Origin of the sequence: Vibrio sp. Vb2960 (assembly GCF_033337665.1) — a bacterium.
GTDB lineage: Bacteria > Pseudomonadota > Gammaproteobacteria > Enterobacterales > Vibrionaceae > Vibrio > Vibrio alginolyticus.
Genome location: NZ_JAWORD010000014.1, coordinates 1 through 57,671, shown reverse-complemented (window position 1 = coordinate 57,671; position 57,671 = coordinate 1). Strand labels below are relative to the sequence as shown.

Here is a 57,671-nt window from a genome sequence, read left to right as displayed (position 1 = left end):
TCCAATAATGCAATGTAACGCTCACATAGATTGACGTGCTTAGAAAGCAAAGCAGAGAACCGTTCCACCGAACAGTCCTCAACCCGTACTTTACTTTGCAAAATCAATTGCTGATCATCATTGGTTGTCAGTACGCCGCCATCCGCACGAATGGTTTTTAATGAGAGCTGCATGCAACGTTGTAACGCTTGTTCTTGTTGATAATCTAGATGCTCTTTAAATTGGAAGGGTAACGTCGCTTCCCATAAAATCCATGACGCACGTTGCTTGATGGTCAGTGATAACTGGTCAACCTCGATGTTGTAAGAACCATTTTCTGAGGCAATAAAATCCCCTACCTTTAGCGCTTCCGCTAAAGATTTCATCATCTTATCTAACATTTAACGCCCTATTTAGATCTGGCTGAGGTGATTGCAAGCCTGGCCGCACTGACCACTTTGAGTATCAAAATAGTAGTGATCGATATCACCAACAGTTTGCATGTTCTTGAACCATTGCCATACTTTCGCAACCGCATTTTGGTCGTTGTAAACCACATCGCATGCATCCCAAACTTCGTTCAGCTCAGGGGCTTCAAGTCGTACTTCCGAACACCAATTTTTCCACTCAGAAATAAATTGTTCGGTTGTCGAGGTGTACTCCGCGAACCCTTTCAGCTCGTCTAAAGACGGTTGCCACTTCTCAATTAACAAACGATGACATTCAATCACTTGCAACTGTTGTTCGCTTAACGTCCCAAGTTGCTTTTTAAGTTGATGCTGCTGGCTCTTAATAAGATCGAGTTGCTGTTGAACAAAGACGGCACTGGTGTCTTCCCCTGATAGCTTCGACCAATATTCCTTCTGAATATCGAGTTGATTGATAAGTTGTTCAACTTTAATCGAAGCATGAAGAGCACTTTGATCGACTTGTCGGTTAATCCACTCGTTGAGTGATAAATGGAAACAAAGCATCAACGTTTTTGGGACAGCCAAATTAAAGCGAAAGCCCAGACGAGAGTTGATGTAGTCCAGCCTTTGTTCGAACGTTGTGATTGTGCTGCTATCACTGATCTGCGATCCAATTTCCAAAAATAAACGCATAGCAAACCGGTCTATCGAAGCACCAAGTTTTTGATACGTTTTTACTAACTGGCTAGCGCACAGGCTATCGACGACATTTCTATCCAACAAGCGTTGAAGTAAAGATAACTGCTCATAATTTATGACGCCTTCACTCAACAATTGTCGGTGATTGACGTGCACAACATTGAGATCCTGCGTAGGTTTCGAGGCGTTTTCATAACGAGCTCCTCTTTGTAAAACAGTCACTTTCCGCTGTGTCACTATGCTGTCTGGAAAAAGCGAACGGCGTCGCCAATGCTGCTTTTTCATTTATGTTCGTCTCCGCACCCCTTTCGAACAATCCAGAAAGAAAGAGATGTAATAATTTTTAATCGTTCGTTGTTACACGATACATAATAGAATTTACACTGGTGAGTGACTTTCAAAATTAGTCAGAAAATTTTAGTCTCAAGTCATTTCATTTCGCGATAGCCACTTGATCGTCTCCCGAACGTACGCGGCTTGGGGTCGTTCCAAAACGACGACGGTAACTCTGCGTAAAGTAAGACTGGCTGGAAAACCCTGCCTCCATCGCCACATCTACGATGCTCATCTTGCTCGTCAACAGCAGTTTATGAGCATGCAGTAGTCGACGCTCACTGATCCAAGCTCTTGGAGAAATGCCATAGTGCTCATTAAAAAGCTCTTTAAAAGTGGTTAAGCTGGCACCAAACTCCTGCGCGTAGTCTGTCAACTTCCATTCTTTTAAGTAATGCTGTTCCATAAATCGACGTAACCGTTCCGACGTACGGTTTGTTTGTTGTGACAGCAACGCATACAGTGATTCTCCTCCTTTGCTGTGTAGCAAGAGAATGAGTAGTTCTTCGTATTTTAGGCACATAATGGCATCAGGGTACGCTTGTTGCTCAAGCGTCTGCATGCTAGAAAGCACTTGTTCAACGAGTATGTTCAAACCAAAAGTAAACAAACCAGAACAAACTTTGTCTACCTTAGGCAGCATCATCAAGAGATCACTGTGTTTTTGCAGCAACTGACTAACGAGTTCATTGTCGTAAGCAATAATCGACGCTTTGTATGCCCCATCTAGCGGAGAGTACTCTAACAAGTAATCCCCTTGGGATAGAAATACCCCATTTTCTGCAGCAACATCGATTGTGCAATCACCTGTTTGAACTCGAAGCTGACCATTGTGAACGACAACAATGTGAGACTGGTCTGAGTGAAATACTTCGTCAGATTTTTCATAGCAGGAAAAACTACGAATTTTTCGTGAACTCGAGTCGACCCTTTCTGAGTTTAGTTGGCCTGACACATCCATTTTCTACCCTTCATTATTTTGAGTTTCTCAGTGCAAATGTTGAGAAACTTTCAAAGCACTACTTTGATTGTTGTTATTTCTAAGTACTGCTGTATGAATTAAAGAAGCAAAGAAAAGAGCATAGAAGTTCTATCACTTACCATACCCCCCGAATAATTAGCGAATAACCCAAGCATTACCTTTACCTAAAGGTAAAAGTTTGACTTAGTAAATTTCTGCTGTCCGTCTTTATTATTTTTATCAGATAGCGTTTATCATTAGCCAAAACTTAAATATGATTTCGTTATTTAAGTTTGGTTGTTTTGTTATACATTAGAATACAATTAAATAGACTTCGGCATCGTTTCGAGAACAAAATTAAATTTCCAAAATCATAAAAATGTATGTTTTATAGCCTAAAACGCCAAGCCAACGTGTTCAAGGAGCGAGATATAATCATAAAAAATACTGTTTTTGCAACAAGTATGAGTCTAAAAAACAACTGACCCGATGACTTCAAAGTCATGTAATTAATGTTTATAAAAGACAACAAATCTTTCACAAAAGGAAAGATATAGTCTTTATTTTTATAAATTAGAAAATTCTAATAAAAATGTAGTACTTAAAATTTTATCTGTTTATTTTTGGAACAAGAATCAAGTTTTCTTGTTTATTTCCCTCTAAAAATAAATAGTTCTTTTCTTTTTCCGCAACGAGCTCACCGTTTGAATAAAGCTTTCCAATAATCTTCATTTTTCCTTCACCAGCTTGAATTGGTGCAATTAAAAACGAATACTGCACAGGCAACTGAACGCCTTGGTAGCTCTGAGATGCCGATTTAAAACATTGATTATCAATAATTTTACATATTTCCACTTCAAGAGAAGTAATCGAAGGTGGAAAGTAGCCGTCGACAGAAACCCAACCATAGACTGATGCCTGACTCTGTGTATCAAAGCCATCCCCCCCATTAACGGACACAGTCTGACTGCACCCACTCAGTATGAATAACCCAATAAAACCAGCCCATATAGAATTGTTCATTATGACCCCATAAACTTATTTTATATAATCTAGCTCATTTGAAATTCACACAATTCTTTATGTAAAAATATAAAAGATCAACTTATATTTATACTACAAGCGGACAATAAATCGCATTTTTTAACAACACGTAGTTAACATGGACTGTAATTTCAAAAGCAGTTTCTGCTCACTTTCATTCCTTCCTTAATTGAAGTTTATTAGAGAAAAATGATATTCATATATCTCATTGCCATTGAGATATGCATCTGAACACATTTACTTTTGCCTTTCTATTTCTCTCAACACATTTAAAAGCCAAAATATAATAACAACCGACTAATATTGATAAACATGAAGAGATACATCTAATATTTTCCTTGATAAAATTTCAAAAGGGACTATTCCTATGTCAGCACGCCAAACTATCGATGAGATTTTGCTAAAGTTTGCTCATCAAATAGGCTTGCCTGCACTGCATCTAACGGAAAATGAAGTAAGCTTAGCCTTTGATGATAATCTAAGGGTGCATATCATCTTTCATCCTGAATCGACAACTCTGCAGCTCGAAGCTGAGATTGTTGGCCTTCAAATTGTAAATTCCGATCTTTATCGTTCTTTTTTGGCCTTTAATTATCACTGGCCTGAGCACCAGTTATTTTTTAGTTTAGATAACCACCGACACGTCCTATGTTTAAACCGACTCATTAACATTAGGCGACTGGATTACGAATATTTTGAAACAGCTTTAGCAGAATTGCTGACGCACAGCGAGTCCTGGGAAGCGTTATTGTCTTCTCATGTAACTATTGATGAGGCACCACCGATGCCACAAACTTTAGACTTGAGAGTTTAGGTGTCTTTATGTCCAATGACATCCAATCCACATACACCAATTCATCGGTTCATGACGTTCAACAAGCGCAGCAAAGTGATGCAGTGCCGCAAGGAACGTTTCATGGCCGTAAAGTCACCCTACTCTCCTCATCAGAAAGCAGTCTGATGCGAACAAGCTCTAAAAGAGAGCTTGGTGAATGTTTAAATCAATTTGCCAGTCTCGAATCTTGCAATCGCGTTTTGGACTTTGATCCGCAACTCAACATTGACAAGCAAAACGCCGCCGTAGAAAAGCTTATGGAACGAAAAGTGGCGATAATTCAACGTTCCTGATATCACAATATAAGCAGGTTAAACATCTAAGTTAACCTTCAGCCGACAAGCTCACGCTAATAAAAAACCCCGAAGATTCGGGGTTTTGATTCATACTGCTTTTTCTTTATTAATTACTTAGTTTCACTAGAAGAAGCCTAACGGGTCGATGCTGTAGCTAATCAGCAAGTTCTTCGTGTTCTGGTAGTGATCCAGCATCATCTTGTGCGTTTCGCGCCCGATACCCGATTTTTTGTAACCACCGAACGCTGCGTGTGCAGGGTAAGCGTGGTAACAGTTAATCCAGATCCGGCCAGCTTCAATATTACGGCCCATACGATATGCAACGTTCGCATCACGTGTCCAAACACCTGCGCCTAAGCCATATTCAGTGTCGTTTGCGATTTCCAACGCTTCAGCCTCATCTTTGAATTTGGTGATAGCGATCACTGGGCCAAAGATTTCTTCTTGGAAGATTCGCATCTTGTTGTGGCCTTCCAACATGGTTGGCTGAATGTAGTACCCCTGGTTGATAGACTCTGGCTGTTCTGACACTCCCCCACCAAAGACCACTTTTGCGCCTTCTTCACGGCCGATTTCCAGGTAACTTAAAATCTTATCAAACTGTTCTTGAGAAGCCTGAGCACCAACTTGAGTATCGGTATCGAGCGGATTACCTTGTTTAATCAGCTGTGCACGTTTCGTCAGTTTCTCTACAAACTTGTCATAAATCGCTTCATGAACCAGTACGCGAGATGGACAAGTACAAACTTCACCTTGGTTGAAGAAACCAAGTAACGTACCTTCGATACACTTATCAAGATACTCATCTTCGTAATCGAAGATATCTGAGAAGTAGATGTTTGGAGATTTACCACCTAACTCAACTGTCGATGGGATCAAGTTGTCTGCTGCACATTTCAGAATGTGGTTGCCAACTTGCGTAGACCCGGTAAAAGCGAGTTTCGCAATGCGGTTGCTGGTTGCTAATGCTTGACCCGCTTCAGAACCATATCCGTTTACAACGTTGATGACACCAGGAGGAAGAAGGTCACCGATTTTTTCCATCAGAACCAGAATGGATGTTGGGGTTTGCTCTGCTGGCTTCAATACCACACAGCAGCCCGCCGCTAGTGCCGGTGCTAGTTTCCAAGCCGCCATCAACATTGGGAAGTTCCACGGAATAATTTGACCAACCACACCAATCGGTTCTGGGAAGTGGTAGCTTGCGGTGTGCTCATCCAGTTCTGCCGCACTGCCTTCTTGTGCGCGAATACAGCCAGCGAAGTAACGGAAGTGATCCACTACTAAAGGTAAATCTGCCGCCAAGGTTTCGCGAACTGGTTTGCCGTTTTCCCAAGTTTCTGCAACAGCAAGCTCTTCTAGATGCTGCTCAATACGGTCAGCAATTTTCAGCAAGATGTTCGAACGTTCTGTCACGCTGGTTTTGGCCCATTTTGCTCTGATGTTGTGCGCGGCATCCAGTGCTAAATTAATATCTTCCTCGCCAGAGCGAGCAACTTTACAATACGCTTGTCCGTTGATTGGTGAGATATTGTCAAAGTACTCACCACCCGTTGGTTTTACCCATTCCCCACCGATAAAGTTATCGTAATGCGATTTAAAGTTAACAATGGCATTTTCACTACCTGGCTGTGCATAGATCATAACTCTTCCTTTTGTTTCTCGTTCAATGTGTTATTGCAGTGTCGTATCGCACTGTTCACAAAGAGCATTACGCAAGTCACACGCCAACTACGCCACGCTTGTTGTTAATTAAATGTAAAACTATGATTACCAAGCGATAACAAACCAAGTGAGCGATGTTTGAGCGGATGTATGGTGTGAACACCAATGTTCAAGTGTTCCAAAATGGCACACCCTCACTGTGACAAAATGGTACAGTCATGGAACTTCAACATATTAGCGATAACAATTGGCTTTCAACTTCATGGGTCAGAAGTGAACAAGCGGGTTTAAAACAGCGTCGACGCCCTGAAGATATTCGAGTAACGCCAGCGACGCTCCAAGATAGGCGTCACCAACTCAATTTTTTGCTAGAGGCAGTCACTCAATTTGCGCTCCCTTTGTTTAATCAGCTATTTGCTCATAGCGACAGTCGCTTAATTTTGACGGATTCAGATGGTGTCATCATCGGCAGTTGGGGACAGCCTAGATTTCGTGAAAAGTTAACGGAAATCTCGCTAAGCTCTGGAGCATGCTGGCAAGAAAAGGTCAAAGGCACCAACGCGATTGGTACAGCTTTGGTTGAAGCAAAGCCCGTTTCTGTTATTGGTGATCAGCACTTTATCCAACACCATCGTTTTATTAGCTGTTCGGCTAATCCTATTTTCGATCATCTTGGTAACCTCATTGGCGTATTAGATATTACAAGCGAGCAAAAGAGACATGACTTCTCAACGCAAGTACTAGTACAAAACATGGTCCAGCAAGTGGAGAATCAACTACTTAACTTGATTCCACAAGGGCATATTCGTGTGGATTTAGCGTGCGAAAAAGGTTTACTGAATAGTGGTTGGCAAGGAATTATCATTGCAAATGAAGACGGACAAGTTTTGGCTCACAATCAAGTAGCCTCTCAACTTTTTGCGCAAAAAAGTATCATTGGGCAATCCTTAGACGACATTCTATCCACTCGGGGAAATGAGCACCCTTTCGTTTTCAAAACAAAACCGCTTACCGATAAAGATAGCAAGGTCAAGTCTCGTGCTGTAGCGGCGTCCAATGATCTTCATTATGGCGACTCCGCAGTTGAGCACTGTTGGCAGCAAGCCAATCGCGTCATCGATAAAGACATCAGTTTGTTGATTCTCGGAGAGACTGGTGTTGGCAAAAACGAGTTTGTGAAAGCGCTTCATAAAAACAGCCAGAGAAAAACGGGACCGTTGGTTTCCGTTAACTGCGGAGCGCTACCAAAAGATCTGGTTGAATCTGAATTATTTGGCTACGTAGCCGGTGCCTTTACTGGCGCAAACAGCAAAGGCTATCAGGGGAAAATTCGCCAAGCACACAAAGGGATTTTGTTTCTGGATGAAATCGCAGATTTACCCTTGGAAGCTCAAAGCCGCTTGCTCCATGTATTGCAAGATAAAACCGTGCTTCCCGTGGGTTCAAACCAAAGTATTCAAGTCGATACGCAAATCATTGCAGCCACGCATAAAGATCTGGAACATTTGGTCAGTGAAGGATTGTTCCGCCAAGATTTGTATTATCGCCTTAATGGCTTGATCATTGAGCTACCTCGCTTTGAGGAACGTGATGACAAACGACAACTGATTGAGAACATTCATCGGCGTCACGCCGAGTCTGAACAACAGCTTTGCCCTCACCTACTTTCTCTGATGCTGTCTTACTCATGGCCAGGAAATTTGCGTGAACTCGATAGTTTAATCAAAGTATCCGCCTTAATGGCGCAAGGTGAAGAAATATTGGAACTCACACACGTCCCAGCCCACCTAAGTAAGAAACTCAGCCAAGCTCAAGAAGGAGCAGCATCCGCTGAACCAACTTCAGAACTGCGTGCAACCGTCGAAGATAAGTTGCTCAAAACATATCAAGCCAACCAGGGGAACATTAGCAAAACGTCTCGTATGCTTGGTGTGAGCCGAAATACCATTTACAGAAAGTTGAAAAGCCTTGGCATATTAAGTTAATTCTACGACCTCAGATACAAAAAGAGCACCGTTGCGGTGCTCTTTCTCTTTGAAACCTAGCTTACAGGCCGCCTTGTTGTTGTGCCTGTTTTACTAATGCCTGACGTTGAGTTTCCTTCTCAGAGATCACTTGATTGTCCTTGTGCATTTCCTGTTCCAATTCTGCTGGAATGAAAACAAAGTACTTGTTAAGAGTCATCTTAGAACCTCAATTTGCTGTGTTAATTACCTTCTTGGTCGACGTAAACAAAACCAGAAAAACATGTTTTACTGGATCCTTGTTGCTAGTTTCAAAAAATAAAGGATGTTCATATAATAAACATCCTCCATGTGGGCGCTAATTATAGGCGTAGTTTAGAGGCTTACCTAGCACTCTTTTTCACCTTTTGTGCAATCTGAGTTTCGATCGAAAAACAGATTTAATTGCCCGTAGTTACTAAGGTATTGTTAAACAGAGAAAAAAGCTTTTACTGTAACTGACGACAGGGATGAGCTTACGAGTGTAGGTTCACTTGCAATTGTGTATCGTAGAGTTCGAATACGATAATAATAGCGCTACATGCCCTTAATCTGCGTAGTTAAAAACTTTGAAGTGATAGACAACCGAAGTCATATCTGTGCAACTCAGTTTAACGATTTGTCTACCAGTTCAATATTTCACCTTTTTTGAGAAATCTTTAGCCACTTTTTTGTGTGAAACGTCCCAAAAGAGCAGACAATTAAAAGTGTGGCATATGACCACAATTGTCTATCCCCACTTAGCTTCGGGAGGCGTTTATGAAAAGTAACAAACTTGGCCATGTGATGTCTTTCAGCAGAATGTTTTCCTTCATTGCATTCTTGACGGCCACATTCGCATGGATTCTCAGCATGTACGCCCTATTCACTGTTTCTTTAGTGGCTCTTGTGGTCAGTGCAATTCTATACCTAAAAGACAGGTTTTATCAAAACAAGAAAACGACCACTGAAAAGAGCGCCTAGGCGCTCTTTTCTATTGGATGTCATTTCCGTGTGACTTGATATAGTTATCAATCCGTTCGAGTTCGTGAAAATAACCATACATACCAATACGATTAATTTCTGGTTCTATACAGTATTTTTCTTCTTTTACCATAGCTTCTACAAACATTCCGCTTGATGCAATTGTGAAAGGTGGACACGCTGAGTAACCATTATTTTCTGCAATATATTTCAATCGCCCAAATTCAAAAATTTGACCTGGAATAGCAACGATAAGGGACAAGACAACTGTTATAGTTATCACTTTAATCGGCACTTTGACTAACTGAGTCATTCGATCAAATAAAATATAGACCAATAATGTAGGGCACAAGAGTAAGCTTGCGATACTTAAAACATATGACGCATCAATGTAGACCACTTGAAAACCACTACTGAGCTGAAGCGGTAGAGATTCGAAAACGAAATGATGATAAAGGCGATAGATGGAGTAAGTAATCAGTAATATGAACATAAGCAACACGAAAGCTGTGTGAAATGGATGCTTCTGTTGTGTCATTTCTATTACCTTATAGTTGAGGAGACGGCAGAGAGCGGCTTAGCTTCACTCTTCGAAGAGAAATATTAAACTGCTAGCAAATGCATGCTCTCCCATTTCTGAGAAGTGCGTGACGAATCAACGTTTAATGTAACTTTTAAATCTACCAATATCTTACAGACACAAAAAAGGATGCCACTTGGGCACCCTTTTGCTTTGATCAGCTTACTGACCGCGGATTAAACGTCGTAAGTTGTAGACGCTGTGTCGCCGCCTGTACCAGTCCAGTTAGTGTGGAAGAATTCACCACGTGGACGGTCAATACGCTCATAAGTGTGAGCACCGAAGTAGTCACGTTGAGCTTGAAGCAGGTTCGCTGGTAGACGAGCTGTTGTGTAACCGTCTAGGAAAGATAGCGCAGAAATCGTACATGGCATTGGGATACCAGATTCTAGAGATTTCGCTGCTACTTTACGCCATGCTGCTAGGCTGCCTTGTAGGATGTTTTTGAAGTACTCATCAGAACCTAGGAATGCGATGTCTGGGTTCGCTTCGTACGCATCACGGATGTTGCCTAGGAACGCAGAACGGATGATACAACCGCCACGCCACATTAGAGCTACGTTACCGTAGTTTAAGTCCCAACCGTTCTCGTTAGACGCTTCGCGCATTAGCATGAAGCCTTGAGCGTAAGAGATGATCTTAGAAGCTAGTAGCGCTTGACGTAGTGCATCAACCCACTCTTGCTTGTCGCCTTCAACTGGAGTGATTGTCTTACCGAATAGAGATTCAGCTTCAACACGTTGGTCTTTCAGTGCAGATAGACAACGAGAGAATACAGACTCAGAGATAAGTGTTAGTGGAATACCTAGGTCTAGTGCGTTGATACCAGTCCATTTACCAGTACCTTTTTGGCCTGCTGTGTCTAGGATCTTTTCAACGAGAGGCTCACCGTCTTCATCTTTGTAGCCAAGAATGTCAGCCGTGATTTCAACAAGGTAGCTGTCTAGCTCAGTCTTGTTCCAATCAGCGAATACTGCTTGCATCTCGTCTGCAGACATACCAAGACCGTCTTTCATGAACTGGTAAGCTTCTGTGATAAGCTGCATGTCACCGTATTCGATACCGTTGTGTACCATCTTAACGAAGTGACCAGCACCGTCGTTACCAACCCAGTCACAACATGGCTCACCAGCGTCAGTTTTCGCAGCGATACCTTGGAAGATAGGCTTAACCGCTTCCCATGCTTCAGCAGCACCGCCAGGCATGATAGATGGACCGAAGCGCGCACCTTCTTCACCACCAGATACACCAGTACCGATGAAGTGGATACCTTTTTCACGTAGTGCAGCAACACGACGGTTTGTATCTGGGTAGTTAGTGTTACCACCGTCAATAATGATGTCGCCTTTGTCTAGCAGAGGTACTAGCGCTTCGATGAACTTGTCTACAACGTCACCAGCGCGAACCATCAACATTACTTTACGCGGCGTTTCTAGCTTCTCTACTAGTTCTTCTAGAGAGTATGCACCGATGATGTTCGTGCCTTTTGCTGGACCTTCCAGGAACTCGTCTACTTTAGCAGCAGTACGGTTGTGAGCAACCACTTTAAAGCCGTGATCGTTCATGTTTAGGATAAGGTTTTGACCCATTACTGCTAGGCCAATTACACCGATATCACCTTTCATTGTTTCTCTCCAATTTTATTTCATCGACGAGCAGCGTCTTAAGCAATTTTTGCTGCCGCGTCTAAATCTAAATACCATTCCGTTAGGCCCGATTTCGCTTGAATCTTAGCCGCTGGGTATGGCAGTGCGTGTGCTGGTGAACTGTTAATTTCTTCAACAATGTCCGCTTTTCCTGCACCAAGCACTAAGTAACTAATGCGTTTCGCTGCTTCTAATACGCGTGCGGTTTTCGACACACGAAGTTGGCCCGATTCAGGATGCGACGCCACAAGAGATAGGTTCGCATCATCATAATTCGTTTGGCCAGGGAACAGAGAAGCTGTATGACCATCTGCACCAACGCCTAATAAGATCCAGTCAAACACAGGTGTGCCGTTTTCACTCGGGATCACCTCTGCCATCTCTTTTGCAAAGCGCTCTGCTTCTGCTTTAGGCTCATCTTCGCCACGGATGCGGTGAATGTTTTCTGCAGGAATATTTACTTGGCTAAACAACAACGTGTTCGCTTCACCGTAGTTGCTTTCTGCATCGTCAGGGGCAACACAACGTTCGTCACCCCACCAAAAGTGGAGGTTTTCCCATTGAATGGAGGTTGCGTAAGCCTCTGAAGCCAGTAGTTTAAACAGCATTTTAGGAGTGCTGCCGCCAGAAAGAGAGATGTGAACAGGTCTGCCCATTTCGCTAAACGCTTTCATATCGTTAGCTAGGCTTTCAACTACCTGTTCTGCTGTTTGGTAGATCTTATGGTTGATCATAGTTCACAGTAATCCGTATCTGTTAAGTTTTTACATGGGAAACGCCAAGCGCGGCCATCACGCTGTAACAAGTCATCTGACTCTTTAGGTCCCCAAGTGCCGCATGCGTACCCGAAGAGGGATTGTGGATCTTGCTTAAAATCTAAGATTGGCTGTACGTATTGCCAGCACGCTTCCACCGCATCACTACGTGCAAATAGCGTAGCATCACCATTCAAAGCATCAAGTAGAAGGCGCTCGTATGCCGTTAGCATTTGCGTTTCTTGCAAGTCAGCGTAATGGAAGTTCATTTTCACTTCCTTCGCTTCAAAGCCTGCGCCTGGCTCTTTCAAGCCAAAGCTCATTTGAATGCCTTCGTCTGGTTGAATACGAATGATCAGCTTGTTTTCTGGTGCGTTTTGACCAAACACAGGATGCGGTGTTTGTTTAAAGTGGATAACCACCTCAGTAACGCGTGTTGGAAGACGCTTACCAGTACGCACGTAAAATGGCACGCCATTCCAACGCCAGTTGTTGATGTACGCTTTCAAACCGATGTAAGTCTCTGTACGAGAATCGTCTGCAACTCCCGGCTCTTCACGGTAGCCGCGTAGGCTTTGCCCACGAACTTCAGACGCCGTGTATTGGCCTAATACTAGGTCATTGCGCAGAGCGTTTTCGTCTAATGGCTTTAAGCATTGAAGCACTTTTACCACTTCATCGCGCATCGAGTCTGCATTGATTTGCGCTGGTGGTTCCATACCTACCATTGCTAATACTTGTAGCAAGTGGTTTTGGAACATGTCGCGCACAGCGCCAGAGTTGTCGTAGTAACCACCACGCTCCTCTACGCCAAGGAATTCTGCGCCTGTGATTTCAACGTAATCAATGAAGTTACGGTTCCAAAGCGGCTCAAACATCGCATTAGAGAAACGAAGCACAAGCAGGTTTTGTACCGTTTCTTTACCTAAGTAATGGTCAATTCGGTAGATTTGATGCTCTTGGAAGTGCTCGTGAATTTCTTTGTCCAGAATACGCGCCGATTCAAGATCATAGCCGAATGGTTTCTCAATGATCAGGCGTTTCCAGCCATCCTCTTCACTGTTAAGACCATGTGCTGCAAGACTTGCAGGGATCACACTGTATAAACTTGGTGGGGTTGCTAAGTAAAAAAGCGTATTGCGTTGCTCGAATTGATATTCGTCCGCAAGTTGGTCTAAGCGAGAAGATAGCTTACCGTAATCTTGTGTGTCAGAAGTATTAATTGCTTGGTAGTGCAGATGGTTAATAAATGCATCAAGCGTTTCTGGCTCAGTCTTTTCCATTTCCTGAAGCGATTTTTTCAGCTTCGCGCGGTAAGACTCATCACTGTATTCAGTGCGACTTACACCCAGAATGGCAAAATTCTCTGGAAGCTGCTTGTTCGCGTAGAGGTGGTATAAAGCAGGAATGAGCTTACGGTACGTAAGGTCACCTGAAGCACCAAAAATAACGATGCTGCTGTTTTCTGGTATTACCATCATCTTTCCCTTAAAAACGAGGTACTTATTGTGTGCCCGGATACGGCTAGAGAATGAGCCAACCCTATCAATGGCACCTCAAAATAGAAAATTGGTCTTACCTATTACGTTGATAGGTAAAGTCTATGGGCCCAAAGAACCTCAAGAAGTTGCATTTCCGATTCTTGGAAACACGACGTATTGAGGTCATTTAAGTCACTTATGTCTCAAAAGTACACACTGTACTCGCTGGAGGAGAGTCCGACACGGGGCAATATTGTCTACGACTATTTGATTTACATCAACACTTGCCAGTGCAAACGTTTAAATAAGTTGCACAAAACGTCATAAGCGATTGTATTTTATTGATAAAAAAAGTTTCATCTGAACGCTCCAGAATTTAAGCAAAAACTCTAATATGGGCAATAATTACTCATACTTGCAATCCATTACAGTTTTATCGTGATCTGTGTTACTTACTTTTTATTTCATCATCCTATTGATAATGATACTCAATTAAAGATAATGAAATCACTATTAATGTGAAAGTAGAACGCCATGAAATCAAGCGCCATTAACCCACACCCCATAAACCGAATACAATCGGTGCTTGACTACATTCACACCAACTTAGACAGCACTCTGAGCGTAGATGAAATATCGAAAGCAAGTTGTTGGTCGCGCTGGCAACTGCAACGCGTATTTCAACAACACACTGGCGTATCCGTCGCTCACTACATCAGAGAGCTTAAACTTAGCCTTGCGGCTGAGCGCTTAATCCATACTTCTGACCGCTCGTTAGATATAGCGATAGAAATGGGATTTACATCTGAACACGCATTTAGCCGAGCGTTCAGGAATATGTTTTCAAAAAGCCCCCGTGAATATCGAAAAACGCAACAACTCTCCGGGTTGAGACAACCTTTGACGCTGCGTAAGACACCAAAAGAAGAGAAAAAACATCAGCGCTTTATTGAAGTTCGAATAGAAACAAAACCGGCTTTTGAACTTGCTGGTTATCATGAACCTATTCACGGATTGTTTTCCGCTGCGCCCGATTTCCAATCCAAAGTACCGTCACTTTGGTCACGTCTTTATTCATCTGAAAACCTTAACAATTCGGAAAGTAGTTACTTTGGCGTGATTGATGTGACTCAAGCGTATTCAAACAACCAACAACTTGAGTATTGGGCAGGTTATGAGTGCAGTCCAACAGCAAACGCATCAAGATCAACGAACTCTTCCAACTCGGGGTTAGACCTCTTAGCTGTTCCTGAGCAAACCTACGCCGTCATTACACACATAGGCAAAGCATCAGAGCTCGCCTCAACGCTGGAATGGTTTATTTTACATTGGCTACCCTACTCTAATTATCATGCTATCGATGGTTATGAGTTAGAGCTTTATCCAGAAGGTTATGATGTTGATAGCGAACAAGCACAAATGCAGTATTGGATTCCTGTCGAGCCAAACGACTCGCTATCTTTAAAACCTAAGAACAGAAGAATACGTTCCAAAGATTAGTGTTTTGCACCAAATTGTTAACTTTTCCTATTTCTTTGAATATAGAATACAAATAACAATCATTATCAATAAATAGAAAAAGTAGTGGAATTTATAAATATGGAAAGTCCGATTCGATTTCATCGTTCAGCGGTTGCTATCGTCGTATCCGCATTGCTCGCTGGCCACGCCAATGCGACTGAGAGCGTATCCCAACACGAAACGATTACGGTGCTAGGAGAAACATACCGAAACACCGCAACTAAAACCGTTTTAGAACCGGAGGAAACACCGCAAGCGATCACGGTAATCACTAAAGATGACATGGACCTGCGCGGCGTAAACTCGGTGAGCGAAGCATTGCGTTACGCGCCTGGCGTAAATACAGAATTGCGTGGCGGTGCCGTTTCCCGACTCGACCTATTCAATATTCGTGGCTTTATTAACTACACCAACTTTTATGATGGTCTTCCTTTGCTGTACAACGGTTGGAACCTTCAACCTCAGGTAGATTCCGTTGCTCTTGAGCAAATCGAGGTTTTTAAAGGGCCAACGTCTGTTCTTTACGGCAATATTCCACCAGGAGGTATGGTCAATATTATCGCCAAGGCGCCTCAGTCAACACCCTCACACTCTGTCTCGATTAGTACTGGGACTAACAGCCTAAAAGAACTGACGTTCGACACCACAGGACAAATTGGTGATTCTAATGTGGATTACCGTATCGTCGGCCTGGCAAAACAGCGAGATGGTCAAGCCGATACGTCTGAAGACGAACGTTATGTACTCGCCCCATCTTTCAATTGGCAAGCGACAGAAAGCACATTAGTGAACGTGAATGTTTACTATCAAAATGATCCATCAGCAGGTATCTACACGACTGTGCCTGCGTCTGGCTCAGTGATTAAAAACCCACTTGGCTCGATGTCACCAAGCACTTATTTGGGGGATGAGGACTGGAACACTTACGAACGCGAAGTTCTGATGATGGGTTACAAAGTCCAACACGACTTTAACAACAATTGGCAATTTCTACAGAATGCCCGCTACATGACCGCCGATGCCTATCAGGAAAACACATATAACGGTGCACTTGAAGCGGATAACCGTACCGTTGGTCGAAATGCCTATTTAACCGATGAAAAGTCCAAATCCTTTGTGATTGACAACCAACTATCTGGCTACGTTAAAACAGGACATTTTGAACATAACTTATTGTTCGGGCTTGATTATCAGTATCTAGACTCAGATGTAAAATACAAAGACACGCTTGGGTATTCGCTAACTCAGGACATTTTTAATCCTGACCACAACAGCATTGATCGTAATGCACTGAATTTCCAATACAAACAAAACTTAGATATCAAAACGAAGCAGATTGGCGTTTATTTCCAAGATCAAGTTCGTTACGACCAACTTGTAATGATTGCAGGTCTTCGTTGGGATAAATACGATTCAAATACAGACGCCGTTAGCGATTATCTAGGAGCAGTATCCAACAGCAAGGAAGAGTTAGACGATACCAACGTATCTTTCCGAGTCGGTGGTTTGTATGAGCTAGACTTTGGCCTCTCGCCATACCTTACTTACTCGGAAAGTTTTGAGCCAATTGCGGGTGCCGACTCTTCTGGTAAAGCATTTGAGCCATCAACCGGTCATCAATGGGAGTTAGGCTTTAAATACGCACCATTATCTGGTGATATCTCAGGTAACTTAGCACTCTTCCATATTACGAAGAAAAACGCGATCTTGACCGATCCGAATAATCCATATGCACCGAACTATCAAGCGGGCGAAGTGGTATCACAAGGTATTGAACTTGAGGCAAAATGGCAAGCCACAGCACAAGCTGATTTCACTCTAGGCTATACATATACCGATATGGAGATTACCGAGGACAGTTATTACAACCAAGAAGGTAAAACGCCGGTTTGGGTACCTGAGCAAACGGCCTCTCTATGGGCAAATTACTTCTTTGAAGGAAATCTTTCAGGCCTTCGTACCAGTGCTGGCGTTCGCTATGTCGGAGAAGCACAAATTGATGCACAGAATAGTCAAAAAGTACCGGACTACACCTTGTTTGATTTAGCAGCAAGTTACGATTTCTCAACGGTATCTGAATCAATGAAAGGGGCTAGCGTCACGCTTTCTGCAAGCAATCTATTCGATAAAGAATACTATTCTTGTTACGACAAAAATAACTGTTGGTTTGGCGCTGAGCGCTCTATCGAAGCGAAGTTAGAATACAACTTCTAACCTCTTAGAGCGGAACAGCAGTAATTTGTAAAGCGATGGTTTCTAAAACAAGCCATCGCTTTTTATTTTGCATAGAGCATCAATATAAATGCTACCGTGTCACTTTTTTATAGCACCTTTCTGGCCTACCAACAGAGCCATAGTTTAAATCAGCCTCTAGTTCACCAGTAGTGATAAGATACTCCAAATAACGCCTTGCCGTTGTTCGGCTCACTCCGATTTTTTCACCTGCCTCATCAGCGGTTAGCGCACTGCCATTTGGAAACAACTCCCTGATCTTGTCTAGCGTTACACCATCAATCCCTTTCGGTAATCGGTTCGGCAAGTTGTCTTGATTGGCGTGAGACTGCAGCATTTTATCAACGAGGTTCTGATCCAAACTCTCTACGATGTCTAGTTGTTGGCGTTGGGACACATACTTTTTCAGTGCGGCATCTAAACGTGGAAACATCACTGGTTTTAGCAGGTAATCGACAACGCCACCTCTCATTGCCTGTTGTAACGTATCGACATCCCTTGCGGCTGTAATCAAAATGACATCACACGTTTGGTTACTTGCACGCAGTGTATTTAGTATCTCAAGCCCTGTGCCATCGGGAAGATAGACATCCATCAATAGTAAATCTGGCTTAAGAATGTCGAGTTGCATTTCCGCTTCCATTCTCGTGGTCGCAATTCCAACCACTTCCAAACCTGTCAGTTGGCTTAAGTATTTGTGGTGCAGCTCAGCAATAGCCAGATCATCTTCAATGATCATTACGCGAGTCGCCATACTCATAATTGTTCTTCCTTGGGTAAGTACACCGTTATTCTTGTCCCATAATTTGTATTGGGTATCATCTCAACATGGCCGTGATATCGAGTAGCAAGCTGATTGACAAGGTGCAACCCAACACCTCGATTTTGACGAGATTTCGTTGAAACGCCTTTTGTAAATAATGTTTGTGGATCCATTGTTTTTGGGAGGCCACAGCCATGATCTATCACCTCAAGTATCACTTCATTTCCGTAATCGCTAACGGACACATCAATGTTTCTGCGTTCTGACGCAACATTTGATTCATCGCGAATTGAAGTTAACGTGGCATCGAAAGCGTTATCAATCAAATTACCCAAAATTGTGACAAGATCTTCCGAATTTAGCCACTCAGGCAGGGGCTCCAGACGACTGCCTTCCTCAACCACCAGTTGTAAGCCTAACTCGCGAGCACGTTCAGTTTTTCCAAGCAACATACCTGCAATTAGCGGGTCCTTAACGGTATCTCTTAAAAACTCAATCATTGCTTGATAGTGTGCGGTTTCTTGTCCAATTAACTTTTGCACCGCATCAAGCTCACCCATTTGTACTAGCCCGCTGATAGTGTTTAGCTTATTGCGATGCTCATGGGTTTGCGAACGTAACAAATCTGCATATTCCTTGGTTTGTGATAGCTGCTCGGTTAGATCATTGATTTCATCCCTTAAACGGAAACTCGATACCGCCCCCACGATTTTTCCATCAACATAAATTGGAGAGCGATTTGCAATCAGGCGCTTATGATTAAGGAATATCTCAATATCATGATCTTCCTGCCCGCTTTCTAACACTGTATATAGATCGCTATCACGCAGCGTATCAGTCAAAGGTTTATTAAGCGCTGATTCTCTATCAATACCGAGAATCTGGCAGGCACTACGATTTATCGAGCGAAGTATCCCTTGGGCATCAATGCTTAACACGCCCTCTTTGATGGTGCTCATCGTCACTTCTAATTCGCCGTACAACCGCCCTATCTCTTCAGGCTCAAAGCCTAAAATGGCGCGCTGAAACTTTCTCGACGCATAATTGGATACAATGGCGTTAGCGACGACAACTACGATGACCATTAAAATCAAAAAGGCCAAAAATGGTTCGATGCGGTCTTGCAGTCGGTCGAGCAAATAGCCAACCGAAACCACACCAATGATGTTCCCTTGCTCGTCAAAAATCGCAGCTTTACCACGAACTGAATAACCTAACGAGCCCTGTGCCGTCGAAACATAAGACAACCCCTGTTCTAGCGCTCGACGATTGTCGCCACCTCTCATTGGCTTGCCCAACCGCTCATCAACAGGGTGGATTAAGCGTACTCCCTTATGGTCGCCAATAACGATGAATGCAGCACCTATGGCTTCGGTTAATTCTCTAAAGCGAAGTTGGTATGGCTGGGGGTTTTGGGTTTCGATCATTTCACGAACAACCGCTGAGTCCGCTAAAAAACGGGCAACACCCAGTGCTTTTTCTCCCATTTCTTGCTCTTGATTGATTTTGAGATAAGTGAACCCCGCGGCGACAAGCAATAACAGCTCTATCAACCCCGATAGCGTCATGATAATGAGCATCCGCTTACGAAAGCTGATGGTTTTCCAACTCATTGATACATCCTTGTGATTCACTCTTGAGCGTAACGTTAACACTCAGTTAACAGCATGACGTTGTCGCGGTGATAAATCTGTGAGGAAGGCAAACAAACCGCAGAGTTTACGGTTAATTAATCGACGAGCTGAAACATAAAATTACAACCATTCACCAAATTTAGCATTCCTCTCTGATACTCAATTCCATACATAAATTGCCCTTAAAATCATGATCGCGATCACACCGATTTTAGCGGTTTTTGAGGCGTTTTTAGACTTTACAACGTATAATTTTTAATCAACGAAACCAATGAGAGTTTCGGTTTGAAAGCAGTGAAGCTGGAAGTCTATTAAAAGCTCAACATTGATGTCAGTGATTTGGACACAAATAAAACAAAACACAAATACTGACTATATGACAAACACTTAGACACCATCTGAAAACTGGAAAACTATAAACAGAGGTGCATTTATAGTTAGAAGGAACACCAAACATGGAACGCGATACCTTTGGAATATGCCTGAATAAGGCGATGCTGTCAGAGAATATGTATTCAACATTTACACACGTCAGGGCTTATGAAAAAAACGGAGGCGGTACTTCTGATCTAAAAGTCCTGTTATCGTTCCCTCAAATGAGTGGAAAAGATCTATTGAATACGATGCGAGGTTCTCGTCAGCTCGAGTGGAGAGCGGAGTTTCACTGTCCATATACGAAATAAATTTGTAACATCTCCCGCGCCCAGCACAAATATAACTGGGCGCATACTACTGCCCAATTTTCCCTCCTACTTAACACTCAGTTACGAATCCTTTATATTAGAGCTAATACTCTACGACAAAGCAGCCATTATGAAAAAAACAGGAAAGTTTTGGATACTGGGCTTACTTAGCAGCTCGATTTCCCTTGCCTGTCATGCGGCACCGATCACTTTTGATACCGCATGGCAGCTATTGCTAGAAAACAACTATTCTCTTAAAGCTCAACGCTCAAACGTCGAGAACTACCAATACCAAGAGAGTGCCACCAGCAATCTCAACTTACCTCAGGTTACTATTGGCGCGAATTACACGCGTTTAGATACCGATATCACGCTTTCGGGAAAACAGATCCTAGACAGCACAGGAGCACACATTAACGTACCTCCTGCTTTTCAGCCTATTTTTGGTGCCTTAGCTAATACCACTTCGACCATAACCGAGCGCGATATTTTCTCTTCGTCTATTCGTGCCATTTGGCCAATTTTTACTGGTGGTCGAATTTCTGCGGCTCAATCAGCAGCAGAAGGCAAAACGGATGAGGCGAAAAGTCAGCTTTTAATGGAACAACAAGCGCGTTTTGAAGATTTATCGAAGTACTACTTTTCTGTCGTACTGGCAAAGGAAGTACTCGCAACGCGGCAAGCAGTTGAAGCTGGGCTAAAAAAGCATCGAGATTTTGCCATTAAGCTTGAAGAGCAAGGACAAATCGCGCACGTTGAGCGCCTGCAAGCCGAGGCTTCTTTAGATAAAGCATCTGTAGAAACACGTAAAGCAGCCAGCGATTTGAGTATCGCTCAGGCTGCATTAGGTAAATTACTCGCACAAGATGATGCCGTAGAGCCCGCTGAATCTTTGTTTATCAACGACAGTCTTCCCCCTCTTACTGCTTTTATCGATCAAACGTTGCTTACCTATCCGGGGTTAGAACTTCTGAGCGCTAAACACAAACAAGCCTCTAGCTTAATCAAAGCAGAAAAAGGGAAATACTACCCTGAAGTTTATCTTTACGGCGACTACAGCTTGTATGAAGACGATTCTCTCGCAAGCCAAATGAAGCCTGACTGGTTAGTTGGTGTTGGTGTCAGCATTCCACTGATTGAATCATCAGGGCGAAGCGAAAAAGTCAAAGCCGCTCAAAGCGTCGTCTCGCAGGTCGACTCATTAAAGTCCCAAGCCAAACAAGACTTATCGCTGTTAGTCCAAAAGACATACTTGGAGGCTCAGCAAGCCATTGATGAAGTACAAGGGCTCGCATCTAGCATTGAACTCGCTAACGAAAATCTGCGCTTGCGTGAAAAAGCATTTACTCAGGGTCTGTCGTCTTCTCTGGATGTTGTGGATGCACAACTTTATGTCGCGAGTATAGAAACACAGCGTTCAGCGGCGCGTTTCCGCTATTTAATATCTTTAACCAAGCTACTCGCATTGAGCAGTGAAATGAACAGCTTCGAACAATATCAAAATACCGCTTATATCCCTGCTTCAACATCCAAAGAGGTGAAATAAATCATGGCAGCTAAATCACTAAAACCCGTTTTACTCTCACTTTGTGCTTTGGGTGTTGCCTCTTGGGTTGGGTATCAATTTTACCAAGCCTATCAACCGGAACCGATCCGCTTACAGGGATTAATTGAAGCCCAGCAATACAGCATTTCCTCAAAAGTTCCAGGGCGTATTGATGAGGTCATGGTACGTAAAGGCGACGATGTAGAGAAAGGTCAGCTTATTTTTACCCTTCATAGTCCTGAAATTGAAGCGAAGTTAGAACAAGCAAAAGCAGGTGAAAAAGCGGCGGACGCCTTAGCTCAAGAAGCTGAGAAAGGCGCACGTGAGCAACAAATCCAAGCAGCAAAAGATCAGTGGATGAAAGCCAAAGCCGCTGCGAATTTAATGGAAAAAACCTACAATCGTGTGAATAACCTTTATAACGATGGCGTGGTTGCAGAACAAAAACGCGATGAAGCTTTAACTCAATGGCAAGCAGCGAAATACACAGAAAGTGCTGCGTTTCAAATGTATGAAATGGCAAAAGAAGGCGCTAGAAGTGAAACCAAAGTGGCTGCGGCGGAAAAAGCGCGCATGGCATCAGGTGCCGTAGCCGAAGTAGAAGCGTATGCGAAAGATACTCAGATCTACAGCTGGTTTGACGGCGAAGTCTCTCAAGTTCTACTTCAAAGTGGTGAATTAGCACCTCAGGGCTTCCCGGTTGTTACCGTGATAGATACAGAAGATGCCTGGGCGACACTTAATGTGCGTGAAGATTACCTTCAACACTTTAAAAAAGGAGCAACCTTTGATGCCTATTTGCCTGCCTTAAAGAAAAATGTTGAGTTCAAAGTAACGCATGTTGCCGTTATGGGTGACTTTGCAACGTGGAGAGCAACCGATGCTTCTCAAGGTTTTGATCTTCGTACCTTTGAAGTAGAAGCTCGTCCAGCTCAACCCGAACCTGAACTGCGTATGGGAATGAGTGTTGTCGTTGAACTTTAATCACAACCACTAGGTTAATGCTATGACGATTAAGATTTCACAGCGGCATATCTTACGACGAGACAAGTGGTTGCTTTCGTGCCTTACTTGGATACCGATTTTGCTCGCGATGATGATTTGGGGAGTGTTCTCTGCGGGCATTGCCCGGGATCTGCCAATCGGTGTGGTTGATCTACAACATTCCCAACTTTCTCGAAAGCTCATTCAATCTTTGGATGCGTCGTCGAGTCTGGCTGTTAACTATCATTACGCCAGTGCAAGCGAAGCAAAAAATGCGATGATTGAAGGCGATATCTACGCTTACGCGGTCATCCCATCTAAGTTCGACCAAGATATTCTCCAGCACCGCCAACCTCAACTTTCTGTCTTTTACAACAGTCAGTACATTTTGGTAGCGAAACTGATCAACTCTGCCATTGCGCAAGCACAAGGCTATTTCGACGCTCAGGTTGAAGTAATGGGCAACTTGGCTAAGGGTAACACCACAACGTTAGCAGCGGCTGGACAGGCTGTACCCGTGTCGACACAAATAACCGCATTATTTAACCGTAACAATAACTACGCACAATTTTTGGTAACGGCTATCGTGCCAGCCATTTGGCAAATATGTATTGTAGTAAGCACTATTTTGATTCTTGCCGCGCACTTTCGCATTTATGGTGGAAAGAATAGCTTTGCATTTTTGGGCGAAAAGCCATACGCCAGGCTCACTACCCTATTAAGTCAGTACATTCCGGTCTTTATGGCGCAAGGTGCGTTGTTCTTGTACTGGTTTTATTCCGTGCTTGATTGGCCAATGGAAGGCAGTTTTGTGGTTATGCTATTAGCACAATTGGCGACGGTTATCGCCTGTATCATTATGGGAGCGTTGTTCTTCTTCTTGTCGATGGATCCTGCACGTGCGATGAGTTTTGCTGGCGCATTTACGGCTCCAAGCTTCGCGTTCATGGGAATTACATTCCCAGTTTCTGACATGAACACGCTCGCTTATGCATGGCGTTCATTATTGCCGATTACCCATTACATTGAAGTACAAGTGAGTCAAGCAAGCTATGGAGCATCGGCCGCACAATCTTTAAGCTCGCTATGGCCTATGATTGGTTACGTTGTGCCCCTGCTCATTACCGCAGCCTTGATGGGTAAACATCGAACAGCTTCATCAACACGCCAAGCGAAGGAGGCGGTATGACATTGTGGCAACTGATTAAAGCGGAACTTAAGGCCGTTCTAACCAATCCAGTCGTTACGTTGACCGTGTTTGGTGGTGTCGTATTTTACTCGTTTTTATACCCTTTGCCTTATGCACAACAAACGCCTCGTGAACAACCAATCGCGATTGTTAATCTAGATGGTAGTCAGACGAGTTTAAAGCTGGAACGTATGGTTGATGCCACCCCACAAGTCAACGTAGTCACTCGACTTCATACGATTGCCGATGCAAAGCAAGCATTTTTACAACGAGAGATCACCGGTTTTTTAGTCATACCGGAACACTTTTACAAAGACCTAATGCTAGGTAAAAGCCCGACTCTAGCCTACGCTGCGGACGCCTCGTATTTTCTCGTGTACGGAACCGTGGTAGAAGGATTGGCCCAAGCGGGAGGCACATTAGGGGCCCAAGTGAAAGTCAGTAAAATGGTGATAGATGGTGTGCCCATGAGTATGGCTAGCCATAATTACTCTGCTATTAAGCTTAATATGAAACCGACGTTCAACCCAACCATGGGTTACATCGAATACGTAGTGCCGGCAGTATTTGTTCTGATTTTACAACAAACGTTGATCATGGCGGTTGGATTGCAAACGGGAACACAGCGTCATGGTCGTGGCTATTGGTCACAAGTATCAACGGGATCGCTGCTGCTTGTGAGAACGTTAGTATTTGTGGCAATTTATTATTTACTCGGCGCCTATTATTTTGGTTTTAGCTTCGAACGCTTAAACGTAAACCATATCGCCAACGCGGGCGAATTGCTGGCTATGTTGTTACCGTTCTTTTTAGGTTGTTGCGGACTAGGCTTCTGGCTAGGTTACTTATTACCTCGGCGTGAACTTGTCACCTTAGTCGTCCTAGTGAGCTCTATGCCGCTCATTTTCTTGGCTGGTTTTATTTGGCCGATTGAAGCCATACCTACTCCCTTATTATGGATTGCTGATTTAAGCCCAAGCACTTGGGCGATAAAAGCTTTCTTAGCGCTAAACCAAATGGGGGCAACCTGGCAACAAGTCGCTCCACATTGGACGGCGCTTTGGGCACTCACCGTGCTTTGGGGTAGCGTTGCGTACTGGATTGCTAAGCGAAGTAACAAGCCAGTTGTAACAGAGAGCTTGGGGTGACAGCTGACATTTTCTATTACTATAAAAAAAGCCGGGTAACTAAACCCGGCTGAAAATCTGCGTCCTTGCAGCGGACATATGGTAAAAACACTTTTTGCTCTGGGCTTACCCATTGAGCGAGATTAGATTAAGCCAAAAAGTATGGATTCCATACTCTCATATAGAGGGTCATATCCTTCCAATAGACATTAGTCTTCGCTAGAAAGATAACGTTTTTCAGACACAAAAAAACAAGACTCACATTGAGTCTTGTTGTTGATAGGGATGAGCAAGATACATGTCGCCGCTAAGTCATATCGCGGATTATTTTCTCTCGGTATTCTGTAACGACCTTCATGATTGAATTTTTTACATCACCGACTTGCTTAGAGGGTTGGCACCATAGGCCAAAACCAAACTTAAAACCTTCCAATAATTCAGAAGCTTCCACTGGCTCTATATGATTATTAGAAAACTCCGAATGGGCAAACGTTCTGGGGAGAATCGCCCATCCTAAACCTGCTTCAACCATTTTCACTACAAGGGCCAATTGGTCGACCTCTTCATGGTTCGAACTTACGATGACTTTTTCGCCCATTCCCTCTTCAATAAGAGACCGCAGTACAAATTGTTTACTATTCCTCAAGGCTGTCAATACTCGATCTGGTGCCACAGAAGCGAGTTCACCACCTTTCTGGACGAAAGGAACAAATTCAAAATGACCTAAAAACGTCGCATCCAAACTATGTATTGCTCGACTATCATGTACATTGACAATACCGAATTGATACTCACCATTCTGTAAACCCTCTTTAATTTCGTTGCGATTACGAACAAGAAAGTTAACTCGCATCATCGGAAAATCTGCTGCTAATTGAATACGAAGCAATACAAGAAAACGGTGTGGTATAGCGCTTGAATAGGCGATACTAACATTCTCTAACCCACCGTAAGCTAGACTTAATGCGACTTTATCGAAAGTACGTGCTTGTTCGATGGTTTGCTTAGCATAGTGGTAAAGAAGATGACCATCTTCTGTCGGTTCTACCGAGCGCCCCACTCGCTCAAACAGGTTGACCGCCAGTTGGTCTTCAAGATTGGTAATCACCTGCCCTATTGTGGTTCGGTGCTTATTGAGTTTGACCGCCGCCTTACTAAACGAAAGCTGTTCATAAACGGTTACGAACGCGAGAAGTTGTTCAAAACTAAAATTCATAGGTTGTGCTTACTTTTTAGAGTTATCTAATTAAATTACCACAAGATCGTAGAATTGCTACTTGGTAACGGAAACAATCTGCGTTTGAATTCCTTCTCGACGACACAAAAAAACCTACTAGCTTCAGTAGGTTTTCTCTAACTTAGTTGTACTCAACGACACGAGCTAAATAGTTGAATTCTCCTGAGTCACCATGGTAATCGCGGTAGACATCGACACTGAAATATTTAGGTTGATCAGCGTAAATGTGGTCAACGACTTTTTGCTCAAGTGACTCCAACGTTTCACCGACCTGAGAGTACACGAACTGCTTGTTCACTTTTTCCAATTTACGTTGTTTCGCTTCTTTGTGTGACACATAGTTGTTGATCTCTTCCCACTTTCCCACGAACTCGACCGCCACGTAACTCGAGTTCTCGTCAATCATAATAAAGGCTGCACCTTCTTCTTTGATTGCAGACAGTTGCTGCATATCACTATCCACTTTTTGCTGGTCAAGATGGGCACCACTTTGGGCGAATGCAGTCGCGGAAGCGGTAAGCATCATGAGTGTAAGAACGGCTTTTTTCATTGTATCGTTTTCCTGTATTAAGGGAGTTCAGTTACCCAAAGTTGCCCTTGGGTGGCTTTTTTGAATCCATATTCGTAAATCGTCAGCAAGTAGCGGTGATCGAACATATCTTTCGTTACTTTGGCGTATCTGAAATCTTGATCAATGTAGGTAAACTGCATCTCGATATCGTTGATTTCACTGATGTATTTCATTCGATAGAGATCACCACGAGTTTGCGCTAGCGTAAGGCTTGAGACACTTTTCGATACCAAGTCCAAACCTTTGTCTTTTAGTGGACGATACGGCGCTTTTAACGCACCATTGCGAATCACATCCAGCTGAGGCGCTTTTTCTAACCCCAAAGCATCTGAGATTTGTTGATAGTTGAAGTTAGACGGATTAAAGAACACCTGCGCTGCGAGACCGCCATCTACGTGTAACTCCTCAAGTGTTTCTCCATCATGTTCAACATCGATAAATTGTGGAGGGAAAACACCAGGGATCGATGCGCTCGCAGCAAGCACCTTGTAAATCAGTTCAGATTTGTCCGTTAAATCACTGTTCGCAATCGCACCAATATTCCAAACCACCAGTTCGCCTGAATCAAAATGGGTACTGCCAATAAAGAGGCGTTTACCATTGCGGTGTTGCTGCGCCATCGCCTCAATCATGGGCTCAGGGTAAGCGTCTGCGATGAAATCATAGAGGTTCTCACCATCGGTAAACGCGTCCTTAAACAGGGTATTTAAGAAGTTCTTCTTACCCAAAATATTCTTATCATTGATGTTGAGCATGACTTCTTTCATCTTTGGCATCGCATCACCGCCAATGAAAACAAAAGGAGCGATTAGGGCACCAGCACTGACTCCAGTAATGATGGCATAATCTTTTAGCTCCCCCTTTTCCTGTAGCCCCATCAAAACGCCGGCCCCGTATGCGCCGTTTACGCCACCACCCGATAAGGCCAAAATATTGAGCTGTTCACCCTCTACTTTGATCGGTGTGGTTTGATTGTGCGCTGAGTAGAGAAAATCCGGCGCTTCATTGGCCCACATTCGAAGTGGCTCATTTGGTGTCGAACTCGCGATCTCGACATCTTTATAGTTGCTTTGAGAAACACGAACATCCAGCGTATGAGGTGAACTACAAGCTACTATCAGCAGCGAAAGTGCAACCGTCACACCAGAGGAAATTAAACGATTCATAATCAGTCTCATTTAATGTTCTCTGGCGTATGACCAGAGACTCAGTTTGAAGTTAATTGGGTCAAAATGAAGTCCGTTTCGTTGTGTGGAGTTACTATAGCTAGGCACGGCTAAACCCCATAATCGCGATTGTAGGATGCTATCCATCAAAGCAATTATGCCAAGTTTCTATATGCTAACTTTACGCTTCTCCGTTAATTAGGTACTGCGCTAAGCAATTTTCACGACGTTGAACTCATGCGTCGGTTCGACAAATTCGTATTGGGCATTGATCGTCTGTAGCTCCCATGTGCCATAGCCTTTTGTGATCTCCAATACACCGTAAACGGCGTTATGTGTATGACGAAAGGCTGCGACAGGAGACATCTTCTTCACCAAACAAGAGGTAAAAATCGCAGAAATTAAATCACCGACTCCGACTGGCTGCATAGCAAATTCAACACTAGGTCGTTGGGCCAAATAGCTTGCTTTCGGCGTCGCTAAAATCATACTGAAGGCGTCATCTGTTAGTGCATGCAGGTGTTTCACCAATACCATTTTCGGTCCTAACTCTAAGGCTTTTTTACATGCAGTGACCGCATCATAAAGAGAGTTAATTTTCACACCTGTTAACTCGCTCAGTTCAAACTGGTTAGGAACAATCACATCAGCGATGGGCAACAAGCTATGGCTTATCGCTTCTTTGACACCGTCTGCCACAATGCAACCTTTGTCTGGATCACCCATAACTGGGTCACACACATACAGTGCACTATGGTTACGCGATTTGACTAAACTTACCGCTTCGGCCACCGCTCGACATTGCTCTGCGCTGCCTTGATAACCGGACAGTATCGCGCCACATTCGCCTAACTTCTCAATGTTATCTAAGCCTCTCATTAGAGAATGAATTTCATCTGCCCCAAACTTCTGTCCAGTCCAACCTTGCTGGTACTGAGTGTGATTTGAAAACTGAACCGTGTGAATTGGCCAGACTTCGAGGCCCATTCTCTGCATCGGGAAGACGGCAGAACTGTTTCCTGCGTGGCCATAAACCACATGAGATTGAATAGAAATAATGCTTTTCATAAGTCACTCTTAATTGAGAAGTTTGTTAGCTTGGCGACTAAATAAACACAATATCGCGCACTGTGCTTATTTGGTCGGAATAGCCTCGACAACGCCGAGGCTTATTCTTAATCAGGTTGGATTCATTAGCCTTGGAACTCAGCGAAGTACTCATCCAACACTTTGCGCGTTGCACGACCGATAAGCTCGTATTCGTGATGAGTAAGGTTTGCTAACGAAACTCGAACTGATGCGTGTACTACATCGAAGCCTTGGCCTGGAAGTAGGATAACGCCGGTTTCATGTGCAAGACGGAACAGGAAGTCTTTGCCCTTCTCGCTCGCTTTGAACCATTCAACGAAGGCTGGTCCGTACAATTTGCCGCCCAAAGTGTCGAGCTCAAGCAGTGTGTAGTAGTCCACACGATCTTTGTTTTCTTCAATTTCAACACCCATGTTTTTGTACAGAGTTTTGTAACGCTCGCGGATGATGCGTTTACATGCTTCTTTGTAGTTTTGTTCTGAGTCCATCAGACAATTCAATGAGAACAACGCCATTTGAACTTGTTGAGGAAGAGACAAACCGGCTGTGTGGTTAAGCGCTACGCTGCGGCTGTCGGCAACGATACGGTCAATAAACTTGATCTCACGAGGTTCCGGAGTCAGCGTTTTGTAACGATCGTCCAACTCAAGTTGACGCACTTCAGGAAGGCTACGCATTGCATCGTCAAACACGTTGTTGTGTTGAATCGCAATCGAGCCTAAACGCCAGCCTGTTGCACCGAAGTACTTAGAGAACGAATACACACAAAGCGTGTTGTATGGCAGTTTTGCAAACAGTGAGACAAAATCGTCCGCAAATGTGCCGTATACATCGTCAGTCACAATGAATAGGTCGCTACGTTCGTTGTTCACGAAGTTTGATAGGTTATCCAGAGTTTCATCCGAGAACTTCACAGACGCCGGGTTTGCTGGGTTCACGACACAAAGCAGTTTGATGTCTGTATCTGCAAGCTTTTCGATTTCAGCCATCGGCAGTTGCCATGTTGTCTCATCCAGACGTAGCTCAACGATTTCCAGTTCGTATTCACTAAGCTCTGGGATCTCTAGGTACGGCGTAAAGATTGGAGTGATTAGCGCAACCTTGTCACCTTTCTTTAATAGACCGTTGTTGAACATAGTTTGGAAGGTGTACGTCATAGACGCTGTACCGCCTTCAGTTGCAAACAGATCGAAGTCTGTTGTCATTGGCATCGGGCCGTACATCTCTTCTGCGATGTACTGCTTCACAACGGTTTCGATGTTCGTCAACATACGTGGTGGCACTGGGTAGTTACATGCAAGGTATGCATTAACCAGTTCATTCAAGAAAGCTTGCTTCTCTAGACCCAAACGGTCTTTTGCGTAGCTCAGCGACTTTTCTAAGAACTGCACACCTTGGTCTTTCTTATTGTCGCTTGCAAACGTGTCAAAGCGTTCAACAATGCCCACACCATCTGGAATGCCACCGAAACCACCATCTAGGTATGAATAAGTGCGCTCGGCTTCCAATATTGCGAACTCACCCAAACGAATGAACGCTTTACGCGGTAGTGTCGCAAGAAAATTAGGATTACCACGACCTGCATCTAATAAAGCGCGGTCAGGAACAGTTTGTGCCACTTCAATAAGTTTATCTTTTAATTCAAATGGGCTTAAATCTGCAAATTTTGAAAAATCAATTGTTGTATTTTGCGTAGTCATAATATTTACCTGAATTTATTATTTAGTAAAATTTGGATAATACTTCCCCTACCGCCTATTTAATTAGGCGATAAGAGTGTTCGAATTTATTTAAATTACATGCCTGCGTTTAAAGTAATAATGCCGACAATAATTGGACCCCATAGGGTAAGCAGTACATTGGCGACTGCATAAGTCACGGTGAATGAGAATACTGGTGTTGCATTACCTGTTTTTTCCATTAAAGCCGCAAATGCTGGGTTCGCACTTCGTCCACCTGTCACACAGCCAAGTGCTTCAACTGGATTCTTAATCTTCAATACAAAATATGAGAAGAAGAACGAAATAATCTGAGGGATAATCGTTACACCCATGCCAAGGAACAACAGAGACATACCGTGTTCTTTGATGGTGTCGACCGCTTGAGGCCCAGCCTCAAGGCCAACAATGCCCACAAATGCTGCCAAACCGAAATCTCGAATAAAGTTCGCGGCCCCCACAGGAAACTGAGCAACATGCGGATTGCGGCTACGCAACCAACCCACAATCAAACCTGAGATCAAACAACCTGCACCAGAACCGATAGTGACGGGAATACCAGCAATCTTAAAACTGATTAGACCAATTAATAGACCCACCACCATGCCCATACCAAGCACGACTAAGTCAGTCACGTTTGCTGAGCCCATTCGCTGACCAATGTTTTTCTCAACGCGATTGATGTCTTTTGCGGTACCTGTAAGCTGGATGACGTCATTTTTCTTCACCACAAGATCCGGCGTCATTTCAATTGAGTTGCCTTCACGAATATAGTCTGTCACATAAATACCGCGCATAGAGCCTTGGTTCGAAGCCTCTTTAATCTCTTGCAGCGACTTACCAATCAGTTTGCGGTTGTCTGCGATCAGTTGACGGTTTTCTTCAATAACTTCATAGCCTTCTGGAAGTGCAATCTCGTTGTCAGCCAAACCATCTTGCAGCTGATGTACTGCATTACGGCGACCTGTTACAACAATGACATCCCCTTCTTTCAGTGCTGTGAATTTGTCCACGTCTAGCACTTTGCCATCGCGTTGAATCAATTCAATACAAGCAGCCAGAGCGTGTTGGTTTAACTGGGCTAAGGTTTTGCCTGCTAGCCCACCATCTTTGCTCACTTTAAATGCTCGTGTAACCAGCGCTGTGACAGCGTTGAACTCACCCGGCGCTAAATCACGCTTACCATTTGAATTTTTCTCTTCTAGCGCAATCGCTTCTGCTCGGATATCCCACTTCATCAGTGTTGGGAATACCCATGTCACCATCAGAATTGGACCAAGCGAACCAAAGATGTACGTAACTGCGTAGCCTACTGCGACGTTGGTCTGCATTAGGTGCTTCGCTTCTTCTGTCACACCACCAAGACGTGCGATCGCATCACCCGCTGTACCGATGATTGCCGATTGAGTCAAACCACCAGCTGCAAGGCCTGCTGCCGTACCTCTGTCTAGATCAAACATCCAAGCTGCTGCTAGTACACAAAGCAGGCCAGACACCGTCATCACTACAGCAGAAAGTAGAATGTTGATGGTTCTAAAGTTCAATGCTTTGAAGAACTGCGCACCACCTTGATACCCTACTGCGTAAATAAAGAGCGCAAAGAAAATGCTTTTTACGCCGGGATCAATATGAACACCAAATTGCCCAATAATTACACCCATTAATAATGTTCCGGCAACACCGCCAAGAACAAATCGACCAATGGTAATTTTACCAACCATATAACCGAGAGAGAGCGTAATAAAGAGAGCAACAAATGGTGCCATGTCAAAAAGATTAGAAATAATTTCCATGACAATTTTACTCTTACTAATAAATATAAAACTCAAATAATCTAACGAATAATCTGTCACTCATATTTGTTGGATTATTTAATTTAAAAAGCATCTCGTTTGCTTCGAAGCGAATATTAGGAACAAAACCTCACAACTCGTAATCCCATTTGAAGGATGAAACCATCACTTCGCATATTCAAAAGCAAAAATCGATCAATAATTGTCGAAAATTTAATAACTTAGCGTTCTGCAATGAACACCAGATAAATCGCAAAATAATTTTATTTTTGTTTTCGCGCTTCAAAAAGCGGTTTGGTTGCATCATTCCCTCTATATAGCGCATAACACCTTTCGTTTGATGGATTAGATCCTCCAAAAGCGATTATCACGGATGCCATCATTTGCCTTATCTTTCCATTCATCAAGTTAATAGAGAAAAACACCATGAACTCAATGCCACATGAACTTGTGTGGGGCGAAGTTTACTTCCCACCCTTGTTGCTGGTTATTGCATTGGCTTACATGCTCACCATTTTGGTCGGAACCGTTGCTACAAAACTGGGACTCCACAAATACGTTGCATTTCCTGCACTCGCAGAGCTAAGCCTAATTGTGATTTTTACTGGCGTTATTGGTCGATTCATTACGATATTTTGAGGCAAATTCCGTGATAAAACGTTATCTCATCACACTGCTACTACTGTGTTCCGCTGGCACCGTGATTTTCAGCTACTACCAATCATACTCTGACAACCCTTGGACTAGAGATGGCCAAGTTAGCGCGCACATCGTTTCTATAACCCCCCGCGTAACAGGACAAATCATCCAAGTCTACGTTGAAGACAATTCGCAAGTGAAACAAGGCGATTTGCTGTTTGAGATTGACCCAAGCATCTATAAAGCGGCGTACCACAAAGCGCTAGCAGCTCAAAAGCAAGCCATTGCATTACTAGCAAAGGCCAAAAATGAAGAGCAGCGAGCACTTAAGTTAGAAAAGCGCACACCTGGCGCCGTACCTGTACTGACATTGAATAACCTAGACAATGCAGTGGAGACAGCCGTTGCCAACGTAGAACTCGCGAAAGCCAATGTTGAAGAAGCCAAGCTAAACCTTGATTACACAAAAGTTTATGCGCCAACGAATGGTTATATAACTAATTTGAACTTACGCGTCGGCTCTCAAGTCGTCGCTAACTCCCCAGTCGTGGCTTTGATTGATGAAGACAGCTTTTGGATCGAAGGATATTTCAAAGAAACGGATTTAGTTGGCGTTGATCCACAAGATAAAGCCTACGTGACCTTAATGATGCACAATGAAGCTGTGTTGGAAGGAAAAATCAAAAGCATTGGCTACGGCATTGCGAAACAAGATGGTAGTACTGGTAACGATCTTTTGCCCAATGTGAACCCTAACTTTCAGTGGATACGCTTAGCTCAACGCATTCCAATTAAAGTTAAATTAGATCACTTACCGAAAGATTTTCAACTACGTGTTGGTATGACGGCCTCTATCAAAATCATCAAACAATAATGCGGTGGAATGTATGTTTAATGCCTCAACCAAAGAAGCAATCAAAGCTGCACTGTCTATCGTTATCGCGATCTGCCTTGCCTTATGGTTTCAATGGGAGAAACCGTATTGGGCAGCGATCGCAGTCGCGGTAATGGCATTAAATGAAAGCTTCGCTCACTCGATAAACAAAGGTCATAATCGCTTATTAGGAACCCTCCTTGGCATCGGTTATGCCTTTTTCCTCATCACGACGTTTTCTCAAGATCGCTTTTTGTTTCTCACCTTCTTCACCTTGTTTTTAGGTGCGTGCATTTTTATGTCGAGCGACGAAAAGTATGGTTATGTGTTCTCTATCGGTTTTGCTGTGTGCTCCATCATCGCATGTATGGGAGGATTTGATAGTCAAGCAACGTTCCACTTCGCTGTTCTTCGCATGCAAGAGACTATTCTTGGTGTGATCACGTTTTCTGTTGTGTACCGATTAGTCTGGCCAGTCAGTACAGAACAAAACTTCATTCAACGTTTTGAGGCCAGCAGAGAGGCGATGCTTAACGCTATGAAATCGCCCAATGATATAGATATTGAAGCTCTTGAGACCAACACCGCCAACATAGAAAAGTTATTCCAACTGGTCGGCTTACCACTTACTGGCAGCTACCACTTGAAAGAACATCGTCAGCTATGGCGTGCGCGTTTAAATGAGATGGCACAAATCCAAGACCGATTGCTAGAACAAGCAGATAAATCGCAAAGTCGTGAGATCGATTGGCCAACGCTAACGCAGCAACTTCAAAGCTTTGATATTAAAAATCCAAGTACGTCGCTCATTGGTCACGTTGCTTATGTTATGCAAAGAGAGAAAAACACGGTTTGGCATCACGAGCATCGGACCTTCATCCAGCATTTGAATGAAGACGGCAGAAAGGTACTGCAAGGTGTCTCCATGTTCGTGACGTCGCTGTTGATCTGGATTTATCTTCCTGTGCCCGGAGGTTTCATTTTTCCGATGCTAGCAGGCGTGTTCTCTTCAATCGTTCCTACTATGCCACCAAGCATTATTAAAGATGCATTTTTTGGTGTGATAGGCACTGGCACGGTGATTCTATTGCAATACATTTTCCTAATGCCAATGATGACCGAGCTTTGGCAGCTTGGGCTATTCTACTTCATCAACATCATCGTGATTTGGAAGGTATTTTCCACACCAAAGCTGATGGTACACAGAATTCTAGGTATTAACTTATTGGTTGTCTTGACATCAGGAGCGCTCAATTTAACCCCAGCGTATCGAATTGAAACGCCCTTGCTGATGCTGGTAAACATTATGATTATTTTGATGATTGCCAAGTTGTTTACTGATCTGTTTCGTGTTCGCGTTACGGTCTAAGCGTCACCTCCGTTCTTGAAACTAAAGCCCTGCATTGCTTCTGCTCTGCGGGGCTGTTTGTTTGTGAGCTAGCCATTATTCCTCCGTAACCCATAAAGCGAGGATAGTATCCATCAAAAGCGATTAACGGTATTTCTCTTCACCTCATAAAATCCTCTCATTGATTCACGAAATGCAATCGAAAACTCTGCATTCACAACGTCAATCACAGCAAACACATCTATTTAACTGAACAAGAAGTTCAGTGACACATTAACTGTCTGAGTCTCGAAGGTTTGAGACTATTCAGAGTGGAAACTGTCATGAGTTTTTTTGAATTACGCGCCGGCAAGACGTCTTCTCTTACTGTGCTCGCGAGCGCACTAATGCTTACTACCCCCACTTTTGGCTTCGCCGCTGAAGAGACGACGACCTACAACGAAGTAATCGAGCAAGGCCGAGCACTGTTCGACAAATACGGTATCAGTCATGATTTACCAAAACTGGCCATCAGCTCTCTAGTTCAAGGCGAGCATTTGGTCGAGCATGCCCACCGAAGTGTTAAAATCGGTGATAGCGTTCGCGATTCGTCCGTCTACTTGGTCAAGAACACCGATAACAAAGGCAACATTGATCTGCGTATCAAGTACAACCCTGAACAACTCGATGAAAATGAAAAAGTACTTGATGAGATCGAAGCTTTCACACGAACAGAATACCGCCTTCGAAACTACGCGGAGAGTTTTGATCCGTCATCAGTAAGAGCCAAAGAGGATCAGAATGGTAATGTGATCATCAGTTTTAATTACTCAAAATACGGTCTTCCTCAAGATATCGCCTACTTTCGCTTTTTAAGCGTTGATATTGAGTTGGTTAATGGTGAACCGAAACGTATGGTCATTACCAACGATAAACCGTTCACACATCACAACTACCAAGTGGATTCTTACGATCAAGAGATCCTCTTCCAGAAGTTAACATCAGGCAAAATTGCGATTGCCAGTAAAAACACCAAGATAGTTGGTTCAAAGAAAAATAAACCCCTCGAAATGATGAGCAGCGTAAAACCGGTAGCGATTTATGAAGATAAGCTTGGCGTGCAAGTACTAGACGAAAAACGCTTGAATGAGGTCTCTGATCCACGCATGCAAGAAGCCAGTGTTAAGCTAGACCGCGTTTTTCCTTTAATGGGTGATATGATTCGTCGTCAAGGTATCGATTTGCCTCTGCCGTTTGGTGTATCGCTAGCGTATCGAAATCAAGATATGAATATTCCATTTAATGATTTCACGATTGAAGGCATCGGCCTTAATGAATTGTTTGATCCAGAAGACAGTGTCGGCATCGTGAGTGCTGAGAGCATGACGCTTCGTGGCGATGTAAACATCCTGCCATTTTGGAATGTATTTGGTTACATCGGAAAAGTTAATGTCGATGCCAATGTTGATGCCGCCTACACGGGTGAAGGTGGCCAGTACATAAAAGATAAGCTGAACGATAAACTGCCAGGATTAGGTGATAAGTTTTGCGATGGTTTATCTGCACTTTGTAGTCGCGGACGCCTAGACGTGCCGCTGCATTTGGAATATGACCTTCGTGGTATAGGTACAACCCTTTCGGTTGGCTATAAAGAATTCTTTGCTTCTGTCACTGGTACCTATTCGCAAACTCGCTTAAAGGGCTTAGATGATTGGGGCGATGGTATTGTTACTGTACAGCCGATGTTGGGTTATCAACTTGTCGATTATCGCACGCAGTTCTTTGTCGGAGCAGAATATCAAGGACTGGACGCTCGAATGGACGGGCATGTAAAAAGTGGTGATATCGAATTCGATTACGACATTGGTGTAGATCTTAATCAATGGGCGTTTTTGACTGGTTTCAATAAGCAAATCGGCAAAAACTACAACCTGACCTTTCTCTATAACAAAGGGGAAACTCGAGAGTCAGTAACCTTAAATCTTGGTTACCGTTTCTAGCTCTCATAAAGAGCCCGCCCCTAGACGATGGTAGGACTGCATCCTACAAAGGCGATTACTGAAACTGTCGCCGATGTCCTACCATTTGAGCCATCAATTCAACAAGCCATCCAACCATTCACGGATTAATGCCAAAGCGTCAGGACGTCGCTTGTTAGATGCCGTTTAACATTTTCGGTGTACGCACCAAATGACTTTTGGACATAACAATGACTTTACTCAATCGCTCAACTTTAGCCATTACCATCACTCTTGCCTTAGCAGCTTGCAGTGATGACTCTGGTAAACCTAGCGTTCCTAACGGCCCGAAGCCACTACAACCGTTACCGCCAGAGCAAATCGCTTTGGAAATTGGTGATGCGACCATTCAAGCGACCAAAGAGTCCCTTGTCATCACGCCTCTTGATGCGGATGAAAAACTGGCAGCGGTAGAGGCGTTCAAAGGTATCCAGTTTGCGCAAGCAGACCGCTTTCAGCACAGCATTGCGGTCCCACTTGAAGGCGATATTGATGCGACTCAGTTCGGTGATGCGTGTCCGCAATTAAAAACCACGACACAAACGCAATCAGAAAATTGTTTGAACCTAAACATTTGGCGACCTGCCGGGACAGAAGCGTACGCAGATTTGCCAGTTTATGTCTTTATTCACGGTGGAGACTTTGAATACGGCGCGGGCTCAGAACCGCTGATTCATGGTGATATGGTGGTTGCACAAGGTGCTGCCGATGGTAACCCGTTTATTGCAGTTACTTTTAACTATCGTTTGGGCTTGCTAGGCAGTGTTTGGATCGATGGTTTGGACAACCCTGAAGGCGGTAACTTTGGTCTAGGCGATCAAAAACACGCGCTTGAATGGGTTCAACAAAACATAGAGGCATTCGGCGGCAATCCGCAAAACGTGACACTCATGGGTCAAGGTGCGGGTGCCATGTCGGTGGGAATTTTACAGCAATCAAAAGGCGATGCTGCAATCGCAGGTGAGCACTTTCAACGTGCCATCATGCAAAGCAACCCTTACGGCTTTGAATATAAAAGTTACGATGTTGCCAAGAGCCAAAGACCAGAGCAAAGCGTTGAAGATCTTGCGTTACTACCACTTGAAGAGATCATGAAGGTACAAAGCGAGATGCTTGATCCTATTCAACGTCTTAAGAACTGGGTACTGACCGCCGTGAATATTCCGGTTATAAGCCCAACACGCGACAACAGCCCATTAGCTACATTGATGCCATTTGCGCCTTACATCGAGCATCGCCCACCAGCGTTTCTAGTGAAAGAAGTACCAGGCTATCACTTTACTGAGCAAGCCATTGAGAGTGAATGGATCGTACCAACGGTAATTGGCTCTAACAGCGCAGAAATCAATACTCTGGGCATGCTGCCGAGCCTGACATTTTTGATCCCAACTATCATTGAAATCTTGAGCCAAGAAGCACCAGAAATCATTGAAAGTGGTGACGAAACCTTAATCGTCGAATACATGGTTGAGTGGCTAGAATCGGAAACGAACTTAAACCGTTTACGCACCGAATATCGTTCATTACTCAGCGATTCAGCTTCAATTGAACTCGATCTTTCTGACTTATTGGAACTGCTGCCTAGCACCGCTTATGAGGCGATGACTAAGTTGTTCTTCGGTTTGGGGAACTCCGATTCAACCACGGAGTTACTTGCTCTGGCTGACTTCTTCCCTAACCATGAAAGCGAACTGAATGGCGCGGCCAAAAACATGCAGCAATTCAAAACCACGTTGCATGATTTGCTCTTCACGGGTCCAAACCGTCATAAAGTTTCAACTGAAGAAGCAACAGGAGCAACGCCAAGCTTCTACTACTTTGACTACAAACCTGGATTCAACGTATGGACTTACAACACCAAAGGTGAAAATGGCGATCTCGACGTTGGCGATTTACTCAAAAGCATCAGTTGTATTGTGGGCGCTTGCAATGCATCGGAATTACCATTTGTGTTTAATAAAGCATTAAAACTCGATGGTTCAAGTGTTCGTCCAGGTAGCAAAGACAAAGCAATGATGAACGAACTCTCTCGTATGTGGTTTAGCGAACGTTTATTTGAGGACTTCCAATACAGCAGTGCGACTGACCGAGTATTGCTGATCGATAACGATGGCGGCATTCAATCCACGCAAGACTGGGACAATGCTCATCACTCAGGCATCGATCCAAAACTGCGCCAAGGTCGCCTCAACGGTCTCGAGGAACTCGGGCTGATTCTTAGCCACATGTAACGTCATCTTCAGTCACTAAAAACTCGTTACCGAATACCTAAAAGCCAGTTCGCTGGCTTTTTTCATCCTTATTCCTTGAACATAATTGGGAAGGTTTACTCATGTTTCCTAACGCCCTTCGTGCTCTGCTGATCTTTATCTTCAGCGTGCTATTGGTTGGCTGTGCCCAACCCTACCCTCAAGTTGAACCGGATTTTGAAGCCAATTGGCAAACTACTCAACATCAAGCCGAAGTTTACTTAATTCCTACCGCTCCAGAAGCCTTTGCTCGTCGCGTAGAACTGGTTAGAAACGCTCAGAAAAGCATCGATATGACTTACTTTTCTTGGGAGAGTGACACGCTTGGTTTGATGCTACTCAATGAACTCAAGCAAGCAGCAGATCGAGGCGTGCAAATTCGACTCACTCTCGATGATCTATTGGTTTTTAACGAGAAATGGCTTGCTGATCTCAGCGCTCACGACAACATTCAAATCCGTTTATTCAATCCGTTTGATTCACGTAAGTCAGGTTGGATTGGTCGCGCCGTCAACTTCTCTACTCATCAACAACGTTTGGACAATCGTCTACACGAGAAGTACTTCAACGTCGACCATCAATGGATGATTCTAGGTGGACGTAACATTGGCGACGACTATTTTGGTTACAGCCGTAAAGCCAACTTCTTTGATATGGACGTCTTGTTCAAAGGCAGCATTATTCGAGCGTTCGACCAGAACTACCAACAGCTTTGGGACAGCGAGCATGTTACCCCAATAGAAAACATCGTTAACGTTACCCCAAACTATTCCGCGTTTACTAAAGCGCTTAATAAAGGTGAGAAAGACAAAAGCATCATTCTGGCGGAAGTTGAAAAACAGGTTAAACACCTGACCAGTCCCGACTTCATCACTGCGCAAGTCACCCCCGTTTTCGACTCATTAAACAAGTTAGAAAACAACAAACCCTACTTTAGAAAACGTGCAGAACACCAAGTTTGGCAACAAATAGCCACTGCGTCTAAAGCCGTGATATCAACGCCTTACGTGGTACCAAATGATGGTGAATTTGCCTTTATTGATACCTTGATGGAGCAAAAAGCGGACATCACGTTAATGACGAACTCGTCTGCATCTAATGATTCTGGCTTTATTCCGGCTTATTACGAGAAGCACCGCCAAACCCTGTTGGATAAGGGCGTTTATATACTTGAGTACAAAAACCAAGCGAAAAATGACGACCATTACTTCCACGCGGATACTTATTATCACAACAAGACGGTGATACTCGATGATCGGCTGACTTATATCGGCTCATCAAACTTCGACCCAAGATCGGATTTCCTCAATGTGGAATTTGGTGTGTTGGTCCAAAGCGAAGCCTTTGCAGAACATGTCATGCACTACTTAACTCGACAACAAGATGAACTGTTTTGGCGAGTATCTCGAGATGGACAAGGCCAAACTCAGTGGCAATCAATGAATGAGATCCATACTAAGAATCCAAACTATGGTGGATGGCATAAGGCACCTAACTGGATATTCAAGAAACTGAATGGTGAGTTCGAACTCTAAACAATCAAGGCTTAAAAAGGCTCTCTATCTGCAAGGATGAGAGCCTTTTTAATGCCCGCTAAAACTGCGTGCCTAGCGAAAAGTGAACGCGGAATTGGTCTCCTTGAGGAGCATCTAAACCATAAGCAAAGTCCACTTTGACGGGCGCGTATTTTGAATTCCATATCAAACTCAACCCTGTACCGCTTTTCCAATCCACCCTATCGTTGAAGGCATCACCAACATCATAAAATGCCCCAAGCCACAGTTGGCGGTAGACCTGATATTGATATTCCAACCCAGCAGTAAACATGTAACGAGCACCGGTTAAATCGCCATTTTCGTCTCTCGGAGAGATGGATTCATAACCATAACCCCGAAGATTGCCATCACCTCCCGCAAAGAAACGTAATGATGATGGAATATCGCTCAAAGTGTCAGCGACATTAATGCCAACATTAGAACGAAAGTGAAACTTGTGTTTTTCACTAATGTCCCAAGACAGAACACTATTGCCCTCAATACGCAGCAAACGAGAATCGGAGAAAAAATTGGGATCCGAATATTCCAATGAGTAAACGTGACGGTGCTTTACTTCTAATTGATCGTTCTTGCGATCAAGCAGTGAAAATGTCACCCCCGGTAATAACAACTGTGATTCGTTATTCTCCGACGCTTGTTGATAACTTTCTTGCAAATAACGAACGTGCATGGTGCTTTGCCAATCACTGTCTAACTGCCAGTGTTTTTCAAACGATAAATCATTAGAAAAACTCGATGTGTCTCGATAGTCGACATGCTTAGATTCAAACTGAATCCCGTAGTAATCCGTTAGAACATTTTGGGTGGGAATTTTATAACCTAGTAATAGCGATTGTTCCGGTTTGGAAGCGTACGCTTGTGCCTCAAAACTGTGTCCACGTGCGTTATACCAAGGCTTGGTCCAGTTCAGCGAAGCGCGTAATCCCAAGTCTGTCGAATATCCTCCACCGACTTGCACAATATTGCGTGAATTCGGCTCTGCGAGCACTTCTATCGGCACCTTATAGCCATCGGATGTCTCCTCGAAATCCGCTTTCACAATCACACTGCGAAACCAATCAGTATTGGAGAGGTCGGCCTGATATTGACTCAATTTCAAAGTGTCAAAATCGTCGCCCCTTTCAAATGTTCTCATCGCTTCTATTCGTGCCGTTTCGATACCCGACGTAAGGACAGACAGCTCTCCAAATTGGTAACGAGAACCACTAGAGAAATGCAGATTCACATGGGCTTGATTCACACTTGGAATGACTTCCAAAGACGATTCGATAAAACGTCCATCCAAGTAACCTTTTTGCTGAGCCAATGAAATCAAGTTTCGCTTTAGCGTATCGTACTCAGAATGAAGCAACGGCTGCCCTTGTTTAAGTTGAGCTTGATTAATTAGTTCGATGAAATCCTGATCATTACTGGCCTCTCCCGACACAGCAATATTAGATTTTTTGACCAACATCACCTCCCCAGCGTCAACCTCAAGCGTGATGAGATCGTTCTCTGATCTCTGAACATTGAGCTCGGAATGATAGTAGCCATAAGGGTTTAACGCATTATTAACCATCTGCGTTAGTCGATTTGAGGTAATGTTTGAAACAGAGAGTTTCGTTAGTGGTGTAAGGTGACTTTCAAGATTTTTCTCTAATATTGGTGTTAGCCCTTTGATTTTAAATTGCGCTCCGAGTGCATGATGTAAAGGCATAGAAGCTAAAACTGATATACCTATTATTTGTTTAATGAGAGGAGACACACCGCTACCTAGTTTAGCAATACACTCGACAAGGTTAATGATGGAATGGCATATCTGTTAATCGCGTTTGTAGGATTGCTCCCTACGAAATCCTCTCGAAAATTCACGTTTCACAAGTAGATTCTTTGAACAATAAGTGGGCTCAAGCTAGGAGGTGGCAAATCATGCGGTCTGAAATAGGTATACTGTTTGCCAAAAATACAAAACCCAACGCTGAATGGATCTCATCAAGCGTTGGGTTACATTGATAATGTGTTTTTTAATCTAAAAAGCGGTCTGTTTGTAAAACTAGATCGAAGAACAGTTTCCTTTTTCTGCCATGTCGACTTTTAGTACTTCGGCTTTACCTTTGCTTTCGTCCACGAGTTCTACGCCCGCACCACCAACAAATACACCCATTTTAATGTATTGATTAACGAAATAATTACGGCCCTCTTCTGTTAAGATAGTTAAGTGATTTTCAGAAAACTCAGACTCTGTACTTACTTGATGTTCTTTATTGCCTTCGACCTCATGGTAGAAGAATACACCAGGAGCGGTTTCACCAATACATTCCCCATCGACGTAAACATACTTTTTAAGCGCTGCTCCGACAAAAGCATCTTCTCGGTAAATGTAAATCCCTGCGTTCCCCTTTTGAGGTGCTTCAAATGATTTCATTTGATTTGATACTGTCGAATCAACAGTAGGAACAGAAGCACAACCTGACAAACCCAAAAGGAATGCGGAACACAGAATTACTTTATTTTTCATGTTATTAACCTAGCTACGATAAAATCGCGCCAACCATACTATAAATAAATACGTTCACTTATTGGTATTTTTGAAATTTGTGATTCAACCTATGCAATAGCACTCATTTAACGTATAGATTGAGCAAACATTAGCCATATAATAATCACGAGAATAAAATGCCCTGTATCTAACGATCACTAAATGCCACTTTACTCGCTAGACTGATAAGTAGAATACCTGAAACACCTTCAAGAGTTCTTGAATAACGCTGAGAGTGTGGACGACTAAATACCCAATTACCCACAGATGCGTACAAAACGTTACATGTCGTCGCAAGTACGCTGAACAGCAAGCCAAGTACTAATAATTGCATTGATGTTGAGCTTGCAGACGTATCAATAAATTGAGGCAGAAACGAGAGAAAGAATAGCGCTACTTTTGGATTCAAGACGCTGACGATAACCCCCTGAACAAACACATTTTTATTATTATCAACATTTTTGTTTTCAACGATTTTACTTTCTCCACGCCACATAGACAGTAATGACTGAACACCTAAATAAACTAGGTAAGCGGCCCCTAACCATTTAACAACGCTAAAAGCCAAAGATGAACTCAGAATTATTGCTGACAAACCTAAACATGCCGCTAGTGTATGAAAAAAGTAACCAATACCAAGCCCCAGAGCCGCTTTCAGCCCAGCAGATAATTTACCTTTCATTGTATTGGAAACAATATAAATTACATCAGGTCCAGGAATCATGTTGATAGCGAGACAAGCGACAACAAATAATAATAGTGAGTTTGAATCCATTCTTTTCTCCAAATTAACGTCTTGCGGGATAACATTTCATCGAACTACAAGTAATGCAACGTCCAGGTTTCAATTGGTTATATTTAGTATTAACAACACGTTACTAATACTACAGCACTGCGCGAAGAGCACAATCATGAACAGTGATACGAATTAAATTATGGGCCTTTGTTAGCCCTTTGAATGATAATATTTAGCATCGTTTGGTTGTAAGCTTTTTCTAGCCAGCAGCTCTTATGGAAGTTAACAAATCGGCTACTTAGTATACTTAATAGACCGTCAAATCAGATAGATTATCTATTCTTATTTCTTCAAGCCTTTTTTGCTTCATTTTCCTGCCTCACTAAGCAGCAACTTAATACTTGCCACACCAAAAAATAACGCGAACACGCCTTCAAAAACTGCTTTGAATCTGAGATAGGTTTGCCTGACCTTTTTATACGCGAAAAGAAAAGCATAGCCAAAGAAAACCAAAGCACTAACCAGCCCTACAACAAAAATGACCGACAACAATTCCAACGGACTGGCCGTAGGAGGAACCCCTATCGAATAAAGCGCACCAAAAAACAGAATAGCCTTTGGGTTAGTTAAGTGAATTAACACTCCGGTTAAGTAGTTACCCTTCTCTGTCGTTACGTATGTTTTGGGTAACTTTAGCTGCTCGATGTTGCAGGCAGAATGTACGGACTTTAAAGCCAAATATAAAAGATAAAATGCCCCACAATATCTAAGAATTTCAAAAAGCCAAACATTGCTATAGAGTATGGTTGCGAGACCAAAAGCGGCTGAGGTTGACCAAAATAAAGACCCCGTTAAAACACCTGCAGCCAAATACCCACCAAAGCGCCGACCGTGGTTCATTGACGTGCCTGCTATCGCAAGAGTTGCAGGTCCGGGGCTAGCGATGGCAGCGATAGCTGATACGACAATCAGTGAATAATTTATCTCTTCCATTTTTACTCTAAGCCTCCAAATGGAGTTTTATCAACACTTATCGCAGAATAGTCTATTGAACGTACATCAGAAGCGTAATACTGATTAAAACACCAAGTATCACGAATCGAGTTGAGATTATTTGGTATTTTACTGCTCCAAAATAACATCAAATCCGCCATAAATGAGACGCTTTCCATCAAAGGGCATTGGGTTATTGTCTGGACTCATTCGAGGATCACCCATGATCCGCAGCCACCCTGAGTCTCGAACTTCTTTTGAAGGCCAGACTACCCACGAAAACACAACGGTTTCGTTGCTTTCAGCGTTAACTGCCATGGGAAATGATGTGATCTCACCATCTGGTACTTCACTCCCCCACGTCTCAACAACCTTTAAGGCCCCAAACTCCCTGAACATTTCTGCTGCTATTTTTGCGTGTGCGATATACTTTTCTTTATTCGCTGTCGGCACTGCAGCGACAAACCCATCAATGTATGACATAAGTAAACTCCTTTCATTGGAGTTATAACCATAGCTCAATAAAAAGAATGCACATGATGCCAAACCATAGAAGCAGGTACGTAATACAGCTTGAGAGCTACATTCCTAGCTTGGACTTTATATGCATATTTGAAAGGTATGTGTTTGGATCAAGCTTGGTTAGCATATTTATAATCTCCAAAACACTCGAATACTCAATACGTTCCTCTTCAGCATGCCCGATCCCACCTATTGTAAAGTGAGTAAAGCGGTAATCACGATAAACGTTTTGCAGCTGGCTAGAAATATCTTTGAGTAATCTTTTACTGAGGGCGAATGCAGGGTATTCACTACTTTCTGAAAGCTCTGCTGTAGAGCCAATAGATACAATATTGCATTTATCGTTAAGTGAACCTAAAGCGTTAAGCTCATTGACTAAATTAAGATACCCAATCGGACCAACATTCATAAACTCAATCAGTTCGTTTGTTGTCAATTCTGAAGACTCTCCCCACATCGACGCCAAATAAACTATGATGTCAAACTCTACACCTTTGAAGCACGTATAATCTGGTTTTTTACCGGGATCAACGTCAATACAAACAGAGGCGACTCCCCCCTTAACTAGCTTTGATCTAGAAATCGCATAAATTTCTGTACCCTGTAAGTTCGTAGCCAAGAACCTTCCTAGCCCTTTACTACCTCCAACGATTAAAATCTGCATAACCCTATTCCTTGATTAAGGTTGTCGTTCATATTGTCCGTCAAACTGTTCATTAGGCATCACTTTAACGTTTCTATTGCCCTACTTAGTTCTATCTTCAATTTCATCGAATGGTTCAACTGAAATACGCTCTGCAATTTCACTCATCTTCTTCATTTTTTCTGGGTTACTAGTTCCCCAAAACCGCTCCCAGTCTTCACGTGTTCGCCACTTGGCAATAGTTAAAACCTTTTCCGGTACATCGTAAGAACGAAGCATAAAACTACCAAGCGCCCCATCTACTGACTCATGAATTGAATCTGTCGTCGAACGCCATATATTTTGAAACTCATCCATTTTTTCACTTGGCACACGCCATTCATACACAACTCTAAACATAACACTTCCATTAAAATTTCTAGATTTAATACGGCAAAGTATCAAGAACACTAAGCCAGGTTAATAGATGAATAAAGCAACATAGTAGAGCGTAGAGCAATCTAAAAAACAAAGCGTAAACGCTCTAAATCACTCCGATTCGATTAGTCATGCACACATTCAAAGATTTCGTATTGCCGTTTAACATTGGCTGTTACTTTTCCCCAATGTGAGGCTTGAACTCTTTCCTGATGTTGTTTAAAAGAGGCTTTGTCGACGAACTCCTCATAGACATCAAAACGAAACGGATTAGTCGAGCTTTGAGTCACAAGAAAAGTAAGGCAGCCCGACTCTTCTAACGTGAGCCTTTTGTGAATTATTAACTCATGTTTTACTAATTCTAAATCCTTTTCCGGAACTAAAATAAAGCCTTTCAATGTTACTTTCGACATATCATCCTCTCACCCCTGTAACCTTTCGTTCAGAAGTAGCCAACACGCCCTCAATCTCAACCTTCATATCGCAAATGTGAATCTCACCATGAATTAAATGCCACGTGTTAGGAATCTATTTCTAATGCCCTATCGACTTACGAGCATAAGGTTATCTCTACCCTTTCTTTGCCTTTACCGATGTTCTTGCGTTTTAATTGAATTTGGCCGACTTCTGATGTGCGCTTTAAGTGAGTGCCACCGCAAGGCACTTGCGCAAACCCATCCACTCTCCAATACCTTCTTTCACTCTCTTGATCGGAAAAGTCACTAAAAATAACTGAATCAGAGTTAATCAAATCTTGCACATCAGTTTCAATTTCTTTCAATAGCGGGCCAATACTTTCAGACCACTCGAAATCTATGCGACTCTTATTTTCAGAAATATGCGCGCCTATCTTAACAATGCCTTCCCGACGCTGATAAAACATCTCGAGCACCACTTCAGCCGCAAAGTGTAGCTTCATTAAGGCGTATCTACGCTTCCAATCAATACTCGTAGTTACAATGTCACCAAGAGTAAAATTTGGAGAGGATTCCAATGTGTAAATAAGTCGAACACCTAACTTTTGAGCAATCAAAACCGGAATACCATTAATCGTTCCTTTATCACTCTCTTGGCCTCCAGACTCTGCAAAGAAGATAGTCTGGTCCAATTCAACCTTATTTCCGTCTACATTGGTCACTCTTGAGTTAAGTTCTGTTTGGTAGGGATTAACCCAAAATAATTTCTCGCTCATGCTGCTATCCTTGCAGTAAGTCCTATCCTTGATAGTACATTCAGTGACCACCAAGTCAATTCAAGAAACCTCACCGTCAAATGTAAGGCTGTGTATAGAGCACGAGCAGGCTAGACCTATTAGATGCGTTTAAGGCCGGATACTAAACGCTGTCTAGGGGTTTAGCTAACAACCCGTAAATTGCGGAATCTGAGACTACTCCATTCACTTCCCAACGCTGCCTTAGGAAACCTTCCTTTATAAAACCTAACCGTTCCAAGACTTTACCTGAAGAAGTATTGTCTGGATCTATCTCAGCCTCGATTCGACGTAGATTCAGTGTTTTGAATGCGTGTTCGATTAATGCAGTTCCCGCCTCTAATACCATGCCTTTACCCCAGAAATGACGACTCACGCCAAAGCCAATTTCTGCGCGCCTAGACTCTTTCACGTGATTAAACAGCATTATCTTACCCAGAAGTTGGCCATTGCTCTTTAGGAAGATGCCTAGTGTCACTTCTGTATTGCTATTCATGGCCTGTGTACTCTTGGCTATAAATGTCCGCGCTTCTTCAATTGAAACCCAAGGGCCAGAATTCCAATATTTCATGACCTCATGGTCTGAGAAGATGTCAAACAATTCGCTTGCATCATCTTCAACTAGCTCTCTTAGAATTAATCGTTCCGTTTCAATCTTTGTTACTAACATTTTGGAGCCAGCCTTTTGGTTTGTTATTGGTGACGAAAATACAATAAAAGTGTGAGACACGTAATACAAATGATTTCGTATGAGACTTTTAAACAAGCTCAACGCACGGTAAAAGCGCCACGTGTCACGATTCTATATTGAAGCAAATTTTAGACATTCAAGTGCGTCAACAAGTAACCGCTGAACGCATCAAAGCTTGGAGTGAGTTGATCATAAGTCCTAAACTCAGGCTCAAAATAGTCCATATACTTTATTATCGCTTAGTGACGATTTCCTTCAGTACTCTGGCTGGGTTGCCACCAACAACGACATTGTCTCCAAAACTCTTTGTAACGACTGCGCCAGAGGCTACCACCACGTTGTTCCCAAGTGTTACGCCAGGGTTGATTACGGCATGGCCACCTATCCAACAATTGTCACCAATGTTTATGGGCTTTGCTAGCTCTAAACCACTGTTCCTCTCGATAGGATCTAAGGGATGAGTCGCAGTATAAATTCCAACTTGAGGCCCAAGTAAACAGTTATCACCAAACTTAACTTCCGCAACATCCAAAATCACACAACCAAAATTAGCGTAAAAATTATCTCCAACGTGAATGTTGGATCCGTAGTCGCAATTGAAAGAAGATTCAACATGAATATCGTCACCTGTTGTGCCGAACAAGCGCTTAGTTATTTGAACTCGCTTTTGTTTATGCTCAACAGACGTGGCATTCAATTTTTCAGTTAGTAACCTAGCGCTCAACCTTAACTTTAATAACTCTTCATCACTTGGGTCATAAAGCTCACCTGCTAACATTTTCTCTTTTTCTGACATAAAACTTGGACTCCAATACCAATTTTCTTACAACGCTACATTAAGTATGTGAGTAACGCTACCTCCTAAGCGAGGCTGTTCCACCACGAAAACAAAGCCCGACTTGAACCCTAGTCCTCAGCGCTATCAATTTAGTGCACTACCACCACCGTTCTCACTAACTTATCACCGAGACGTTGCCTCTTTTTACCAAGAATGAAAATTGAGTCAATAAAACCGAAGAATGGAGTAATAACATTTCGAAAGAGCGACTGAAAAATATTGCACTTTTTACCCGTTCTTGCACTTATAACTGCAATGCCCAAAAGTTTTTTACCCACACTTTGACCATTTGGTAAACAATCAGAAAAAAGGTAATACGATACAGTCGCAGTTACTGCTGTAGCGCGCACAAGCTCTTTTTCAATACCGATTTCTAAGCCGACCCATAAAACGAGAGTAAAAATGCTAAAACTGACAAAAAGATCAATCATTTGTCCAACACACCTAACTCCCGGACTAGCCAAAACGTAATGTTCTAGAGTAAATTTTCCTGCATTTTTCATTTTAAAATTTGGACTAACAATTGTTTATTTGTGAACTAACGCTATTAAGACAGTAACATCCCCACTAAACCTAATCCATACTTCCGCAGAGTACGGTCGAACCTGATTTTTCTATCTTTTCAATATATTACCACGCTCGTTCTAAAGGCTAGATTGGTAATATTTCAACATCTCTTCTTGATTAAGCGCTTTACTTTCTAACTTTTGTTGATCTTTAAAGATTTGAGCTAATGAGGGGAGAATTGAGCGATTTACTTTATAGTCATCAGACCAAAGTTTCCCTCTCATCACCGCTTTCGCACAATGAAAATACATACTCTCTATGACTATTTTGATAACAACCTTAGGATCTTTACTTCCATCGGGGCAAGCAGATATCAAGTTGGCGTCGGTGTGAATACTTGCGATTCCTTTAATACGGAGCACTTCATCAATACCATTTACCATCAATAACAACCCTACCTTGGGGTTACTAATGATATTTTTTAGACTATCGATACGATTGTTCCCCGAGCTATCAGGGAGCAACAATGTTGATTCATCTAAAACTTTTACGAAGCCAGGCTCCCCTCCTTTAGGAGAAAGATCGATATACCCTTGTGAATCAGCGGTACTTAGAACTGCAAAATGGCAGTTATTAATTAATGTAATCGCATGAACATCCAGCACAGGCAGAGCTTTATTTTTAGCTCTCGCACTTGGCTCTGCGTAAATTTCTTTTAACTGCTCTATTGTTTTAATTTCACTCATTCAATGTTATTCCTTCACTATCGTATAATGCTTTGCTTGTAAGCAAGCAGTAACTCTGACTTCTTGTATAGGCACTCGACATAACTCATCGTAAAAATACTACGAGTACAAATTATCTCTTTAATACCTTGTTATCTAAAGATTTAAAGTTTTTCACTAAACTCCCCACACTGCTTACACTTATAACCATGCTTGTAAAAAAACAGTGGAAAACCCAGTAAAATAAAAACTAAGAAAGCTGGGCGTTTACCTTTTGTAAATGCAAATAGATCTTTACTACCACATTTAGGGCAAACGTCTTTTTCTTCATCAACGTCAACTTCATTTCCCAATGATTCTGAGAAATCGCTACTAAGTATTTGTTTCGCATCTTCTGCATCACTTTCGTCCACCATCAGACGGACGCCGCCTATTGCATTTGAATAAAGCCACTGAGTATTTACCGTGTACTCGTCAGCGATGTAACTTTCTATTCCGACACTATCTAGGCTTGCTCTCGCAATATGAGCTTCATGAGGAAAAGAAAACCTTGCTACTACAATCACATATTACTCCTTGTGGGAAAACGCGCTCGTAAGGTATAAGAAACGCTAATTGGAAATGCCATGTATGGTACGCTAGCCTGAGCCGTTTGTTGTACCTAATCACCCAACCACAACTATTGAAACTACATCGACATCAAAACCACATGAAAAAATAACGGCAAACAAACAGCCATATGAGCCATATCGGTGCTTGATACGTTTTTCAACTTTATCACGAGCACGACCATAACCCACACTGTAGCGGACGCTAAGCCTAGATAATTATCTAAGTCATTGTAATAATCATACTTATCAAGGAAAGATAGAAAATTACTCTCTTTAGTTTCCACCGCCTTTCTAAGCACCTCATTTGCAATTGAGCAATAGTATTTCGAGAAACTCAGGAGAGTGAACTGAACGAGTGTTGCTACTATTAAAAATATCTTCATATTTACATCACCGCATAATGCCCCGCTAAGAGATGAGTAATTCAATACAGAAGCCACTAAAAATCATCTTCATCACTCAACGTATTGCGCCGTAAAAATACCACACGTTGCGAATCAACTTTGAGCAGTTTGTTATAACTCTGATTTCGCATTAATGTATAGCTTATGCACATCGTCTGAATTAGAAAAGTCTATACAGTAGGCCAATTTGATCACGTTACCATTTTTTGATTTGTAAATAGCCATATCATATTTTTCCAATAGCTCGCTAACCCCAAAGAATGACTCCAAAGGAAGCTCGGAAAACTCTCTGTAGCCTTGCATCGCCGTTATCGCATCTTTCGCAACAGCTGATCCTTTGTAATTAGTCGCAATGCAAGATGAGAGAGCGAAGTTTTTAAACAGTTGCTCATCGCTTTGAATACTTAGTGGATTCGCGGCCTCTCCTACACTACAAAGAGCAATACTTATGATGGTTACTAGTACTCTACATTTCATAAATTAAACCTTTGCTTCCTAAGAGTTACAGCACATTATTAAGGAGTGAGTATCACAATACAAAACTGCCCCACATCACTTAAATCAACTCATAGTGAAAATGCCATTTGTAACCACTCTTGTTGTGAACCAATTATTAGCCCACTACAGACTAATACATATACCCTAACCAATCTATATGACCAACAGCCCAAGTTTTGCCGCTGATAGGTTTAACATATAAATCATCTAGTTGCTCTACAGCGACACCGTAATTTTTATGTTCGTGAACTCGCAACCAAGAACTTAGAGAGTTAAGGCGCATATAACCATTAGCCACATAAAAACGTTCCAAATCGGAGACTAAAATGATGAAGTCGACATCTTTAGTGGACGCATACTCGCTGAGTTGAGACAACATTTTTGTGCCAATACCTTGTCTTTGAACTGTGCTCTCGACACAAAAGTCACTCACACCTAATACTTTATAAATTTCATCACCAACGCGAACAGCTCTGTAGTCTAATCCCATGTAACCAACTAACTGATCACCTTCGTAATTCAGAACTCTCATATGCGGGAGTTGCTTATAGTAAGAGCGAGTAACTTGGTGTTCAGGAAACGACTTGTTTCTAAGAGCTTCAATTGCATTATGCTGCGCTTTAGATAACTCGATTTCTGGGTAAATATCCATATTTGACCTTTTGGTTACGATCCCTGTCGTTGAGTTTAACTCCGAGCGTGTCCTAACCTTGTGGGACATTGACAAATACATAGAGTTTCTCAAAACACTACTTACAACATTTTTACTGCAAACCAATCGAAGTTGCTTAAGAACAAACACTACTTCATAGCAATGCCTACGGACCAAGCATTTGCAGCTTCTTACCCACACCCTATTCCGCCATCTGGAATTGTTTTAATTACACAACGTGGGTACTCAATGTTGGTAAAAGCATTTACCGATGATTTTTCATGGCAAGTCCAAGAACAATTGGCAGATGCATATTTCGAAGCACAGAGAGTACTATCATCGGCGGAGCAACTATTAAACCAAGCTAATTTGCTAGTTCAACATGACCAACGAATTAACAACTTAGAAAAGGCTCAGTTAAATACACAAGCTCACATTTCTAGAACAAATGCCGAAGTTACAAAAGCCAATCAAAAAGCCGACGATGCATTTAAAGCGGCAAATGCTGCATTAGAGCATAAATTTGGAGATAAGGATTACTACACAGTTATCGCTTATTGTAACTCTAAAAATATCCCAATCATTCTGACCTTAGCAAAAGCTAAAGGGTTGGAAGCTAGAGCTTACACCCAAAAAATTGGAGGTAAGATCAATAAAGTTCCTGATGAACGTTGGGGACAAGTAAATGCGTATCATATTGCAGTTTTAGACCACGTTTTTAAACAGTGATTTATATCGGGAGTCCTCTGCTGAGGGCTCCAATTCCCCGTAATAAGGCTAACGCCCAGCTAAGGGGTGAGCAACGCAATACAAAAGCCGCCGCAAGCCGCCTTAATCACTAAAATCAACGCATGGTGAAAATGACACGCGTTGCGAATCCCTCTTGAACAGTTTGTTATGTGCGTACTTACGTTATGCACCAAACTGTTTTATACGCTTAGCGCCAATAAAAACTGATACTTACTTTGTTGAAGTAAGTCTAAATGGCGCTCAAACATGGGTACGCCATTGGATAAAGAAAGGTGGTAGACGAGTCCATTACCGACATACACCCCAACGTGTGCTCCGTATGAGTCAGTAGAGTCGTTGTACATCATGATATCTAGCGGCTTAAACTCAGTGACCACCTCACTAAACTCCGAGTCATCCCACCATTCACTAGAACGGTAGTTAGGTGGATTTAGACCGAAGTCTCTGAGCAGGTTATAAGCAAAGACCTGACAGTTAGCTCCAAGCGTTAAGTCTGAATCATCTTTGCAACCCGGAATGCGGGATGAAACGTATCTTACATTTTTGAATCTGTCGGGAATATCCATTTCCATTTTCTCCCAAAGCACATAACGCCCTGTTAAGGGGTGAGCAACGCAATACCAATGCCGCCGCATACCACCTTAATCACTTAAACCAACGCATAGTGAAGATGCCACGCGTTGCGAATCCCTCTTGAACAGTTTGTTAACTGAGCGCCTTTCAGTTTTCGCCGATTTTTCAGCCACTTTCGCCAAAGCTCGTTTTGCTAATTAATGATTAGCAAAGCTAACTCAAATATGTGTTTAACAAAAAAATTACCGTTGATCTTTAGTTTGAAATGCGTCTCACAACACCATACTTCGGCGATGTAAGTGCGCCGAACTAATCGCGAACGCCTTATATTATTAGAAGGCTTTATGCCGCCTTTCACATCAGTAAACTTAAGTACCAAACTGAAATTAGTCGCATTACCTCAGCTAAGGAAACCGACCGAACACGCTAAACCTCCGAACCTAGAAACCGTATCAATGTGCTTTCGTATTTTCTGTGCCAGTTAACGCCGCATTAAGGTGTGAGCAACGCTACCACGAAACTTAACCGAGCCACCTTAAACACAAAACCCAACGATGGAATGAAAAATTCCATGCGTTGGGAATCACTCTTAAATACTTTGTTAGCCCTGTGGTTGACTAGTACATATAACCTAGCCAATCAAAATGTCCAACACCCCACTGCTTATCTCTGAGTGGTTTCACATACAGTTCATCAACATGCTCTACAGCAACTCCAAAGTTGGTGTGCTCGTGAAGCCTTAACCAAGACTGCATGCACTGAACTTTGTTAAAGCCATTTGAAGAGTAGAAATCATCTAACTCAGATATGAGGATTATGAAATCAACGTCTTTAGTTTCTGCAAATTCTGATACTTCTGACAACATAAAAGAGCCAATACCTTGCCCTCGATAACGTTCGTCAATACAGAGGTCGATTACGCCTAGAACCTTATGTATTTCCCCACCGACACTAACAACGCGATAATCCAGTCCGAGATAACCAACCAGCTGTTCACCTTGAAAATGAAGGGCACGCATATGAGGTAACTGCTTAAAGTAAGAACGACTTACTTGGCTGTCTGGAAAAGCTTGATTTCTTAATGCTTCGATTGCCTTATGATGCAATTCTGAAACATCTATTTCTTGTACGATTTCCATATCGTTTCCTCGAAAAGGGCTAACGCCCTGCTAAGGGGTGAGCAACGCAATGCCGAAGCCTCCGCATACCACCTTAAACACATAAGCCAATGCATAGTAAAAATGCCACGCGTTGCGAATCACTCTTAAACAGTTTGTTATGTTCGTACTACAATGTTTAGCGCAATTACATCAAGTTGCCCTAACTCATTAAAGTTCAGCCGAAAGTGCTTGTAGCCTTCGTCGCAATTGATTATTTCTGATTGGACATGTTGCTTGAGCCAAAGAGATGAGCATATTTCATAACAGCTGTCGTCTCGCTCTCCCTCAAGTAAATCAAATACCATCTGCCACTTGCATGCGACGTAATCGGCAAAATATAGTTTTACCGTTTTTTCCTGCCAATCTTTAAACTCAGCTCTTAAATCGCCTTCTTCTTGATGGATTTCAGGATATTCTGCATCTGCAGTAGAAAACCCCAAATCTAGTATTTTAACTGTTTCCATATCCCTTCCTAGCCCAGAGAACATAACGCCGCATTAAGGTGTGAGCGGCGCTTGGCTATACTTGAGCGAAGCGAAACTGCCAAGCGTTGCGAATCACTCTTAAATGCCTTGTTAGGTTAATTTTCGTCTGGGTAACGCTTTACGTTTAAAAGTTCGCACGCATTGCCAAGGCTAAAGTTTTGATTGAGAAAGACAATATTAAAACACCCAGCGATAGTGCGAGTTGATGGATACTTGATTGCATCAAGCCCTGCATACTTTGCACAATCAGCGACAAACCTTGAAAACAAATACTGGGGCTTGTACTGCCCTTCATCGTTGTGCTTTGCGCTCACTAAAGCTGAATAGACCATAGTATCGAGCATATCACTATGCTGCGCGTGGTTTTCGTACGTAGCAGTTAAATCGAGGATTTTCACTGGTTGATTTATACAAATCTCAGCCATATAGCATGGAACCCTGCGCATTTCTTCATAACAAGTACGCATGTCACTACCAAGGTAAAATGCAGGTAAACCAGAATGGTTATACCTACCCTCTGAAGCAAATGCTTTTGGAGTAACATCGAACTCCTTTGGTGCGACCTCAGTGATTTGAGATGCAGCTCTTGCTCGATACAAAGGCTGTGGAATTTCTGTAGGAGCTGCGTTTTCAGCTAACTCTTGAATAGCTTGAAATACTGACTCTGCAAACTCATGCTTAAGCATCACAAAGGGCGACTTATGCGCAATTTCCATAAGTTCATTTAGGATATCTTCGAAAGAATCAACAGGCATAAAAGGTAGTTCATAAGGATAGAATCCACCTTTCAACTGCTCTCCACACCTTGGACAATTGACTAACTGCATAAACTTTAAATAATCTTCTGGTGTGTAGCACTCTCTAAGTCTGGTTGACTCATAAAAATGATCGATATCCATAACATTGCTTTGAAAGTCTATCGCATTTCCAGCATTTGGCCATGCTTTTAGAAAGTCATCAACACAGAGGTCACAACAAGCTATATCCGCTGAAAACCAAGAATCGCATTCAGATAAAAACAGGTCTTCTATTCCGTACATATCCAGCTCTTCAAGCTGTTCTCTTTCTTCAATTGTTAACATAACATCCCATTAACCTAACGCCGCGTTAAGTGGTGAGCAACGCATACCACCGCACTTAAACCATTGTGCCGTAAACACTAAAGCTGAATC

56 protein-coding genes (1 of these 56 running past the window's edge) are annotated in these 57,671 nt (G+C 42.8%); 18 read left to right on the top strand and 38 right to left on the bottom strand.

The genetic code is table 11. The features are described from left to right. The 4 genes from R7O03_RS13595 to R7O03_RS13580 form a co-directional block, all read right to left on the bottom strand. On the bottom strand, positions 1-380 hold the 5' portion of the coding sequence (locus R7O03_RS13595) for a YscB family type III secretion system chaperone (RefSeq protein ID WP_053307002.1). 49 nt of this gene lie to the left of the window's left edge; 380 of the gene's 429 nt are visible here — the first part of the coding sequence; it begins with the start codon at positions 378-380; its stop codon lies off the left edge, out of view. A gap of 12 nt (positions 381-392) precedes the next feature. Next, positions 393-1,373: a T3SS regulon anti-activator ExsD domain-containing protein gene (locus tag R7O03_RS13590; protein ID WP_258616810.1), complete on the bottom strand. Its 981-nt coding sequence runs from the start codon at positions 1,371-1,373 to the stop codon at positions 393-395. A 148-nt stretch (positions 1,374-1,521) separates the two neighbouring features. Next, positions 1,522-2,382, bottom strand: coding sequence for an AraC family transcriptional regulator (locus R7O03_RS13585; RefSeq protein ID WP_005377191.1), 861 nt, complete (start codon positions 2,380-2,382; stop codon positions 1,522-1,524). A gap of 609 nt (positions 2,383-2,991) precedes the next feature. Then, a complete protein-coding gene (locus tag R7O03_RS13580) occupies positions 2,992-3,405 on the bottom strand; it encodes a YscW family type III secretion system pilotin (RefSeq protein WP_205390907.1) in 414 nt (137 codons plus the stop codon). 388 nt (positions 3,406-3,793) lie between these two features. Between R7O03_RS13580 and exsC the strand changes: the two genes are divergently transcribed. Both exsC and exsE2 read left to right on the top strand, forming a co-directional pair. Then, positions 3,794-4,240 (top strand): type III secretion system regulatory chaperone ExsC, encoded by a 447-nt coding sequence (gene exsC / locus R7O03_RS13575; RefSeq protein WP_005377174.1) that lies wholly within the window; start codon positions 3,794-3,796, stop codon positions 4,238-4,240. Positions 4,241-4,248: 8 nt separating this feature from the next. After that, positions 4,249-4,554, top strand: a complete 306-nt coding sequence (gene exsE2 / locus R7O03_RS13570) for a T3SS regulon translocated regulator ExsE2 (RefSeq protein WP_017821350.1) — start codon at positions 4,249-4,251, stop codon at positions 4,552-4,554. Between the two features lie 126 nt (positions 4,555-4,680). On the opposite strand, the gene R7O03_RS13565 is transcribed toward exsE2, so the two are convergent. Beyond that, positions 4,681-6,201 (bottom strand): aldehyde dehydrogenase family protein, encoded by a 1,521-nt coding sequence (locus R7O03_RS13565; RefSeq protein ID WP_046874913.1) that lies wholly within the window; start codon positions 6,199-6,201, stop codon positions 4,681-4,683. Positions 6,202-6,440: 239 nt separating this feature from the next. Here R7O03_RS13565 and R7O03_RS13560 point away from each other — a divergent pair, with 239 nt between their 5' ends. Then, positions 6,441-8,207: a sigma-54-dependent Fis family transcriptional regulator gene (locus tag R7O03_RS13560; protein ID WP_005377167.1), complete on the top strand. Its 1,767-nt coding sequence runs from the start codon at positions 6,441-6,443 to the stop codon at positions 8,205-8,207. Between the two features lie 61 nt (positions 8,208-8,268). On the opposite strand, the gene R7O03_RS13555 is transcribed toward R7O03_RS13560, so the two are convergent. After that, positions 8,269-8,406: a hypothetical protein gene (locus R7O03_RS13555; RefSeq protein WP_005377165.1), complete on the bottom strand. Its 138-nt coding sequence runs from the start codon at positions 8,404-8,406 to the stop codon at positions 8,269-8,271. 578 nt (positions 8,407-8,984) lie between these two features. Between R7O03_RS13555 and R7O03_RS13550 the strand changes: the two genes are divergently transcribed. Then, complete coding sequence (locus R7O03_RS13550; protein ID WP_005377162.1) at positions 8,985-9,188, top strand: hypothetical protein; 204 nt, start codon at positions 8,985-8,987, stop codon at positions 9,186-9,188. Between the two features lie 10 nt (positions 9,189-9,198). On the opposite strand, the gene R7O03_RS13545 is transcribed toward R7O03_RS13550, so the two are convergent. The 4 genes from R7O03_RS13545 to zwf form a co-directional block, all read right to left on the bottom strand. Then, positions 9,199-9,726, bottom strand: coding sequence for a hypothetical protein (locus R7O03_RS13545; RefSeq protein WP_158156546.1), 528 nt, complete (start codon positions 9,724-9,726; stop codon positions 9,199-9,201). Positions 9,727-9,944: 218 nt separating this feature from the next. Further along, positions 9,945-11,393, bottom strand: coding sequence for a decarboxylating NADP(+)-dependent phosphogluconate dehydrogenase (gnd, locus tag R7O03_RS13540; RefSeq protein WP_005377160.1), 1,449 nt, complete (start codon positions 11,391-11,393; stop codon positions 9,945-9,947). Positions 11,394-11,431: 38 nt separating this feature from the next. Further along, positions 11,432-12,148 carry a 6-phosphogluconolactonase gene (gene pgl / locus R7O03_RS13535; protein ID WP_017634562.1) on the bottom strand — a complete coding sequence of 239 codons (717 nt, stop codon included), beginning with the start codon at positions 12,146-12,148 and terminating at the stop codon, positions 11,432-11,434. Continuing rightward, the gene (gene zwf / locus R7O03_RS13530) at positions 12,145-13,647 is read right to left on the bottom strand and encodes a glucose-6-phosphate dehydrogenase (RefSeq protein WP_017634563.1); all 1,503 of its coding nucleotides are present in this window, start codon (positions 13,645-13,647) and stop codon (positions 12,145-12,147) included. The genes pgl and zwf overlap by 4 nt, the downstream gene beginning before the upstream one ends. A gap of 537 nt (positions 13,648-14,184) precedes the next feature. Here zwf and R7O03_RS13525 point away from each other — a divergent pair. Together R7O03_RS13525 and R7O03_RS13520 are read left to right on the top strand one after the other, a co-directional pair. After that, positions 14,185-15,150: a helix-turn-helix domain-containing protein gene (locus R7O03_RS13525; protein WP_213877641.1), complete on the top strand. Its 966-nt coding sequence runs from the start codon at positions 14,185-14,187 to the stop codon at positions 15,148-15,150. A gap of 99 nt (positions 15,151-15,249) precedes the next feature. Next, a complete protein-coding gene (locus tag R7O03_RS13520) occupies positions 15,250-17,385 on the top strand; it encodes a TonB-dependent siderophore receptor (protein WP_213877639.1) in 2,136 nt (711 codons plus the stop codon). A gap of 91 nt (positions 17,386-17,476) precedes the next feature. On the opposite strand, the gene R7O03_RS13515 is transcribed toward R7O03_RS13520, so the two are convergent. Together R7O03_RS13515 and R7O03_RS13510 are read right to left on the bottom strand one after the other, a co-directional pair. Continuing rightward, positions 17,477-18,163, bottom strand: a complete 687-nt coding sequence (locus R7O03_RS13515; RefSeq protein WP_138939089.1) for a response regulator — start codon at positions 18,161-18,163, stop codon at positions 17,477-17,479. After that, complete coding sequence (locus R7O03_RS13510) at positions 18,160-19,779, bottom strand: sensor histidine kinase (protein WP_053306993.1); 1,620 nt, start codon at positions 19,777-19,779, stop codon at positions 18,160-18,162. Before R7O03_RS13510 ends, R7O03_RS13515 begins: the two co-directional genes overlap by 4 nt. A gap of 476 nt (positions 19,780-20,255) precedes the next feature. On the opposite strand from R7O03_RS13510, the gene R7O03_RS13505 reads away from it, so the two are divergent. The 5 genes from R7O03_RS13505 to R7O03_RS13485 all read left to right on the top strand — a co-directional run bounded on the left by R7O03_RS13505 (position 20,256) and on the right by R7O03_RS13485 (position 25,350). Then, positions 20,256-20,483: a hypothetical protein gene (locus tag R7O03_RS13505; protein ID WP_005377125.1), complete on the top strand. Its 228-nt coding sequence runs from the start codon at positions 20,256-20,258 to the stop codon at positions 20,481-20,483. A 130-nt stretch (positions 20,484-20,613) separates the two neighbouring features. Continuing rightward, positions 20,614-22,029 carry a TolC family protein gene (locus R7O03_RS13500; RefSeq protein WP_158156550.1) on the top strand — a complete coding sequence of 472 codons (1,416 nt, stop codon included), beginning with the start codon at positions 20,614-20,616 and terminating at the stop codon, positions 22,027-22,029. 3 nt (positions 22,030-22,032) lie between these two features. Continuing rightward, a complete protein-coding gene (locus R7O03_RS13495) occupies positions 22,033-23,013 on the top strand; it encodes an HlyD family secretion protein (RefSeq protein WP_047009842.1) in 981 nt (326 codons plus the stop codon). Positions 23,014-23,035: 22 nt separating this feature from the next. Beyond that, entirely contained in the window at positions 23,036-24,202 is a 1,167-nt protein-coding gene (locus tag R7O03_RS13490) for an ABC transporter permease (protein WP_047009843.1), read from the top strand. Beyond that, positions 24,199-25,350, top strand: coding sequence for an ABC transporter permease (locus R7O03_RS13485; protein ID WP_047009844.1), 1,152 nt, complete (start codon positions 24,199-24,201; stop codon positions 25,348-25,350). Before R7O03_RS13490 ends, R7O03_RS13485 begins: the two co-directional genes overlap by 4 nt. Before the next feature lie 286 nt (positions 25,351-25,636). Here R7O03_RS13485 and R7O03_RS13480 read toward each other — a convergent pair whose 3' ends face one another. The 6 genes from R7O03_RS13480 to aspT all read right to left on the bottom strand — a co-directional run bounded on the left by R7O03_RS13480 (position 25,637) and on the right by aspT (position 32,903). Beyond that, positions 25,637-26,545, bottom strand: a complete 909-nt coding sequence (locus tag R7O03_RS13480) for a LysR family transcriptional regulator (RefSeq protein ID WP_017821360.1) — start codon at positions 26,543-26,545, stop codon at positions 25,637-25,639. A gap of 142 nt (positions 26,546-26,687) precedes the next feature. Further along, on the bottom strand, positions 26,688-27,116 hold the full coding sequence (locus R7O03_RS13475) for a hypothetical protein (RefSeq protein ID WP_047102715.1): 429 nt from the start codon (positions 27,114-27,116) through the stop codon (positions 26,688-26,690). Positions 27,117-27,133: 17 nt separating this feature from the next. Further along, positions 27,134-28,303 (bottom strand): patatin-like phospholipase family protein, encoded by a 1,170-nt coding sequence (locus R7O03_RS13470; protein ID WP_115386040.1) that lies wholly within the window; start codon positions 28,301-28,303, stop codon positions 27,134-27,136. A gap of 210 nt (positions 28,304-28,513) precedes the next feature. Continuing rightward, positions 28,514-29,371, bottom strand: a complete 858-nt coding sequence (pdxY, locus tag R7O03_RS13465) for a pyridoxal kinase PdxY (protein WP_033906186.1) — start codon at positions 29,369-29,371, stop codon at positions 28,514-28,516. A gap of 125 nt (positions 29,372-29,496) precedes the next feature. After that, complete coding sequence (locus R7O03_RS13460; protein WP_213896115.1) at positions 29,497-31,092, bottom strand: bifunctional aspartate transaminase/aspartate 4-decarboxylase; 1,596 nt, start codon at positions 31,090-31,092, stop codon at positions 29,497-29,499. A 95-nt stretch (positions 31,093-31,187) separates the two neighbouring features. Then, positions 31,188-32,903, bottom strand: coding sequence for an aspartate-alanine antiporter (gene aspT, locus R7O03_RS13455; protein ID WP_042523827.1), 1,716 nt, complete (start codon positions 32,901-32,903; stop codon positions 31,188-31,190). 426 nt (positions 32,904-33,329) lie between these two features. Between aspT and R7O03_RS13450 the strand changes: the two genes are divergently transcribed. The 6 genes from R7O03_RS13450 to R7O03_RS13425 all read left to right on the top strand — a co-directional run bounded on the left by R7O03_RS13450 (position 33,330) and on the right by R7O03_RS13425 (position 41,545). Next, a complete protein-coding gene (locus tag R7O03_RS13450) occupies positions 33,330-33,542 on the top strand; it encodes a DUF1656 domain-containing protein (RefSeq protein WP_005377106.1) in 213 nt (70 codons plus the stop codon). Positions 33,543-33,552: 10 nt separating this feature from the next. Then, entirely contained in the window at positions 33,553-34,416 is an 864-nt protein-coding gene (locus R7O03_RS13445) for an HlyD family secretion protein (protein WP_005377105.1), read from the top strand. A 13-nt stretch (positions 34,417-34,429) separates the two neighbouring features. Further along, positions 34,430-35,785, top strand: coding sequence for an FUSC family protein (locus tag R7O03_RS13440; RefSeq protein ID WP_054579570.1), 1,356 nt, complete (start codon positions 34,430-34,432; stop codon positions 35,783-35,785). Positions 35,786-36,087: 302 nt separating this feature from the next. After that, complete coding sequence (locus R7O03_RS13435; RefSeq protein WP_213896113.1) at positions 36,088-37,743, top strand: hypothetical protein; 1,656 nt, start codon at positions 36,088-36,090, stop codon at positions 37,741-37,743. Positions 37,744-37,952: 209 nt separating this feature from the next. Beyond that, a complete protein-coding gene (locus R7O03_RS13430; protein WP_213896112.1) occupies positions 37,953-39,992 on the top strand; it encodes a carboxylesterase family protein in 2,040 nt (679 codons plus the stop codon). A 101-nt stretch (positions 39,993-40,093) separates the two neighbouring features. Then, positions 40,094-41,545: a phospholipase D family protein gene (locus R7O03_RS13425; RefSeq protein ID WP_318131771.1), complete on the top strand. Its 1,452-nt coding sequence runs from the start codon at positions 40,094-40,096 to the stop codon at positions 41,543-41,545. 58 nt (positions 41,546-41,603) lie between these two features. On the opposite strand, the gene R7O03_RS13420 is transcribed toward R7O03_RS13425, so the two are convergent. From R7O03_RS13420 to R7O03_RS13345, 16 genes are all read right to left on the bottom strand, one after another. After that, on the bottom strand, positions 41,604-43,262 hold the full coding sequence (locus tag R7O03_RS13420) for an autotransporter assembly complex protein TamA (RefSeq protein ID WP_225496938.1): 1,659 nt from the start codon (positions 43,260-43,262) through the stop codon (positions 41,604-41,606). Positions 43,263-43,598: 336 nt separating this feature from the next. After that, positions 43,599-44,063 carry a DUF2846 domain-containing protein gene (locus tag R7O03_RS13415; RefSeq protein WP_005377099.1) on the bottom strand — a complete coding sequence of 155 codons (465 nt, stop codon included), beginning with the start codon at positions 44,061-44,063 and terminating at the stop codon, positions 43,599-43,601. Between the two features lie 169 nt (positions 44,064-44,232). Further along, positions 44,233-44,859 carry a LysE family translocator gene (locus R7O03_RS13410; protein WP_033907480.1) on the bottom strand — a complete coding sequence of 209 codons (627 nt, stop codon included), beginning with the start codon at positions 44,857-44,859 and terminating at the stop codon, positions 44,233-44,235. A gap of 327 nt (positions 44,860-45,186) precedes the next feature. Next, positions 45,187-45,813, bottom strand: a complete 627-nt coding sequence (locus R7O03_RS13405; RefSeq protein WP_005387183.1) for a LysE family translocator — start codon at positions 45,811-45,813, stop codon at positions 45,187-45,189. 129 nt (positions 45,814-45,942) lie between these two features. Then, the gene (locus R7O03_RS13400) at positions 45,943-46,296 is read right to left on the bottom strand and encodes a DUF1428 domain-containing protein (protein ID WP_005387184.1); all 354 of its coding nucleotides are present in this window, start codon (positions 46,294-46,296) and stop codon (positions 45,943-45,945) included. A gap of 97 nt (positions 46,297-46,393) precedes the next feature. Beyond that, positions 46,394-46,999, bottom strand: coding sequence for a hypothetical protein (locus tag R7O03_RS13395; protein ID WP_170893431.1), 606 nt, complete (start codon positions 46,997-46,999; stop codon positions 46,394-46,396). 81 nt (positions 47,000-47,080) lie between these two features. After that, positions 47,081-47,377, bottom strand: a complete 297-nt coding sequence (locus R7O03_RS13390) for an antibiotic biosynthesis monooxygenase family protein (RefSeq protein WP_031781322.1) — start codon at positions 47,375-47,377, stop codon at positions 47,081-47,083. Positions 47,378-47,520: 143 nt separating this feature from the next. Next, entirely contained in the window at positions 47,521-47,808 is a 288-nt protein-coding gene (locus R7O03_RS13385) for a putative quinol monooxygenase (RefSeq protein ID WP_158173947.1), read from the bottom strand. 137 nt (positions 47,809-47,945) lie between these two features. Further along, complete coding sequence (locus R7O03_RS13380; RefSeq protein ID WP_262606998.1) at positions 47,946-48,587, bottom strand: alanyl-tRNA editing protein; 642 nt, start codon at positions 48,585-48,587, stop codon at positions 47,946-47,948. A gap of 142 nt (positions 48,588-48,729) precedes the next feature. Continuing rightward, positions 48,730-49,275 (bottom strand): GNAT family N-acetyltransferase, encoded by a 546-nt coding sequence (locus tag R7O03_RS13375; RefSeq protein WP_054579576.1) that lies wholly within the window; start codon positions 49,273-49,275, stop codon positions 48,730-48,732. A 253-nt stretch (positions 49,276-49,528) separates the two neighbouring features. Then, the gene (locus tag R7O03_RS13370; protein ID WP_005389307.1) at positions 49,529-50,092 is read right to left on the bottom strand and encodes a sugar O-acetyltransferase; all 564 of its coding nucleotides are present in this window, start codon (positions 50,090-50,092) and stop codon (positions 49,529-49,531) included. 131 nt (positions 50,093-50,223) lie between these two features. Then, on the bottom strand, positions 50,224-50,637 hold the full coding sequence (locus tag R7O03_RS13365) for an RDD family protein (RefSeq protein ID WP_053304369.1): 414 nt from the start codon (positions 50,635-50,637) through the stop codon (positions 50,224-50,226). 141 nt (positions 50,638-50,778) lie between these two features. After that, the gene (locus R7O03_RS13360; protein WP_005389306.1) at positions 50,779-51,387 is read right to left on the bottom strand and encodes a pyridoxamine 5'-phosphate oxidase family protein; all 609 of its coding nucleotides are present in this window, start codon (positions 51,385-51,387) and stop codon (positions 50,779-50,781) included. Between the two features lie 143 nt (positions 51,388-51,530). Then, on the bottom strand, positions 51,531-51,932 hold the full coding sequence (locus R7O03_RS13355) for a DUF2007 domain-containing protein (protein ID WP_053350308.1): 402 nt from the start codon (positions 51,930-51,932) through the stop codon (positions 51,531-51,533). A 560-nt stretch (positions 51,933-52,492) separates the two neighbouring features. Further along, a complete protein-coding gene (locus R7O03_RS13350) occupies positions 52,493-52,858 on the bottom strand; it encodes a T6SS amidase immunity protein Tai4 family protein (RefSeq protein WP_250154242.1) in 366 nt (121 codons plus the stop codon). 151 nt (positions 52,859-53,009) lie between these two features. Further along, positions 53,010-53,531: a GNAT family N-acetyltransferase gene (locus R7O03_RS13345; RefSeq protein ID WP_031781316.1), complete on the bottom strand. Its 522-nt coding sequence runs from the start codon at positions 53,529-53,531 to the stop codon at positions 53,010-53,012. A gap of 249 nt (positions 53,532-53,780) precedes the next feature. Between R7O03_RS13345 and R7O03_RS13340 the strand changes: the two genes are divergently transcribed. Continuing rightward, the gene (locus tag R7O03_RS13340) at positions 53,781-54,260 is read left to right on the top strand and encodes a hypothetical protein (protein ID WP_021033918.1); all 480 of its coding nucleotides are present in this window, start codon (positions 53,781-53,783) and stop codon (positions 54,258-54,260) included. Between the two features lie 200 nt (positions 54,261-54,460). On the opposite strand, the gene R7O03_RS13335 is transcribed toward R7O03_RS13340, so the two are convergent. The 4 genes from R7O03_RS13335 to R7O03_RS13320 all read right to left on the bottom strand — a co-directional run bounded on the left by R7O03_RS13335 (position 54,461) and on the right by R7O03_RS13320 (position 57,581). Next, positions 54,461-54,847, bottom strand: coding sequence for a hydrolase (locus R7O03_RS13335; RefSeq protein ID WP_318131770.1), 387 nt, complete (start codon positions 54,845-54,847; stop codon positions 54,461-54,463). A gap of 624 nt (positions 54,848-55,471) precedes the next feature. Next, positions 55,472-55,993, bottom strand: a complete 522-nt coding sequence (locus R7O03_RS13330) for a GNAT family N-acetyltransferase (protein ID WP_318131769.1) — start codon at positions 55,991-55,993, stop codon at positions 55,472-55,474. A 137-nt stretch (positions 55,994-56,130) separates the two neighbouring features. Beyond that, positions 56,131-56,478, bottom strand: a complete 348-nt coding sequence (locus R7O03_RS13325; RefSeq protein ID WP_318131768.1) for a hypothetical protein — start codon at positions 56,476-56,478, stop codon at positions 56,131-56,133. Positions 56,479-56,594: 116 nt separating this feature from the next. After that, positions 56,595-57,581, bottom strand: a complete 987-nt coding sequence (locus R7O03_RS13320; RefSeq protein ID WP_318131767.1) for an RES family NAD+ phosphorylase — start codon at positions 57,579-57,581, stop codon at positions 56,595-56,597. Positions 57,582-57,671 lie beyond the last annotated feature (90 nt).

Coding starts and splice junctions, on each gene's coding strand:
- R7O03_RS13370 (WP_005389307.1), bottom strand. CDS start 50,092: ATGTCAGAAAAAGAGAAAATGTTAGCAGGTGAGCTTTATGACCCAAGT.
- R7O03_RS13425 (WP_318131771.1), top strand. CDS start 40,094: ATGTTTCCTAACGCCCTTCGTGCTCTGCTGATCTTTATCTTCAGCGTG.
- R7O03_RS13580 (WP_205390907.1), bottom strand. CDS start 3,405: ATGAACAATTCTATATGGGCTGGTTTTATTGGGTTATTCATACTGAGT.
- R7O03_RS13385 (WP_158173947.1), bottom strand. CDS start 47,808: ATGTCGAAAGTAACATTGAAAGGCTTTATTTTAGTTCCGGAAAAGGAT.
- exsE2 (WP_017821350.1), top strand. CDS start 4,249: ATGTCCAATGACATCCAATCCACATACACCAATTCATCGGTTCATGAC.
- R7O03_RS13400 (WP_005387184.1), bottom strand. CDS start 46,296: ATGTCATACATTGATGGGTTTGTCGCTGCAGTGCCGACAGCGAATAAA.
- R7O03_RS13515 (WP_138939089.1), bottom strand. CDS start 18,163: ATGAGTATGGCGACTCGCGTAATGATCATTGAAGATGATCTGGCTATT.
- R7O03_RS13555 (WP_005377165.1), bottom strand. CDS start 8,406: ATGACTCTTAACAAGTACTTTGTTTTCATTCCAGCAGAATTGGAACAG.
- R7O03_RS13480 (WP_017821360.1), bottom strand. CDS start 26,545: ATGAATTTTAGTTTTGAACAACTTCTCGCGTTCGTAACCGTTTATGAA.
- R7O03_RS13590 (WP_258616810.1), bottom strand. CDS start 1,373: ATGAAAAAGCAGCATTGGCGACGCCGTTCGCTTTTTCCAGACAGCATA.
- R7O03_RS13330 (WP_318131769.1), bottom strand. CDS start 55,993: ATGGAAATCGTACAAGAAATAGATGTTTCAGAATTGCATCATAAGGCA.
- R7O03_RS13380 (WP_262606998.1), bottom strand. CDS start 48,587: ATGAGCGAGAAATTATTTTGGGTTAATCCCTACCAAACAGAACTTAAC.
- R7O03_RS13545 (WP_158156546.1), bottom strand. CDS start 9,726: ATGACACAACAGAAGCATCCATTTCACACAGCTTTCGTGTTGCTTATG.
- R7O03_RS13475 (WP_047102715.1), bottom strand. CDS start 27,116: ATGAAAAAAGCCGTTCTTACACTCATGATGCTTACCGCTTCCGCGACT.
- R7O03_RS13415 (WP_005377099.1), bottom strand. CDS start 44,063: ATGAAAAATAAAGTAATTCTGTGTTCCGCATTCCTTTTGGGTTTGTCA.
- R7O03_RS13435 (WP_213896113.1), top strand. CDS start 36,088: ATGAGTTTTTTTGAATTACGCGCCGGCAAGACGTCTTCTCTTACTGTG.
- R7O03_RS13350 (WP_250154242.1), bottom strand. CDS start 52,858: ATGAAATGTAGAGTACTAGTAACCATCATAAGTATTGCTCTTTGTAGT.
- gnd (WP_005377160.1), bottom strand. CDS start 11,393: ATGAAAGGTGATATCGGTGTAATTGGCCTAGCAGTAATGGGTCAAAAC.
- R7O03_RS13340 (WP_021033918.1), top strand. CDS start 53,781: ATGTTGGTAAAAGCATTTACCGATGATTTTTCATGGCAAGTCCAAGAA.
- R7O03_RS13430 (WP_213896112.1), top strand. CDS start 37,953: ATGACTTTACTCAATCGCTCAACTTTAGCCATTACCATCACTCTTGCC.
- R7O03_RS13450 (WP_005377106.1), top strand. CDS start 33,330: ATGAACTCAATGCCACATGAACTTGTGTGGGGCGAAGTTTACTTCCCA.
- pgl (WP_017634562.1), bottom strand. CDS start 12,148: ATGATCAACCATAAGATCTACCAAACAGCAGAACAGGTAGTTGAAAGC.
- R7O03_RS13325 (WP_318131768.1), bottom strand. CDS start 56,478: ATGGAAACAGTTAAAATACTAGATTTGGGGTTTTCTACTGCAGATGCA.
- R7O03_RS13550 (WP_005377162.1), top strand. CDS start 8,985: ATGAAAAGTAACAAACTTGGCCATGTGATGTCTTTCAGCAGAATGTTT.
- R7O03_RS13335 (WP_318131770.1), bottom strand. CDS start 54,847: ATGGATATTCCCGACAGATTCAAAAATGTAAGATACGTTTCATCCCGC.
- R7O03_RS13410 (WP_033907480.1), bottom strand. CDS start 44,859: ATGGATTCAAACTCACTATTATTATTTGTTGTCGCTTGTCTCGCTATC.
- R7O03_RS13490 (WP_047009843.1), top strand. CDS start 23,036: ATGACGATTAAGATTTCACAGCGGCATATCTTACGACGAGACAAGTGG.
- R7O03_RS13420 (WP_225496938.1), bottom strand. CDS start 43,262: ATGCCTTTACATCATGCACTCGGAGCGCAATTTAAAATCAAAGGGCTA.
- R7O03_RS13510 (WP_053306993.1), bottom strand. CDS start 19,779: ATGAGTTGGAAAACCATCAGCTTTCGTAAGCGGATGCTCATTATCATG.
- zwf (WP_017634563.1), bottom strand. CDS start 13,647: ATGGTAATACCAGAAAACAGCAGCATCGTTATTTTTGGTGCTTCAGGT.
- R7O03_RS13395 (WP_170893431.1), bottom strand. CDS start 46,999: ATGCAGATTTTAATCGTTGGAGGTAGTAAAGGGCTAGGAAGGTTCTTG.
- R7O03_RS13375 (WP_054579576.1), bottom strand. CDS start 49,275: ATGTTAGTAACAAAGATTGAAACGGAACGATTAATTCTAAGAGAGCTA.
- R7O03_RS13345 (WP_031781316.1), bottom strand. CDS start 53,531: ATGGATATTTACCCAGAAATCGAGTTATCTAAAGCGCAGCATAATGCA.
- R7O03_RS13560 (WP_005377167.1), top strand. CDS start 6,441: ATGGAACTTCAACATATTAGCGATAACAATTGGCTTTCAACTTCATGG.
- R7O03_RS13360 (WP_005389306.1), bottom strand. CDS start 51,387: ATGAGTGAAATTAAAACAATAGAGCAGTTAAAAGAAATTTACGCAGAG.
- R7O03_RS13565 (WP_046874913.1), bottom strand. CDS start 6,201: ATGATCTATGCACAGCCAGGTAGTGAAAATGCCATTGTTAACTTTAAA.
- pdxY (WP_033906186.1), bottom strand. CDS start 29,371: ATGAAAAGCATTATTTCTATTCAATCTCATGTGGTTTATGGCCACGCA.
- R7O03_RS13505 (WP_005377125.1), top strand. CDS start 20,256: ATGGAACGCGATACCTTTGGAATATGCCTGAATAAGGCGATGCTGTCA.
- R7O03_RS13495 (WP_047009842.1), top strand. CDS start 22,033: ATGGCAGCTAAATCACTAAAACCCGTTTTACTCTCACTTTGTGCTTTG.
- R7O03_RS13320 (WP_318131767.1), bottom strand. CDS start 57,581: ATGTTAACAATTGAAGAAAGAGAACAGCTTGAAGAGCTGGATATGTAC.
- exsC (WP_005377174.1), top strand. CDS start 3,794: ATGTCAGCACGCCAAACTATCGATGAGATTTTGCTAAAGTTTGCTCAT.
- R7O03_RS13485 (WP_047009844.1), top strand. CDS start 24,199: ATGACATTGTGGCAACTGATTAAAGCGGAACTTAAGGCCGTTCTAACC.
- R7O03_RS13470 (WP_115386040.1), bottom strand. CDS start 28,303: ATGAATCGTTTAATTTCCTCTGGTGTGACGGTTGCACTTTCGCTGCTG.
- R7O03_RS13520 (WP_213877639.1), top strand. CDS start 15,250: ATGGAAAGTCCGATTCGATTTCATCGTTCAGCGGTTGCTATCGTCGTA.
- R7O03_RS13500 (WP_158156550.1), top strand. CDS start 20,614: ATGAAAAAAACAGGAAAGTTTTGGATACTGGGCTTACTTAGCAGCTCG.
- R7O03_RS13390 (WP_031781322.1), bottom strand. CDS start 47,377: ATGTTTAGAGTTGTGTATGAATGGCGTGTGCCAAGTGAAAAAATGGAT.
- R7O03_RS13585 (WP_005377191.1), bottom strand. CDS start 2,382: ATGGATGTGTCAGGCCAACTAAACTCAGAAAGGGTCGACTCGAGTTCA.
- R7O03_RS13440 (WP_054579570.1), top strand. CDS start 34,430: ATGTTTAATGCCTCAACCAAAGAAGCAATCAAAGCTGCACTGTCTATC.
- R7O03_RS13405 (WP_005387183.1), bottom strand. CDS start 45,813: ATGGAAGAGATAAATTATTCACTGATTGTCGTATCAGCTATCGCTGCC.
- aspT (WP_042523827.1), bottom strand. CDS start 32,903: ATGGAAATTATTTCTAATCTTTTTGACATGGCACCATTTGTTGCTCTC.
- R7O03_RS13525 (WP_213877641.1), top strand. CDS start 14,185: ATGAAATCAAGCGCCATTAACCCACACCCCATAAACCGAATACAATCG.
- R7O03_RS13365 (WP_053304369.1), bottom strand. CDS start 50,637: ATGAAAAATGCAGGAAAATTTACTCTAGAACATTACGTTTTGGCTAGT.
- R7O03_RS13460 (WP_213896115.1), bottom strand. CDS start 31,092: ATGACTACGCAAAATACAACAATTGATTTTTCAAAATTTGCAGATTTA.